Origin of the sequence: Rhodococcus sp. G-MC3 (genome assembly GCF_030063335.1) — a bacterium.
Lineage (GTDB): Bacteria > Actinomycetota > Actinomycetes > Mycobacteriales > Mycobacteriaceae > Rhodococcoides.
Genome location: NZ_JASISW010000001.1, coordinates 230,685 through 288,355 on the forward strand (window position 1 = coordinate 230,685; position 57,671 = coordinate 288,355).

General features: G+C 62.9%; 51 protein-coding genes and 2 tRNA genes (2 of these 53 cut by a window edge). 14 read left to right on the forward strand and 39 right to left on the reverse strand.

Features of this window, described 5'->3' with window-relative positions; all coding sequences use genetic code 11:
* The 22 genes from QMK17_RS01120 to QMK17_RS01225 all read right to left on the reverse strand — a co-directional run.
* On the reverse strand, nt 1-141 hold the beginning of the coding sequence (locus QMK17_RS01120) for a CPBP family intramembrane glutamic endopeptidase (RefSeq protein ID WP_283506496.1). Its footprint begins 303 nt before the window's first position; 141 of the gene's 444 nt are visible here — the first part of the coding sequence; the start codon lies at nt 139-141; the stop codon falls past the left edge of the window.
* On the reverse strand, nt 138-1,223 hold the full coding sequence (locus QMK17_RS01125; protein WP_283506497.1) for an amidohydrolase family protein: 1,086 nt from the start codon (nt 1,221-1,223) through the stop codon (nt 138-140). The genes QMK17_RS01120 and QMK17_RS01125 overlap by 4 nt, the downstream gene beginning before the upstream one ends.
* Nucleotides 1,224-1,229: 6 nt before the next feature.
* Entirely contained in the window at nt 1,230-2,786 is a 1,557-nt protein-coding gene (ffh, locus tag QMK17_RS01130) for a signal recognition particle protein (protein ID WP_283506498.1), read from the reverse strand.
* A gap of 114 nt (nt 2,787-2,900) precedes the next feature.
* Nucleotides 2,901-3,740: a M23 family metallopeptidase gene (locus QMK17_RS01135; RefSeq protein WP_283506499.1), complete on the reverse strand. Its 840-nt coding sequence runs from the start codon at nt 3,738-3,740 to the stop codon at nt 2,901-2,903.
* 203 nt (nt 3,741-3,943) lie between these two features.
* The gene (locus tag QMK17_RS01140; protein ID WP_283506500.1) at nt 3,944-6,490 is read right to left on the reverse strand and encodes a [protein-PII] uridylyltransferase; all 2,547 of its coding nucleotides are present in this window, start codon (nt 6,488-6,490) and stop codon (nt 3,944-3,946) included.
* The gene (locus tag QMK17_RS01145; RefSeq protein WP_075840128.1) at nt 6,480-6,818 is read right to left on the reverse strand and encodes a P-II family nitrogen regulator; all 339 of its coding nucleotides are present in this window, start codon (nt 6,816-6,818) and stop codon (nt 6,480-6,482) included. The genes QMK17_RS01140 and QMK17_RS01145 overlap by 11 nt, the downstream gene beginning before the upstream one ends.
* Before the next feature lie 4 nt (nt 6,819-6,822).
* Complete coding sequence (locus QMK17_RS01150; protein ID WP_442972670.1) at nt 6,823-8,142, reverse strand: ammonium transporter; 1,320 nt, start codon at nt 8,140-8,142, stop codon at nt 6,823-6,825.
* Between the two features lie 275 nt (nt 8,143-8,417).
* Nucleotides 8,418-9,797, reverse strand: a complete 1,380-nt coding sequence (gene ftsY / locus QMK17_RS01155; protein WP_283506502.1) for a signal recognition particle-docking protein FtsY — start codon at nt 9,795-9,797, stop codon at nt 8,418-8,420.
* A gap of 64 nt (nt 9,798-9,861) precedes the next feature.
* Entirely contained in the window at nt 9,862-13,620 is a 3,759-nt protein-coding gene (gene smc, locus QMK17_RS01160) for a chromosome segregation protein SMC (protein ID WP_283506503.1), read from the reverse strand.
* A 132-nt stretch (nt 13,621-13,752) separates the two neighbouring features.
* The gene (locus QMK17_RS01165) at nt 13,753-14,043 is read right to left on the reverse strand and encodes an acylphosphatase (protein ID WP_283506504.1); all 291 of its coding nucleotides are present in this window, start codon (nt 14,041-14,043) and stop codon (nt 13,753-13,755) included.
* The gene (locus QMK17_RS01170) at nt 14,040-14,921 is read right to left on the reverse strand and encodes an SMP-30/gluconolactonase/LRE family protein (RefSeq protein ID WP_283506505.1); all 882 of its coding nucleotides are present in this window, start codon (nt 14,919-14,921) and stop codon (nt 14,040-14,042) included. Before QMK17_RS01170 ends, QMK17_RS01165 begins: the two co-directional genes overlap by 4 nt.
* Before the next feature lie 28 nt (nt 14,922-14,949).
* Nucleotides 14,950-15,378, reverse strand: a complete 429-nt coding sequence (locus QMK17_RS01175) for an OsmC family protein (RefSeq protein WP_283506506.1) — start codon at nt 15,376-15,378, stop codon at nt 14,950-14,952.
* Nucleotides 15,379-15,395: 17 nt separating this feature from the next.
* A complete protein-coding gene (gene mutM, locus QMK17_RS01180) occupies nt 15,396-16,262 on the reverse strand; it encodes a bifunctional DNA-formamidopyrimidine glycosylase/DNA-(apurinic or apyrimidinic site) lyase (RefSeq protein ID WP_283506507.1) in 867 nt (288 codons plus the stop codon).
* Nucleotides 16,255-17,025, reverse strand: a complete 771-nt coding sequence (gene rnc, locus QMK17_RS01185) for a ribonuclease III (protein ID WP_283506508.1) — start codon at nt 17,023-17,025, stop codon at nt 16,255-16,257. The genes mutM and rnc overlap by 8 nt, the downstream gene beginning before the upstream one ends.
* Nucleotides 17,026-17,047: 22 nt before the next feature.
* A complete protein-coding gene (rpmF, locus tag QMK17_RS01190) occupies nt 17,048-17,230 on the reverse strand; it encodes a 50S ribosomal protein L32 (protein WP_283506509.1) in 183 nt (60 codons plus the stop codon).
* 2 nt (nt 17,231-17,232) lie between these two features.
* Nucleotides 17,233-17,754: a YceD family protein gene (locus QMK17_RS01195; RefSeq protein ID WP_442972671.1), complete on the reverse strand. Its 522-nt coding sequence runs from the start codon at nt 17,752-17,754 to the stop codon at nt 17,233-17,235.
* Nucleotides 17,755-18,023: 269 nt separating this feature from the next.
* On the reverse strand, nt 18,024-18,791 hold the full coding sequence (locus QMK17_RS01200) for a DivIVA domain-containing protein (RefSeq protein ID WP_283506511.1): 768 nt from the start codon (nt 18,789-18,791) through the stop codon (nt 18,024-18,026).
* Nucleotides 18,792-18,965: 174 nt separating this feature from the next.
* On the reverse strand, nt 18,966-19,457 hold the full coding sequence (gene coaD / locus QMK17_RS01205; RefSeq protein WP_283506512.1) for a pantetheine-phosphate adenylyltransferase: 492 nt from the start codon (nt 19,455-19,457) through the stop codon (nt 18,966-18,968).
* Complete coding sequence (gene rsmD / locus QMK17_RS01210) at nt 19,454-20,059, reverse strand: 16S rRNA (guanine(966)-N(2))-methyltransferase RsmD (RefSeq protein ID WP_283506513.1); 606 nt, start codon at nt 20,057-20,059, stop codon at nt 19,454-19,456. Before rsmD ends, coaD begins: the two co-directional genes overlap by 4 nt.
* A gap of 26 nt (nt 20,060-20,085) precedes the next feature.
* Nucleotides 20,086-23,493 carry a pyruvate carboxylase gene (locus QMK17_RS01215; RefSeq protein WP_283506514.1) on the reverse strand — a complete coding sequence of 1,136 codons (3,408 nt, stop codon included), beginning with the start codon at nt 23,491-23,493 and terminating at the stop codon, nt 20,086-20,088.
* 113 nt (nt 23,494-23,606) lie between these two features.
* Entirely contained in the window at nt 23,607-25,874 is a 2,268-nt protein-coding gene (recG, locus tag QMK17_RS01220; RefSeq protein WP_283506515.1) for an ATP-dependent DNA helicase RecG, read from the reverse strand.
* Nucleotides 25,875-25,911: 37 nt separating this feature from the next.
* A complete protein-coding gene (locus QMK17_RS01225; protein WP_283506516.1) occupies nt 25,912-27,594 on the reverse strand; it encodes a DAK2 domain-containing protein in 1,683 nt (560 codons plus the stop codon).
* A gap of 250 nt (nt 27,595-27,844) precedes the next feature.
* On the opposite strand from QMK17_RS01225, the gene rpmB reads away from it, so the two are divergent.
* Nucleotides 27,845-28,036, forward strand: coding sequence for a 50S ribosomal protein L28 (gene rpmB, locus QMK17_RS01230; protein ID WP_084348574.1), 192 nt, complete (start codon nt 27,845-27,847; stop codon nt 28,034-28,036).
* Between the two features lie 135 nt (nt 28,037-28,171).
* Nucleotides 28,172-28,960, forward strand: a complete 789-nt coding sequence (locus QMK17_RS01235; RefSeq protein WP_283506517.1) for an enoyl-CoA hydratase-related protein — start codon at nt 28,172-28,174, stop codon at nt 28,958-28,960.
* Nucleotides 28,961-28,967: 7 nt separating this feature from the next.
* Here QMK17_RS01235 and QMK17_RS01240 read toward each other — a convergent pair whose 3' ends face one another.
* Together QMK17_RS01240 and QMK17_RS01245 are read right to left on the reverse strand one after the other, a co-directional pair.
* A complete protein-coding gene (locus QMK17_RS01240; protein WP_283506518.1) occupies nt 28,968-29,660 on the reverse strand; it encodes a uracil-DNA glycosylase in 693 nt (230 codons plus the stop codon).
* A gap of 47 nt (nt 29,661-29,707) precedes the next feature.
* Nucleotides 29,708-30,670 carry a thiamine-phosphate kinase gene (locus QMK17_RS01245; protein ID WP_283506519.1) on the reverse strand — a complete coding sequence of 321 codons (963 nt, stop codon included), beginning with the start codon at nt 30,668-30,670 and terminating at the stop codon, nt 29,708-29,710.
* A 210-nt stretch (nt 30,671-30,880) separates the two neighbouring features.
* On the opposite strand from QMK17_RS01245, the gene QMK17_RS01250 reads away from it, so the two are divergent.
* On the forward strand, nt 30,881-31,117 hold the full coding sequence (locus tag QMK17_RS01250) for an Lrp/AsnC ligand binding domain-containing protein (protein WP_283506520.1): 237 nt from the start codon (nt 30,881-30,883) through the stop codon (nt 31,115-31,117).
* 83 nt (nt 31,118-31,200) lie between these two features.
* Nucleotides 31,201-31,773: a DUF3515 domain-containing protein gene (locus tag QMK17_RS01255; protein WP_283506521.1), complete on the forward strand. Its 573-nt coding sequence runs from the start codon at nt 31,201-31,203 to the stop codon at nt 31,771-31,773.
* 7 nt (nt 31,774-31,780) lie between these two features.
* Here the strand turns inward: QMK17_RS01255 and QMK17_RS01260 are convergent, their stop codons facing one another.
* Nucleotides 31,781-32,887, reverse strand: coding sequence for a D-alanine--D-alanine ligase family protein (locus tag QMK17_RS01260; protein WP_283506522.1), 1,107 nt, complete (start codon nt 32,885-32,887; stop codon nt 31,781-31,783).
* Between the two features lie 55 nt (nt 32,888-32,942).
* A complete protein-coding gene (locus QMK17_RS01265) occupies nt 32,943-33,941 on the reverse strand; it encodes an NAD(P)H-dependent glycerol-3-phosphate dehydrogenase (RefSeq protein ID WP_283506523.1) in 999 nt (332 codons plus the stop codon).
* Between the two features lie 184 nt (nt 33,942-34,125).
* On the opposite strand from QMK17_RS01265, the gene cofC reads away from it, so the two are divergent.
* The 3 genes from cofC (at nt 34,126) to QMK17_RS01280 (ending at nt 38,008) form a co-directional block, all read left to right on the forward strand.
* A complete protein-coding gene (gene cofC, locus QMK17_RS01270) occupies nt 34,126-34,776 on the forward strand; it encodes a 2-phospho-L-lactate guanylyltransferase (RefSeq protein ID WP_283506524.1) in 651 nt (216 codons plus the stop codon).
* Between the two features lie 62 nt (nt 34,777-34,838).
* Entirely contained in the window at nt 34,839-37,073 is a 2,235-nt protein-coding gene (locus QMK17_RS01275) for an RNA degradosome polyphosphate kinase (RefSeq protein WP_283506671.1), read from the forward strand.
* Complete coding sequence (locus tag QMK17_RS01280; RefSeq protein WP_283506525.1) at nt 37,073-38,008, forward strand: NUDIX hydrolase; 936 nt, start codon at nt 37,073-37,075, stop codon at nt 38,006-38,008. Before QMK17_RS01275 ends, QMK17_RS01280 begins: the two co-directional genes overlap by 1 nt.
* Nucleotides 38,009-38,112: 104 nt before the next feature.
* Here QMK17_RS01280 and QMK17_RS01285 read toward each other — a convergent pair whose 3' ends face one another.
* The 3 genes from QMK17_RS01285 to leuC all read right to left on the reverse strand — a co-directional run bounded on the left by QMK17_RS01285 (nt 38,113) and on the right by leuC (nt 41,067).
* Nucleotides 38,113-38,826 carry an HU family DNA-binding protein gene (locus QMK17_RS01285; RefSeq protein WP_283506526.1) on the reverse strand — a complete coding sequence of 238 codons (714 nt, stop codon included), beginning with the start codon at nt 38,824-38,826 and terminating at the stop codon, nt 38,113-38,115.
* 149 nt (nt 38,827-38,975) lie between these two features.
* Nucleotides 38,976-39,593 (reverse strand): 3-isopropylmalate dehydratase small subunit, encoded by a 618-nt coding sequence (leuD, locus tag QMK17_RS01290; RefSeq protein ID WP_283506527.1) that lies wholly within the window; start codon nt 39,591-39,593, stop codon nt 38,976-38,978.
* A gap of 49 nt (nt 39,594-39,642) precedes the next feature.
* A complete protein-coding gene (gene leuC / locus QMK17_RS01295) occupies nt 39,643-41,067 on the reverse strand; it encodes a 3-isopropylmalate dehydratase large subunit (protein ID WP_283506528.1) in 1,425 nt (474 codons plus the stop codon).
* A 133-nt stretch (nt 41,068-41,200) separates the two neighbouring features.
* Here leuC and QMK17_RS01300 point away from each other — a divergent pair, with 133 nt between their 5' ends.
* The 3 genes from QMK17_RS01300 (at nt 41,201) to QMK17_RS01310 (ending at nt 42,711) form a co-directional block, all read left to right on the forward strand.
* The gene (locus QMK17_RS01300) at nt 41,201-41,902 is read left to right on the forward strand and encodes an IclR family transcriptional regulator (protein WP_283506529.1); all 702 of its coding nucleotides are present in this window, start codon (nt 41,201-41,203) and stop codon (nt 41,900-41,902) included.
* A 56-nt stretch (nt 41,903-41,958) separates the two neighbouring features.
* Nucleotides 41,959-42,456: a pyridoxamine 5'-phosphate oxidase family protein gene (locus QMK17_RS01305; RefSeq protein ID WP_283506530.1), complete on the forward strand. Its 498-nt coding sequence runs from the start codon at nt 41,959-41,961 to the stop codon at nt 42,454-42,456.
* Nucleotides 42,457-42,543: 87 nt separating this feature from the next.
* Complete coding sequence (locus QMK17_RS01310; protein WP_283506531.1) at nt 42,544-42,711, forward strand: DUF5302 domain-containing protein; 168 nt, start codon at nt 42,544-42,546, stop codon at nt 42,709-42,711.
* Nucleotides 42,712-42,775: 64 nt separating this feature from the next.
* Here the strand turns inward: QMK17_RS01310 and QMK17_RS01315 are convergent.
* Both QMK17_RS01315 and QMK17_RS01320 read right to left on the reverse strand, forming a co-directional pair.
* A tRNA-Glu gene (locus QMK17_RS01315) sits at nt 42,776-42,851 on the reverse strand.
* A 144-nt stretch (nt 42,852-42,995) separates the two neighbouring features.
* Nucleotides 42,996-43,067, reverse strand: a tRNA-Gln gene (locus tag QMK17_RS01320).
* Between the two features lie 176 nt (nt 43,068-43,243).
* Here QMK17_RS01320 and QMK17_RS01325 point away from each other — a divergent pair.
* On the forward strand, nt 43,244-44,800 hold the full coding sequence (locus tag QMK17_RS01325; protein ID WP_283506532.1) for a bifunctional 3'-5' exonuclease/DNA polymerase: 1,557 nt from the start codon (nt 43,244-43,246) through the stop codon (nt 44,798-44,800).
* Here the strand turns inward: QMK17_RS01325 and QMK17_RS01330 are convergent.
* From QMK17_RS01330 to QMK17_RS01340, 3 genes are read right to left on the reverse strand one after another with little or no spacing between them, the layout of a single operon-like run.
* The gene (locus QMK17_RS01330; RefSeq protein WP_283506533.1) at nt 44,782-45,756 is read right to left on the reverse strand and encodes a YihY/virulence factor BrkB family protein; all 975 of its coding nucleotides are present in this window, start codon (nt 45,754-45,756) and stop codon (nt 44,782-44,784) included. The genes QMK17_RS01325 and QMK17_RS01330 overlap by 19 nt on opposite strands.
* Before the next feature lie 18 nt (nt 45,757-45,774).
* Complete coding sequence (gene gltX, locus QMK17_RS01335; protein WP_283506534.1) at nt 45,775-47,247, reverse strand: glutamate--tRNA ligase; 1,473 nt, start codon at nt 47,245-47,247, stop codon at nt 45,775-45,777.
* Nucleotides 47,248-47,280: 33 nt separating this feature from the next.
* Nucleotides 47,281-48,054, reverse strand: coding sequence for a fumarylacetoacetate hydrolase family protein (locus QMK17_RS01340; RefSeq protein WP_283506535.1), 774 nt, complete (start codon nt 48,052-48,054; stop codon nt 47,281-47,283).
* 135 nt (nt 48,055-48,189) lie between these two features.
* Between QMK17_RS01340 and QMK17_RS01345 the strand changes: the two genes are divergently transcribed.
* Nucleotides 48,190-49,386 carry an MFS transporter gene (locus QMK17_RS01345; protein ID WP_283506536.1) on the forward strand — a complete coding sequence of 399 codons (1,197 nt, stop codon included), beginning with the start codon at nt 48,190-48,192 and terminating at the stop codon, nt 49,384-49,386.
* Between the two features lie 81 nt (nt 49,387-49,467).
* Here the strand turns inward: QMK17_RS01345 and QMK17_RS01350 are convergent, their stop codons facing one another.
* The 5 genes from QMK17_RS01350 to QMK17_RS01370 all read right to left on the reverse strand — a co-directional run bounded on the left by QMK17_RS01350 (nt 49,468) and on the right by QMK17_RS01370 (nt 55,829).
* A complete protein-coding gene (locus QMK17_RS01350) occupies nt 49,468-50,478 on the reverse strand; it encodes a 3-isopropylmalate dehydrogenase (protein ID WP_283506537.1) in 1,011 nt (336 codons plus the stop codon).
* Nucleotides 50,479-50,528: 50 nt separating this feature from the next.
* Complete coding sequence (serA, locus tag QMK17_RS01355) at nt 50,529-52,124, reverse strand: phosphoglycerate dehydrogenase (protein ID WP_283506538.1); 1,596 nt, start codon at nt 52,122-52,124, stop codon at nt 50,529-50,531.
* A 190-nt stretch (nt 52,125-52,314) separates the two neighbouring features.
* Entirely contained in the window at nt 52,315-53,316 is a 1,002-nt protein-coding gene (gene ilvC, locus QMK17_RS01360) for a ketol-acid reductoisomerase (RefSeq protein ID WP_283506672.1), read from the reverse strand.
* A 63-nt stretch (nt 53,317-53,379) separates the two neighbouring features.
* Nucleotides 53,380-53,883 (reverse strand): acetolactate synthase small subunit, encoded by a 504-nt coding sequence (ilvN, locus tag QMK17_RS01365; protein ID WP_032397758.1) that lies wholly within the window; start codon nt 53,881-53,883, stop codon nt 53,380-53,382.
* Nucleotides 53,880-55,829 carry an acetolactate synthase large subunit gene (locus QMK17_RS01370; protein WP_283506539.1) on the reverse strand — a complete coding sequence of 650 codons (1,950 nt, stop codon included), beginning with the start codon at nt 55,827-55,829 and terminating at the stop codon, nt 53,880-53,882. Before QMK17_RS01370 ends, ilvN begins: the two co-directional genes overlap by 4 nt.
* 256 nt (nt 55,830-56,085) lie before the next feature.
* Here QMK17_RS01370 and QMK17_RS01375 point away from each other — a divergent pair, with 256 nt between their 5' ends.
* Both QMK17_RS01375 and ilvD read left to right on the forward strand, forming a co-directional pair.
* Nucleotides 56,086-56,550 carry a PH domain-containing protein gene (locus QMK17_RS01375; RefSeq protein ID WP_283506540.1) on the forward strand — a complete coding sequence of 155 codons (465 nt, stop codon included), beginning with the start codon at nt 56,086-56,088 and terminating at the stop codon, nt 56,548-56,550.
* A 62-nt stretch (nt 56,551-56,612) separates the two neighbouring features.
* Nucleotides 56,613-57,671 carry the 5' portion of a dihydroxy-acid dehydratase gene (ilvD, locus tag QMK17_RS01380; protein ID WP_283506541.1) on the forward strand. 783 nt of this gene lie beyond the right edge of the window, so the window shows 1,059 of its 1,842 coding nt (coding positions 1-1,059); its start codon is at nt 56,613-56,615; its stop codon lies off the right edge, out of view.

Here is a 57,671-nt window from a genome sequence, read left to right on the forward strand (position 1 = left end):
AAGTCCGTCACCGGTCCGTTGCCTCGGTACCCGCTGATCGCGAACGCAACCGCCGCCGCATGGTGTGCCGCATTCATCGGCGCGATTGCGGACCAGCTGGACGGCTATTCGTCTGGCTGGTCCGGATTCGGCAAACGTCACCGCAAACCTGTGACCGGGACGCCTCGGAGGATAATGATGTCGGGCGCGGACAGAATATCCGGTCCGGTTCTCGGATCGACGGAATAGACCAATAGATCCGCGGGAGCGCCGTGCTCGAGCCCGGGCCATCCGAGCCAGGATCTCGCCGTCCAACTGGCCGCAGCGAGAGCCTCTGTAGGCGGCATCCCCACACCCACGAGCGCATGTACCTCGTCGGCAATGCGGCCGTGTCGAATCGATCCGCCCGCATCGGTTCCGGCGAAGATCGGCACGCCTGCATCGTGTGCTCGCCCGACTGTTTCGGCAACTCTGCTGTGCAAATCCCGCATATGTCGTGCATACACCGGATATTTGGTCGCCGATGCGGCGATATCAGGAAATGTCTCGATGTTGATCAGCGTCGGAACCAGTGCAGTTCCATGCGTCACCATCATGTCGATGGTCTCATCGGTCAGGCCGGTGCCATGCTCGATGCAGTCGATTCCTGCGCTGATCAGGTCAGGCAAAGCGTCTTCTCCGAAGACATGAGCCGTTACCCGCGCGCCTTCGTCGTGAGCCGCGGCGATCGCCTTCTTCAGAATGTTCTCGTCCCACAGCGGCCGAAGATCACCGACACTTCGGTCGATCCAATCCCCGACCAGTTTGACCCAGCCGTCACCGAAGCGCGCTTGTTGTCGGACAGCATCCGGCAACTGCGACTCGTCCTCGATATCCATCGCAAGCCCCGGGATATACCGCTTCGGCGACGCAATGTGGCGTCCGGCGCGGATGATGCGCGGTAGATCCTCGTGGTCGTCGAGTTCGCGGGTGTCCACCGGGGAGCCCGCGTCGCGGAGCAGCAGCGCACCGACGTCTCGTTCCGCTTCGGCCTGTTCGATCGAGCCGGGCAGATCCTCGTGCCCACCGCCGAATTTGATGCCGACGTGGCAGTGCGCGTCGACCAACCCGGGCAGGAGCCACCCGTCCTCGCACAAGGACAGCGCATCGGCGATGGGCTCGAGCGAAATGTGCCCGTCCCGAATCCACAGTTCGACGTATGCCTCATTCGGCAGCGATCGACCACGAATGCGATACGCAGCCACGCCGAACTACTTCTTGGGCAGTTTCAGCTGGGACAGATCGATACCTTCGAGGCCAGGGGGAACCTGGTCGAGTCCCTTCGGCATGCCGGACAGGTCGGGCATGCCTGCAGGCATACCTCCCGGCATTCCGGGGAAACCTCCACGGATCTTGGGCTGAGTTGGGCCGCGGGCGCCCTTCTTCCCCTTCTTTCCCTTCTTGCTTCGTACCTGCTTGCGCGCACCGGGCATGCCCATCCGACCTGCCATGGCGGACATCATCTTCCGGGCCTCGAAGAAGCGGTCGACGAGTTGATTGACATCCGAGACCTTGACGCCCGAACCGTTGGCGATGCGCAGACGGCGGGAAGCGTTGATGATCTTCGGATCGGTTCGCTCCTGCGCCGTCATTCCGCGGATGATGGCCTGGACCCGGTCGAGTTGCTTCTCGTCGATGTTGGCCAGTTCCTTCATCTGACCGGCACCGGGAAGCATCCCCAGGAGATTGCCGATCGGCCCCATCTTTCGTACGGCCATCATCTGCTCGAGGAAGTCGTCGAGAGTGAGTTGGCCGGAACCGATCTTGTTCGCGGTGGCCTCGGCCTGCTCGGCGTCGAAGTGCTGCTCGGCCTGCTCGATAAGGCTGAGCACGTCTCCCATACCGAGAATGCGGCTCGCCATGCGGTCGGGGTGGAAGACGTCGAAGTCCTCGAGCTTCTCACCCGTCGAAGCGAACATGATCGGCGCGCCGGTCACTTCGCGAACGCTGAGAGCCGCGCCACCGCGGGCGTCGCCGTCCAGTTTGGTCAGGACCACACCGGTGAAACCGACTCCGTCCCGGAAAGCCAGGGCCGTACTCACCGCGTCCTGGCCGACCATGGCATCGAGGACGAAGAGAGTTTCGTCGGGCTCCACGGCATCACGAATGCCTGCGGCCTGATTCATCAGTTCGGTGTCGATACCGAGGCGGCCTGCAGTATCGACGATCACGATGTCGTATTGCTTGCTACGCGCTTCGGCGACTCCGGCACGCGCAACCTCGACCGGGTCAGCAGCGGACATGCCGAGTTCGTTGTCGCCGCCGCCGATGGACGTTCCGGGATGCGGGGCGAAAACCGTTGCACCGGCACGCTCTCCGACGATCTGAAGCTGGCTGACTGCACCAGGACGTTGCAGGTCGCAGGCAACGAGCAGTGGAGTATGACCCTGGTCCTTGAGCCACTTCGCGAGCTTTCCGGCAAGTGTCGTCTTACCGGAACCTTGCAGACCCGCCAACATGACAACGGTCGGCGGGGTCTTCGCGAACGTCAGGCGTCTCGTTTCACCGCCGAGAATCCCAACCAGTTCCTCGTTGACGATCTTGACAACCTGCTGGGCCGGATTGAGAGCACCGGAGACCTCCGCACCCTTCGCGCGCGTCTTGATGCGAGTGACGAATTCTCGCACCACCGGCAGTGCCACATCCGCTTCGAGCAACGCAAGCCGGATGTCGCGCGCGGTGGCATCGATATCGGCACCGGATAGTCGGCCCTTGCCACGCAGGTCCTTGAGGGTCCCGGTCAACCTGTCGGAAAGGGATTCGAACACCGATTGCACTCCTGAGTTGGGCATGTTGGTCGAGCAGAACGTGGCTCCAGACTAGCGCCCGATCCTGCCGCACGTCGTCAGCGAGTACCCCGAGGGGCCGGCCAACACCTCAGCTCACGCGTCGACCGCCGCGTTGTTCCAGGTGACGGACACTCCGCGCGTGGACAGCCATTCGGCGGGATCGACTTTGACTCCGGACGGGTCGTGCACCTCGAAATGCAGATGGGGCCCGGTAGATTCACCGCGATTGCCCACCGTTGCGATCTGCTGCCCCGCAGAAACCTGCTGCCCTTCTGCCACCGAGAAGGTATCGACGTGACCATAGATGGTTTCGGTGCCATCGGCGTGCTTGACCTTGACCCACAGCCCGAACCCCGATGCGGGTCCGGCTGCGGTGACCACACCCTCCGCGGCGGCGAGAATCGGAGTTCCCGTCGGCGCAGCTATGTCGATACCACCGTGGTGCGCACCCCAACGCGACCCGAAGTTGGAGGTGAGGACCCCTGACACCGGCTGAACAGCCTTGTTCTTGATCGGCTGCAGGCCCTGGATGAGGTCCTGTGCAGCCTTTCCTACGTCGGGAAGCCCGAGGGTTTCCAGATCGGATGTATCGGGAATCTCCACGCCCGGCGGCAGTTGGAAGTTTTCCGGCAATGCGATTCCGGCGGGAAGTCCGAGTCCGGCTGGAAGCTGCAACCCACCGGGAAGAAGATTCTGCGGGAGCTCGAACGGCAGCCCTGCCGCCGGTGCCGCAGGAAGTGGTGCAGGCGCGGCCGCCGCGGTGCCGGTGCCGATCTGCGCAGCACCTGCCACGATTGCTCCGGTTGCCGCCACGATGGTCGCGGTCTTCAGTCCGGAGTCCTTGATGTCGTCCTTCGCCCGGTGGCGCCCACGAGGGGTTGGCGATTGTGTTGCGGTCGGAACATAGATGCTCGACCGCCGGTGGGCTCCCACAGTTAATACCTCATCAGTCGTCGGCGAGGCACCCGATACGGCCGCACGATCACGTCGTTCGGAGAGCCGTTGCTTTCTCGTTCACAAGTCTGTTCCCGCGGCGAGAAACGTAACAAAACGATCTCGCTCGAAAGCACCGTAACCGAATCTTTATGAAATTTCACAACTCGAGTTCGGGAATGTTGCCGATAACAGAGCCACTGCTAGGTACCTTCCGGCTTTTCAGGTGGCTTGGGCGGCTCAGGCGCCGGCACGACGGCCAGAATTGCGCGCTCGATTTCCTCGCGTGTCGCACGACTGTCCGATCCGGTGAGGTCGATACAGAATGCGTCGACCACCGATGCGCCCAGTGTGGCGACCCTCGCCCACCTGACGTCGGCTCCCAGCGTTTCCAAAGCACTCGCCAGGCGACACAGCAACCCGAGTCGATCCTCGGCGCGAAGTTCGAGGACAACCTGTCCAGGTTCCGTTCCGTCGAACCACAGCACACGTGGTGGTGCCTGCGCATACAGGACAGGGACCGCCGAGTCCTCCCCCTCGTCGTCGAGTTCGATCAGTCGGGCGTCTCGCTCCTTGGCATCGAGAAGTCCGACGAGATCCAACTCGCCTGCCTGCGCCCGGATGATTTCCTGGCGCAATAGGCCTGCTTGAGGCGGAGTTCCGAACAGTGGTGCCACCGCGAAAGAGTTCACCGCCGAACCGTCGTGGCTGCCCAATGAGGCGGACAGCACTCGCAGCGAATGCAGAGCCAGCACCCCCGCTGCGTCGGAAAGCAACCCCGGGGTGTCCGGTGCGACGACCGTGACCACGTACGTGTGCGAACCCTCGGTCGGTTGCAGGTCGACGTGCACTCCCCCTTTCTCGGCGAGTGCAACGTGAGCCTTATCGATCGGGTCGGGAGTGGGTAACGTCTCGCCCGCCATCACCATTCGGCACCGGCGCACGAGCTCACGAATGAGCGACGCCTTCCAGTCTCCCCATACGCCAGGTCCGGTAGCCAACGAGTCTGACTCGGCGAGTGCGTGCAACAACTCGAGCAGGACCGTATCGGCACCGAGCTTCTCCACCACGGTCTCGACGGTGACCGGGTCGTCCAGGTCGCGCCGCGTCGCGGTATCGGGAAGAAGCAGATGATGTCGAACCATCGCGCTGAGCAACGCGACATCCGAGGGCCACAATCCGAGCCGGTTGCCGATCTGGTTGGCGAGCTCGGCTCCCACAAGACTGTGGTCGCCGCCGCGGCCTTTACCGATGTCGTGAATCAACGCACCGAGAACGAGAAGGTCAGGGCGGGCGACTCGTGTGGTCAAAGCGCTGGCGTAGGCCGCAGTTTCGACGAGATGTCGATCGACTGTCCAGGTATGCACTGCATCACGCGGGGGCAGGTCCCGCACCGCACCCCATTCCGGAATCAACCGGCCCCAGAGCCCGGTTCGGTCGAGCGCTTCGATGGCAGCAATTGCGCGGCGCCCAGACCCCAGCAGAACGAGGAGATCATTGAGTGCTTCCTTGGGCCAGGGCTCGCGTAGTTCGGGTGCACTGTCGGACAGCTGATTGAGCGTGGAGGCCGACATCGGCATTCCTGTCTGAGCAGATGCCGCAGCGACCCTCATGATCAGGCCTGGATCTTTCCCCGGCCTGGCATCTCGTGCGAGCACAACCTCACCTGCATGCTCGACGACGCCCTCGTCCAGCGGTCGACGAACAGGTGCCCTACGCAGACGAGAGAGACCACGACGGGGCAGTGCATTGCCTGCCGTCCGCAATCCGACGTCGACCGAATAACCAATGGTTCGTGCTGAGTCACTGAGCACACGGGCGAGATCGAAACGGTCGCCGATGCGAAGTGCTGCGCCGATTTCGTCGGCATCCTGCGCGCGCAGTTGATCACGCGCCCGTCCTGCCACACGATGCAACTCGGTTCGAACGTCGAGTAGACGCCCATGCGCGAAAGCGAGGCCGCCGCCGGGTGATTGAGGGCCGAGCCCTGGCATGCCGTCGGTCAGCTGGGCAATCGACAGGGCATCCAGGAGTTGTACGTCGCGCAAACCGCCGCGCCCACTCTTGAGGTCGGGCTCGGCTCGGTGCGCGATTTCGCCACTCCTCGCCCAGCGTGACTGCGTCTGCGTGATGAGCTCGTCGAAACGGGTTCGGATTCCGGTGCGCCATTCCCGACGGACTCCGCCGATGAGCAGATTGCTCAACTCGACGTCGCCTGCGATGTGGCGAGCCTCCAGCATTCCGAGCGCCGCGGTCATGTCGGACGCTGCCACCTGAAGCGCCTGCGGCACGGTGCGGACACTGTGGTCCAGCTTGATGTGCGCGTCCCACAACGGATACCAGAGCTTGTCGGCCACCTCGGCGACGATCTCCGGGCTCATGTCGTCGTGTAGAAGAATCAGGTCGAGGTCCGAGTACGGGAGTAGTTCGCGTCGGGCAAGTCCGCCGACTGCAACGATGGCAAACCCTGAATCCGGCTTGATGCCGAGTTCGGCCCCCTTGGTGGTCAGCCAAAATTCGTGCAGATCGACCAGGGCTTGACGTAACGAGGGCGCATCGAGACGACGATTGCGCGCCCCGCCAGCGAGCAGTTGCTTCCTGGCGCGGGCCAAGTCGGCTGCCGCATCGCTCTTGCCTTTCGGCACCGAGCCCTTCGAAACGGAGCCCTTCGAAACCGAAGGCCCCGATCCCGCAGCATTCGCTGAAGAATCGGGGCCGCCTGCCGAAGACCCGTGTGGGTCAGAGCGCATCGGCGCCGCGTTCTCCGGTGCGGACTCGTATGACCGAGTCCACCGGTGAAACCCATACCTTGCCGTCACCGATCTTGCCGGTACGAGCAGCTTCGACGATCACCTCGACGACCTTCTCGACGGCGGCGTCATCGACGACGACCTCGACGCGCACCTTCGGCACGAAGTCGACGGAATACTCGGCGCCTCGGTAGACCTCGGTGTGGCCCTTCTGACGGCCGTATCCCTGCACTTCACTAACCGTCATGCCAAGCACACCGGCCTGTTCGAGAGCGGTCTTGACGTCCTCCAACGTGAACGGTTTGACGATTGCCGTGATCAGCTTCATTTCCCTAAACCTCCTTGCCGGTTACGCGGCCCACTGCAGAGTTTCCGCCGAGTGCGGCGAAATCGTATGCAGTTTCTGCGTGCTCCGACTCATCAACTCCGAGTGACTCACCCTCATCGCTCACGCGCAAACCAAGCGTGTACTTCACGATCAATGCAACCACAGTGGTTCCAACTAGGGAGTACAGCAGTACTGCGCCCGCTCCGACGGCCTGACGCCAGAGCTGGTCCGTGCCGCCACCGTAGAACAATCCATCGACACCCGCAGGAGCATCTGCGGTCGCTACAAGTCCGACCAGCAAAGTGCCGACGATGCCACCTACCAGGTGAACACCGACGACATCGAGCGAGTCGTCGAAGCCGAACTTGTACTTGAGACCCACGGCCAGAGCACAGAGGGCACCGGCCACAACGCCGATGACGATTGCTCCGTACACATTGACCGACGAGCACGAAGGCGTAATTGCAACCAAGCCTGCGACGATGCCCGACGCTGCGCCCAGTGTGGTGGCGTGTCCATCGCGAATTCTTTCCACCAGCAACCAAGCGAGCATGGCGGCGCAGGTCGCGACGACGGTCGTAACGAACGTGGCGCCGGCAATACCGTTGGAGCCCACTGCCGACCCTGCATTGAAGCCGAACCATCCGAACCAGAGCAGTCCGGCGCCGAGCATCACGAGCGTCAGGTTGTGTGGTCGGAACGGAGTTCCAGGCCAGCCCTTCCTGCGTCCCAGGATAATGCAGAGCACCAGGCCTGCCGCACCGGCGTTGATGTGAACTGCAGTTCCGCCGGCAAAGTCGACAGCGGCAAGCTTGTTGGCGATCCAACCGCCCTTCTCAGCGGTCACACCGTCGAAAGCGAACACCCAGTGCGCTACTGGGAAATAGACGAGAGTCGCCCAGAGACCAGCGAAGAGAAGCCAGGGCCCGAACTTCATCCGGTCTGCGACAGCGCCGGAGATCAGCGCCACCGTGATGATCGCGAACATTGCCTGGAAAGCGACGAACACAGTTGCCGGGATTGTTCCGACGAGAGGAATCGCCGAGTCGGCAATGACAGCACCCGCGTCGTCGGCCTCCGCCAGATAGGAGCCACCGATCAGGCCCTTGAGGCCGAAGTACTGAAACGGGTCTCCGATGAAGTTGCCTTTGTCTTCACCGAAGGCGACCGAGTAGCCGAAAAGGACCCACAGAATGCCGACCACTCCCATGGCTCCGACACTCATCATGATCATGTTCAGCACGCTCTTCGCGCGGACCATGCCACCGTAGAAAAACGCCAGACCCGGGGTCATGAGCAACACGAGCGCGGCACTTGTGAGCATCCACGCGGTGTCCCCGGTGTCCGCTGCGCCAATTGTGGGGAAATCCACCTTGAGCCTCCTCCTTCTGGCCCAGCCATGCGCGGCTGGCTACCTGAGAAGACAGAATGCTCACTTGGTGTTTCATCTAGGACTCTGCCGTGTTGCGGATGTGTGAACGCATCGACAGTTTTTGTTTCGCTTGAGTTTCATGGTGCGATTCGTCACGAAATCAGCGCGTGTTCGGCCGACGAAACATCTAGAACTTTCAGTTTCGCACTCGAATCACGTCACTGCGCTCAGCCCAGAAGAGCGTCCACGAACGCTTCCGGCTCGAACGGTGCAAGGTCGTCCGCACCCTCGCCCAAGCCAACCAGTTTCACCGGCACACCGAGTTCACGCTGAACCTGGAACACGATGCCGCCCTTTGCTGTGCCGTCGAGCTTGGTCAGCACGACCCCGGTGATGTTCACGACCTCGGCGAACACGCGGGCCTGGGTGAGACCGTTCTGCCCCACCGTCGCGTCGAGAACCAGCAGTACGTCGTCCACGCGAGCCTTCTTCTCGATCACGCGTTTGACCTTGCCGAGCTCGTCCATGAGACCCGACTTCGTATGCAGACGACCAGCGGTGTCCACCACGACCACGTCGACCCCCTGCTCGATGCCCCTCGCCACCGAGTCGAACGCAACAGCAGCAGGATCGGCGCCTTCCTTGCCGCGCACGACCTCAGCGCCCACTCGTTCGGCCCAGGTCTGAAGCTGATCAGCGGCGGCGGCACGGAACGTATCGGCGGCACCGAGAAGTACTCGTCGTCCGTCGGCGACGAGTACTCGCGCCAGCTTGCCTGTGGTGGTCGTCTTTCCGGTCCCGTTGACACCGACGACGAGCAGTACGGCAGGCGTTCCGTCGTGTGGAAGCGCTCTGATCGAGCGATCGAATTCCGGATGCAACTGGGAGATCAAGATCTCGCGCAGCAGAGCACGCGCATCCGCTTCGGTGCGAATGCTGCGCGATGCCATCTGCTGACGCAACGCAGTCATGATCTCCTGCGTGGTCGACGAACCCAGGTCCGCGATCAGGAGTGTGTCCTCCACCTCTTCCCACGAATCTTCATCGAGATCACCGCCCCCGAGCAGGCCCAGCAGACTCTTGCCGACCGCTGACTGCGAGCGTGACAACCGTCCACGCAGACGGTCGAGGCGGCCGTCCGTCGGCGCGATATCGTCGAGAACGGGCAGCTCGGGCCCGGAGGCGGGCTCTGTTTCCGGAACTGCGATGGGCTCGGGAACCGCGGAGGGCTCAGGTTCCGGCTCGAGCGTCGGCTCAGGTTCCGGCTCGAGCGTCGGCTCAGGTTCCGGCGTCGGCTCAGGCTGCGGCGTCGGCTCAGGCTGCGGCGTCGGCTCAGGCTGCGGCGTCGGCTCAGGCTGCGGCGTCGGCTCAGGCTGCGGCGCAAGCTCTGGCTCTGCCGTAGCAGTCCCCTGGCTGAACGAGAATCCGCTACCGGCCTTGTAACCGCCGGACCGATCCTTCTGTCCCTCTTCGATCGTCGGCGTTTCCGACGACTTCAGCGACACTCGGCGTCGACGCGACAAAACGAAACCGACGACAAGTCCGACAATGAAGATGGCCAGAACGGCCGCCACGATGATCCACGCTTGGGTACTCACGGCATTCATCCTGTCAGGGCGACGGGCACCGCACTCGCCCACCCTGGCCACACGAGTGGCCGGCGTAACGAAGTCAGATGATCGGTAGCGAGAATGTCTCGGCGGCACCGATCGTTTCGACGCCGCCGATCGTTTCGGCATCGGGTTCGCTCACCGGCTTGTCGTCCACCGGTGGTTCCCCTGAGGCGTCGTCCTCTTCGTCGACCGTCGCGCTTGCGATGGTCTCTACCCTGTTTCGGTTGAGACGTTGAGAAATGACCGTCGTGATGCCGTCACCGCGCATCGAGACGCCGTACAGAGCGTCCGCAACTTCCATGGTGGGCTTCTGGTGCGTGATGACGATCAGCTGTGACTTCTCGCGAAGTTGCTCGAACAGACCGATCAGACGACGCAGGTTGGTGTCGTCGAGAGCAGCCTCGACTTCGTCCATCACATAGAACGGAGATGGCCTGGCGCGGAAGATCGCGACGAGCATCGCCACAGCCGTCAACGACTTCTCGCCGCCGGACAGCAAGGACAACCGCTTCACCTTTTTGCCGGGTGGCCGCGCTTCGACCTCGATACCGGTAGTGAGCATGTCACCCGGCTCCGTCAGGATCAGCTTGCCCTCTCCACCGGGGAACAATTTCGCGAACACTTGCGTGAACTCCCGCTCCACATCGATCCAGGCATCGGTGAAAACTTGGAGGATTCGCTCATCCACGTCGGCGACGACCTCGAGCAGATCTTTCCTGGCCGACTTGACGTCTTCCAACTGTGTCGAAAGAAAGGTGTACCGCTCCTCGAGCGCTGCGAACTCCTCTAGCGCGAGTGGGTTGACCCTGCCCAGGGTGGCAAGATCTCGTTCGGCTCGTTTGGCTCGCTTTTCCTGAGTCGTGCGGTCGAACGGCATCGGCGCCGGTGCCACCACCTGCTCGCCTCGCTCCTTCGCCGCCTCGTACTCGGAGAGCTCGAGTTCGGTCGGCGGCAGGGCGACGTCGGGTCCGTACTCGGCGATCAGGTCGTCGAGACCGATGCCGTGCTGTTCGAGAATCGTTGCTTCCAGCTGTTCGATCCGCAATGCTGCCTGGGCACGTGCAACCTCGTCGCGGTGTACCGCGTCGGTGATGGACGCCAGCTGGCCCTGCAAAGCACGAACCTGTTCCTTGACACGGTCCAGTTCGGCAGTGGTATTCGCCCGCTGTGCAGACAGTTCGTCGCGGCGAGCAGAAGCCGCGGCCACGACGGACGCGAGCCGCTCAGCAACCCGAGTACCTGCGGATACGACGGACTCGGCGACCGCAGCCGCGTGACGACGCGCTTCCATTTCCCGTTCGGCCCGTTGGCGCGACTCACGTTCTGCGCGAGCCGCACGGCGAAGCGAATCGGCTTTACCGCGCAGAGCCTGTGCCCGCTCCTCTGCCGTCCTGACATTGAGGCGGGCCTCGACCTCGACGGACCGCACCTCGGTCAGCGCAGCGGCCGCAGTTTCGCGCGCAACGGTGGAATCGTCGGAATCGTGGACGTCACCGGAACCCGACTGTTCGTCTTCCGCCAACCGGAGCCGCTCTTCGAGTTCTGCGAGCGCGCCGAGGGCTTCCTCGCGGCCGCTTTCGGCTGCAGTTCGTTGCTCGGTCAGTCTGGCCGACTCGCCGTGCGCCGACCGTGCAAGCTGTCCGAGCCGACCCAGCTGCTCGTACACCGCCGACATCGCTGCATCGGACTCGTTGAGGGCAGCGAGAGCCTGTTCGGCGGACTCCCTGCGGTCCGACTGCTCGGCGAGCGCACCCGACAATGCGGCTTCCAACTCTGCCGATCGCCGCTCGGCCGCAGTGAGCTCGACTGCGGACGTGTCGATGGCGGCTTGGACTTCGAGAGTGCTCGGTCGACGGTCGGATCCGCCGGAGAGCCACCCGGAATCGACATAGTCCCCCTCCTTCGTGACGGCGCGGACACCGGGCGTCGAACGAACGAGTAATTCTGCATCGTCGAGTGAGGAGACGACGACGACGTCGCCGAGAAGCGCCTCCATAGGACCGGACAGTGATTCCGGGTAGTCGACGACGTCGATCGCCCACCGTGCGCCCTCGGGCAACGAGATAGCACGCGGCCGCTGCGCCCCGCCGCTGTCGTCGTCGCCGTCGCCGTCGTCGAACACGATCGCAGCACGACCGCCGTCCGCGTAGCGCAAAGCGAGAACAGCCTCTCGCGCGCGGCCAAACGTCTCGGCGTGCGCCGCATCCGCGGCAGGTCCCATGGCCACCGCAACCGCAACGTCGAACCCGTCCTCGACCATTATCTTCTCGGCGAGCAGACCAGTGACGCCCAGTTGCCGGTTTTCTACCAGCCAGCCTGCGCCGTCCTTACGCTCCAGACCCATGGTGAGTGCTTCGATACGGGCCTGGAACGACGCGACCTTCTTGCCTGCAACTCGATCCTCGTTCTGCAGCTCGGTCACCCGGGCGTCAGCACTACGCAGTGCCGCTACAGCTCGTTCGTAGTGCGTGTCCAGGCTCAGCTCGCTCGCGTCGAGACCGGAGATCTGATCCTGCACGCTCTCGAACTCGATCTGAGCATGGTCACCGCGCTCCCGCGCCTCCTCGATGGCAACGGTCAATCGAGCAACCTCGGCATCGATCGAATCAGCCTTGGTCCGGTAGGTATCGACCTGACCGGAGAGCCTCGCGTACCCCTCACGCCTGTCTGCTACCGCACGCACCGCGGCCATGTGAGCTCGTTCGGCTTCGGCCGCAGCCGCTTCGCGCTCGATCAGTTGCTCACGGGCCACTTCTAGCGACTCGCGCGCGATCTCGACGGCCTCGACGAGCTCGAGCTCCTCTTCCGCGACACGCTCGGCTTGCTGATCGAGTTCGTCGGGATCCTGTCCGCGCCCTCCGGTGGGAGCCGAATCGAGGTGACGGGCTCGCTCGGTGGCGATGCGGACGGTCGCGTTGACACGTTCGGCGAGTGCAGAAAGCTGGAACCACGTCTGACCGGCAGCTTCGGCACTGGGCGTCAGGCGTGCCACCGAGTGTTCGAGCTCACCGAGCGCCACGTTGCCCGCCTCCAACGTGTCCTGAACGGCCGCGTACTGCTCACGGGCTGCCGCCTCGTCCTGCGTCTGGTTGGCGAACTCCTCGCGTCGCGAGACGAGATCGTCGGCGGCCAGGCGTAACCGCGCGTCGCGGAGGTCGGCCTGCACCGTTTGCGCTCGACGCGCGACTTCGGCTTGCCTGCCGAGCGGTTTGAGTTGGCGCCTGAGTTCGGAGGTGAGGTCGCCGAGCCGTGCGAGGTTCGCCTGCATCGCATCCAGCTTGCGAACGGCTTTCTCTTTGCGCTTGCGGTGTTTGAGGACACCCGCAGCTTCCTCGATGAAGGCACGCCGATCTTCCGGCCGTGACTCCAGAATTGACGCAAGTCTGCCTTGACCGACGATCACGTGCATCTCGCGTCCGATGCCGGAGTCACTCAGTAGTTCTTGCACGTCCATGAGCCGGCAGGAGCTGCCGTTGATCTCGTACTCGCCTGCACCATCGCGGAACATTCGGCGAGTGATCGAGACTTCGGTGTAGTCGATGGGTAACGCGCCGTCGGTGTTGTCGATCGTCAACGTCACCTCGGCGCGACCGAGGGGCGCACGGCCCGACGTGCCCGCAAAGATGACGTCTTCCATCTTCCCGCCGCGGAGCGCTTTGGCGCCCTGCTCGCCCATCACCCAGGTGAGAGCGTCGACAACGTTGGACTTTCCCGATCCGTTGGGCCCGACGACGCAGGTGATTCCGGGCTCGAAACGAAGAGTCGTCGACGAAGCAAAGGACTTGAAGCCCTTCAGCGTCAGACTCTTGAGATGCATGGCGTTCGAGACTACCGGGTGGGCGCGCATGCACCGTGCACACACCGACCATCACGGTTCGATAACGTCTGGAACAGCTTCCAATTGCTACACCTATCGCTGGAGCGCAAGGACCGACATTCTTCGAGCACGTCAACGTTCGACGAAGCCGACAACCCCGCCGCGAGACGGGTCCCACGTCTCGACGACCAACGACACCGACCCTGGAGTCGTTCCGCTACGCAAGAGAGCCAGCAGTCGCTCCAGCTGATCCCGTTCGCCTTCGGCAACGACGAGCACACGTCCGTCTGCGTGATTGGTTGCCGAACCGACCAGACCGAGTTCGAGAGCCCTCGATCGTGTCCACCAGCGGAATCCGACGCCCTGGACCTGTCCGTGCACCCATGCCGTCAATCGCGCGTCGCTCGGACTCGAGTCGGTCATGCGGGCGTCAGCTTCCTGACAGTTCCGTCGAAGCTGGTCGCGTACAACGAAGTTCGGTCCCATCCAGGGCCACCGAAATCCACCGAACTCGTCAGTGGCAGTCCTGTCCCGAGAACGCATGATTGGCCTGTCCGGGGATCTATGCGGAGCACTCGGCTCGCGAGATTCTGCGCCAGATAGAGCTGTCCGTCGGGTCCAACGGTGAGGTCGTCGGACGCGGTGAGCGGCCCGAATCCATCCACCGCAAGGGTGCGCGACTGCCCGCTGGGATCGTCGGTATCCACCTCGGTGATCGCGAGCGCTGGATCGAAAGTGTTCGCCACATAGACGGTGTTGCCGTCTATTGCGATGCCGTTGGCCGTCCCGATATCGGTTCTGACCGAAGACGGCTCGTGCGGGACCTCGTGAGGCACGACAGTGAGGCCGGTGTCACTGCCGAGGTTCCGGGTGGTGAACAGATCACCGTTCGACGACATGGCCAACCCGTTGGGCATGACCAGACCACGCGCATACGTCGTCCGTGCCCCCGTCTCGATGTCGAGTGTGTCGATGGTTCCGTCGGCGGTACCGAAAACTCCAGCGGCCGTGCCGTTCCCGGTGGTGAAGAACAGCGTGTCGCCGTCGACGACCAGTCCACCGGGCGATGTCACGTCCGGGACGGCGGTGCGGCGACGGCCGTCCGGTGTCAGTGCCTGGATTCTTCCCATACCAAGCGGGGAGGTCTCCGACAGGAATATCGTCCCGTCCTCGCCGAATGCGAGATTCTCGAGCATGCCGAAACCCTGAGCCACCGTCGAGACGGTCCACGGCGAACACGTCGGAGCCGCCGCAGCATCAGGAGTTCCGACCAGCACCGCGCCTGCTACAGCTACTGACATCACAACCGCACCGGCCCCGACAGCCATATCAGGCGTCCACGTCGATATCGAGGGTGACCTTCGTACCTGCCGCGAGCGTCCGACCGACCGTGCAGACCTTGTCGATTGCTCGCTCGACCACAGTGAGAAGGCGCTGCTGAGCTTCCGGGTCGAGTGCGCTGAGGTCGATCTTCAAGATTTCGTGTAGCTCGGGGTAGCGCTCGTTGTCCCTGTCAGCAGCTCCTGACACCTCGATGGTGGCGTCGTAGCCGTCCCCCAGCCTGCGAGAGAGCGGCAGGTCCGAGCTCATTCCGCTGCACGCGGCGAGCGCGATCTTCAGTAGTTCGCCCGGGGTGAAGACGCCGTCGACCGATTCCGATCCGATCAGCACCTCGGCTCCGCGCGAGCTCTTGCCGGTGTAGCGGCGGGTTCCTGTCCGCTCGACCCAGAGTGATGTCGGTGTGCTCTCGTCAGCCATGAGAGCCGATTCTAGGGTCAGGACCTGTCCGCGCGTGGTCGCGGCTGGCACTTCGGGCAGCTGTACGAGGATCGGTTCATGAACTTCTCGCGCCGGATGGGGCTTCCGCATCGCGAGCACGGCCGACCTTCCTGGCCGTAGGCGTCGAGCGAGCGGTCGAAGTACCCGGACTCGCCGTTGACATTGACGTAGAGCGCATCGAACGACGTGCCGCCCTGCGCCAAAGCCTCGCCCATCACCGCCTGGGTGGCGACGAGCAACCGGCGCAACGCCGGGCGTGTCAATGTCTCCGCGATTCGGTTTCCGTGAATCTTCGCGCGCCACAACGCTTCGTCCGCATAAATGTTGCCCACTCCGGACAGAACTGTTTGATCCAGAATCGCGCGTTTGATCTCGGTCTGCTTAGCCCGCAGAACGCTCACCACTGCTTCCGCGTCGAACAGCGGATCGACAGGATCGCGCGCGATGTGAGCCACCGGCACGGGAACGATAGAACCGTCGACGTCCTGGAGTGTTGCCAGCGCCCACCCACCGAACGTGCGCTGATCGACGAATCGGAGGTCGGCACCATTGTCCAGCCTGGCTCGGATGCGCAGGTGCTTCTCGTCCGGGACGGCGGGAGGCTGGACCAGCATCTGACCACTCATTCCGAGATGCACGACGATGGCGACATCACGGGGTTCGAGGGGAAGCCACAGGTACTTTCCGCGGCGTTCGGCCGAGGAAATCTGCCTACCACGCAGTTGCCCGATCAGATCCTTACCACCGGCGAAATGACGTCGGACCGCGCGAGGATGAAGGACGTCCACCGATTCGATCGTGGTCCCGACAACGTGGGCTTCGAGTCCGCGGCGCACGACCTCGACTTCGGGAAGCTCAGGCATCCACGCCGGCGGTGTAGGCCGAGTCCGGCGAGAGCGCGTTCCACGCCGTGCTCGCGGCCTTCTGCTCCGCTTCTTTCTTCGATCGGCCCATACCTACGCCGTAAGGCCTGCCGCCCACGAGCACGGTGGCAGTAAATTCCTTGTCGTGATCAGGACCGGTGGACGAGATCTCGTATGCGGGCACGCCGAGAGACTTCTCCGCAGTCAGCTCCTGCAAGCTCGTCTTCCAGTCGAGGCCTGCGCCGAGACGCGGCGCTCGGTCGAGAAGACCTGCGAAGAGGGCAAGTACTACACGCCGAGCAGCGTCGATGCCGTGCTGAAGGTGGATCGCGCCCAAGAGCGATTCCATACCGTCCGCGAGGATGCTCGGCTTGTTGCGGCCACCGGTTTGCTCCTCACCCTTGCCGAGAAGCAAATGGCGTCCGAGACCGCCTTCGCCGAGTTCGCGCGCGACCTCGGCGAGTGCATGCATGTTCACGACGCTGGCACGAATCTTCGCCAATTCACCTTCCGACTTTGCGGGGTGAACTTCGTAGAGTCGCTCGGTGATCGTCAAACCCAGCACCGAATCGCCAAGAAACTCCAGGCGTTCATTGGTGGGTAGACCGCCCTGCTCGTAGGCGTACGAGCGGTGCGTCAACGCCAACGTCAACAATGGTTCGTCCAGTACAACGCCGAGAGCGGCGAGAAGCGACTCTCGGTCGTCCCCGCCGCTTTCGGCTGGCTTGCTGTTCGATGAGGCAGAACTGCCCTTGTTCGTCACAGTGCGTCCGCTCCTAGGGAGATCAGACAGCTGCTGCGACCTGGCGGCCCTTGTAGGTGCCGCACGAGGGGCACACGATGTGGGGCAGCGTCTTCTCGCCGCAACCACGGTTGGGGCACGTCACGAGGGTCGGCACAGTGGTCTTCCACTGTGCACGACGCGACCTCGTGTTGGAACGCGACATTTTGCGCTTCGGGACAGCCACTTCTACTTCTCCTCGGCTTCGTTGTTCACAAGTTCTGTGCTCGGTTCTGATTCCACGCCAAATTTGGCTGCAAGACCAGCCCAGCGAGGATCAAGTATGTCATGACTGTGGCCAGAATCAGCAATCGCCAGGCGAACGCCGCATTCGGAGCACAGTCCCAGGCAGTCTTCGCGGCACAGCGGATTGAGCGGAAGCTCCAATCCGACCGAATCCACGATGCCCGGTTCTAGGTCTATCTGATCGTCGAGGATGCGATGAATCTCGTCCTCGTCGGTCGTTTCTTCCGTGACGCTGTTCGGGTAGGCGAACAGCTCGGTGAGATACACGTCCACCGAACCGGTAACCGGTTCAAGACAGCGACTGCATTCGCCCGCTGTGTCGGCCCGAACGGTGCCCGTAACGAGAACACCTTCGGACGCGGCTTCCAGCCTGAGATCGAGCTCGACAGGCGATCCGACCTCGATGGCGATCGCGTCCAGTCCAATGCGTTCCGACGCTTCCACCGTCCGCTGGATCTGCATCATCGATCCGGGCCTGCGGCTCAGGCTGTCGATATCCAGAACGAATCCCGTCCCGGGTTCGGAACGAGAGGTCTTACGGCGGCTAGGCACAACGAATCTTTCTGATCGACGTCAGGGAACACAGTCACGAGAAACAACACAGTCACGACAGTTGTGGACCGCTTCCGCTTTCGAGCGGCAACAGGCAACCACTCGACGATACGCAACTGCGCATGTGTGGGCAAATTCGAGGACGGCGCTACCGCTGACCTTCCGACAGCGCTGATCGCGTCCTATCGGCGAGGACGACGGAAGTCATCGGCTGGATCCGTGCCGTAATCGGGGACACCCGATCCAGTGCGTAGCTGCTGGCGCCCGCGCCCGACCGACCGAATCGTGCCGGTGAGGAACTCTTCGAACTCGGCGAGCTTGGTGTCGACGTACACGTCGCACTCGCTCCTCATACGGTCCGACTCTGCGTGAGCTCCGTCGATGACGCGGGCCGACTCTGCGCGGGCTGCCTGCACCACTTCCGTCTGAGCGACGAGGCGAGCCTGTTCCTCGGTTCCGTCGGCCACCGACCGATCGTAGGACGCCTGCCCCGATTCGATCATGCGGTCCGCTTCCGATCGAGCACGCGTCGTCAGGTCCTCGTACTCCTGACGACCACCTTCGACGGTGCGCTCCGCGGTGTCGTTCGCGTCGTCGACGAGTTGCTCTGCATGCGCGGTGGCCTCGGAGACCATGCGATCGGCTTGAGCTTTGGCATCTGCGAGGATCCGGTCCGCCGAGTCGCGCGCGTTCTCGACGGTGTCCTGCGCCTCGTTGTTTGCGGTGGTGACGGTCTTGTCCGCGATTGCTCTGGCATCGCCGACCAGCTTGTCCTTATGGTCGAGCACGTCCTGGGCATCGTCGAGTTCGCCGGGAATCGAGTCACGGACATCGTCGAGCAATTCCAGGACGTCGCCGCGTGGAACCACGCAGCCTGCGGTCATCGGGACGCCGCGCGCCTCCTCGACAATCGCGACGAGCTCGTCGAGCGCCTCGAATACGCGATACACCGGTAACCCCAATCGTCGACACTGCAAGTGAATCCAACTCTTGAAAACATCTGATGCTGGTTGTGGCTTCTCCAGCATCACCCAGTTTGCCTGGTGATTGCGCCGACCGTGTGTCATGCACTCGGTGTGTCGCTCTCCGGCGTGTTCGAGCGCTACCGATACGGCCACCCGATTCTAGGCTTCGGCGTTACGTTCAGCGATCCGCGCGAGCAACTTGGCATGTACGGCCGGAGGGACCATGTCCTCGACATCGCCACCGTAGGTGGCCACTTCCTTCACCAACGAACTGGACAGGAAACTGTGCGCGGGGTTGGCCGGAAAGAACAGAGTGTCGACCCCCGTCAATTTCCGATTCATCTGAGCCATTTGAAGTTCGTAGTCGAAATCTATTGCTCCACGTAGGCCCTTGACGATGGCCGTGAAACCCAGTTCGCGCGCATAGTCGACGAGCAAACCCTGCCAGGACGCGATTCGTACATTCCCCAGCTGCGAGGTCGACTCACCGAGCAATTCGATGCGCTCGTCCACGGAGAACAGCCCGCGCTTGTTCTTGTTGATCATCACGGTGACGACAATTTCGTCGAACTGCGCTGCAGCTCTGGTAATGACGTCGAGGTGACCGACGGTCACCGGGTCGAAGGATCCAGGGCACACCGCTCCAGTCATGACTGAACGGTATCACCGGCCTCTGCCTGATCCTTGTCCGTGGCGATGACTGTGTGCGTGGCGATCTCGATCCGAGTCTCTCCGTACTTCTTGACTTTCTCGGGCACCAAACCTGCGGGCCACGAAGTCCGAGGTGATCGTGACGAACGTTCCACCACCACGACCGCATCGGGGGCGAGCCAGCCTCGACCGACGAGTTCGGCCAACATCTGCTGCACGGCAACCTCGGTCACCGCATAGGGCGGATCGGCGAGTACCAGGTCGTAGCGAGCCACTGCGGCGCCCGCCAGCACCGCTGCGACGGGCGCGCATCGGACCACTGCCCCCGGCAGGCCGAGCGCTGCGGCGTTCCGCCTGACGACCTCCGCAGCCCGCGCATCGGATTCGACGAGGAGCACCGACCCCGCTCCTCGCGAAAGAGCTTCCAGCCCAAGTGCACCCGATCCGGCGAACAAATCGAGCACCGCGGCGCCCTCCAAATCCACACGCGCCTCCAGAGCGGAGAACAACGCCTCGCGGACGCGCTCCGATGTAGGGCGCGTACCGCGAGGCGGGACCTCGAGTCTCCTACCCCCTGCGATGCCAGCGACGATCCGAGTCATCTGCCGGAGTTTAATCTCCCCGTACGTCAGTCGCCTTCACCGGTCGATCCGCCGCCGATGACCACGAGCAGGTCGCCGCCCTCGACCTGTTGGACGCCTCCGATCGCGAGGCGCGTCACGGCGCCTCCCTTGGGTGCGGTGATGGCCGCTTCCATCTTCATCGCCTCGATCGACGCCACGACGTCACCCGCGCTGACCTTGTCACCCTCGGCAACCGCGAGTGTGACCACGCCGGCGAAGGGCGCAGGGACATGACCGGAATTCGACCGATCCGCTTTCTCCACTGTCGGCGCTTCGCTGGCGATCGAACGATCCCTGACCGACACCGGCCGAAGCTGGCCGTTGAGGATGCACATCACCGTTCGCATACCGCGTTCGTCGGCGTCGGAAATCGCCTCCAAACCGATCAGCAGCTCGACGCCCTTCTCGAGTTTTACTCGATGCTCGTCGCCTTGCCGCAGACCGTAGAAGAACTGGTTCGCGGACAAGCGTGAGGTGTCGCCGTACTTGTCTCGATGTGCCGCCAAGTCCGCAGCAGGACCGGGGAAGAGCAAGCGGTTCAACGCATCCCGACGCTGAGCGGCTGTTCCGTCGAGTGCTCTTTCGTCGTCGGCCCCGAGCGGAGTCTCGGGCTTGGATTCGCTTCTGCCTTCCAAGGCTTTGGACCGCAGGGGTTCAGGCCATCCGCCAGCCGGGGTGCCGAGTTCACCTCGAAGGAATCCGATTACCGAGTCCGGGATGTCGAACTTGCGGGGGTTCTCCGCAAATTCGTCCGCCGATGCACCGGCACCGACCAACGCCAACGCCAAGTCTCCGACGACCTTGGAGCTCGGCGTCACCTTCACCAACCGTCCCAACATCCGGTCCGCTGCAGCGTAATTCGCTTCCACTGTCTCGAACCGGTCTCCGAGACCCAGAGCGATGGCCTGCTGGCGCAAATTCGAGAGCTGTCCGCCGGGGATCTCGTGGGTGTACACGCGCCCGGTAGGCGCAGGGAGCCCCGATTCGAATGGCGCGTACACCTTTCGAAGCGCCTCCCAGTACGGCTCCAGGTCGCAGACTGCCTGCAGGTCCAGCCCTGTGTCGCGCTCGGTGTGCGCCGCAGCGGCGACGATGGCCGACAACGCAGGCTGGCTGGTTGTACCTGCCATCGACGCGCTCGCACCATCGACGGCGTCGGCGCCGGCCTCCCACGCTGCCAGGTACGTCGCCAATTGACCACCGGGAGTGTCGTGAGTGTGCACGTGCACCGGCAAATCGAAATTGCTCCGCAGGGCCGTCACCAGCGTACGAGCTGCTGGCGCTCGGAGGAGGCCTGCCATGTCCTTGATCGCCAGCACGTGCGCGCCTGCATCGACGATCTGCTCGGCCAACTTCAGGTAGTAGTCGAGTGTGTAGAGCTTCTCGTTCGGGTTCGACAGATCACCGGTATAGCTCAGCGCCACCTCCGCGATCGCGGTATTGGTCTCACGGACTGCATCGATCGCCGGACGCATCTGATCGACATTGTTCAGCGCGTCGAAGATACGAAAGATGTCGATACCGGTGTCGGTGGCCTCCGCAACGAAGGAGCGCGTGACCTTCTCCGGGTACGGGGTGTACCCGACGGTATTGCGTCCACGCAGCAACATCTGCAACGCAATGTTGGGCACCGCTTCGCGCAGAGCCGCCAGTCGTTCCCACGGATCCTCGTGCAGGAACCGCAGTGCCACATCGTATGTCGCACCTCCCCAAGCTTCGATCGAGAGAAGCTCGGGCGTCGTGCGTGCAACGTACGGTGCCACCATCAACAGCCCCGATGTGCGCACGCGCGTCGCGAGCAACGACTGGTGTGCGTCACGGAACGTCGTGTCGGTGACTCCGAGCGCCTTCTGGTTCCGCAGATCCCGCGCGAATCCCTCGGGGCCGAGAGCAAGAAGACGCTGACGACTGCCGTCCTGGATCGGTTTCGTGAAATCGACCTCCGGCAGCTTGTCCTGCGGATAGACCGGCGACGGCCGCTCGCCGTGCGGCTTGTTCACCGTGACATCGGCGAGGTACGTCAGGATCTTCGTGCCTCGGTCTCCTGAGGTTCGTGCGGTGAGCAGTTCAGGACGTTCCTCGATGAACGAGGTCGTCACCCGACCGCCGGTAAAGTCCGGATCGACCAGAACTGCCTGAAGGAACGGAATGTTCGTCGCCACACCGCGAATGCGGAACTCGGCAACAGCGCGCCGCGCCCGCGCGATAGCGGTCTCGAAATCCCTTCCACGGCAGGTCAACTTGACCAGCATCGAGTCGAAGTAGGCGCCGACCTCGGCGCCGAGGGTCGTACCACCGTCGAGACGAACTCCGGCACCGCCAGGGGTGCGGTACGCGGTGATTCGTCCGGTGTCGGGACGGAAGCCGTTGGCCGGGTCTTCGGTGGTGATGCGGCATTGCAACGCAGCGCCTCGGAGAACGATCTTGTCCTGCGTCAACCCGAGATCGGCAAGCGTCTCACCGGAGGCAATCCGCAACTGGCTCTGTACGAGGTCGACGTCGGTGACTTCCTCGGTCACCGTGTGCTCGACCTGGATACGTGGGTTCATCTCGATGAACACGTGATTCCCGCGGGTATCGAGAAGGAACTCGACCGTGCCTGCGCAGGAATACCCGATCTCCTTCGCGAACGCCACGGCATCGGCGCACATCCGGTCGCGGAGCTCAGCGGGCAGGTTCGGGGCAGGCGCCATCTCGATGACCTTCTGATGGCGACGCTGCAGCGAACAGTCTCGCTCGAACAGGTGAATTACATTGCCCTCACCGTCGGCCAGAATCTGGACCTCGATGTGGCGGGGATCGATGACGGCCTGCTCCAGGAAGACAGTCGGATCGCCGAAGGCGGACTCGGCCTCGCGTGCGGCAGCTTCGATCGACTCACGCAGCAGTGACGGTTCGGCGACGCGACGCATACCGCGGCCACCGCCGCCTGCCACCGCCTTGACGAACAGCGGGAACGTCATCGACTCCGATGACGTCACCAGTTCCTCGATATCGGAGGACGGCTCCGATGACGCCAGGACCGGCAACCCGGCACGCTTTGCGGCCGCGATCGCACGAGCCTTGTTTCCTGTCAGCTCCAAAACATCGGCGGACGGCCCGACGAACGTCACACCGGCTTCGGCGCACGCAGCAGCCAGGTCCGGGTTCTCGGAGAGGAAGCCGTAACCGGGGTACACCGCGTCCGCGCCGGATCGCTTCGCTGCATTGACGATCTCGGAAACGGACAGATAGGCGCGAACAGGGTGACCCTTCTCGCCGATCTCGTACGCTTCGTCGGCCTTGGTCCGGTGAAGCGAGTTACGGTCCTCGAACGGGAAGACGGCCACGGTCGAGGCGCCCAGCTCGTACGAAGCGCGGAACGCACGAATGGCGATCTCACCGCGATTGGCAACCAACACTTTGGAAAACATTCGCTAAATCTACAGCCGACGCCGATTCCATTTGTGATCACTGTCTCGAGATGTGGGACGAATTGGCCGAATACTGCGTCTTAAACGGTGCAGATACGTCTCGACGGGCCAAGTCAGGATTTGTCGAGGTAATCGGCGCGATCCGACCGCCATGCCGACTTCATCATCGATTCGATCCCCGGGTGATGCGCCACCGTCTCTTCGGACTCGAAAAGCCCTCGTGCGCACGCCTGCGCGTCGGCAATGACGTCCTCGTCGTCGATCAACGACAGCAGACGCAAACTGGACACTGTTCCGGACTGCGCGGCACCGAGTACATCGCCCTCCCGCCTGGTCTGAAGGTCGAGTTTCGCGAGTTCGAAGCCGTCGTTGGTTGCAGCGACGGCCCGCAATCGTTCGAACGAGATGCCGTTCGAACTCAGCTGGCTGATCATGATGCAGAGACCTTGGTGCCCACCTCGGCCGATTCGCCCGCGCAGCTGATGGAGCTGGCTTATCCCGAATCGATCGGCATCCTCGATCACCATGACGGTGGCATTCGGTACGTCGACACCGACCTCGACGACGGTGGTGCACACCAGAACGTCGATCTCACCCGCGTTGAAATCCTGCATCGCGGCGTCCTTGTCGTCGGCGTGCATGCGACCATGCAAGAGCCCGACCCGCAGCTCCGAGAACGGCCCCTGACTCAGCATCTCGAACATGTCCAGAGCTGATTTCGTCTCGGGAAGCTTCCTGTCGTCGTCGGACGCTGATCGCGTGCGCGGCTTCTTCTCCTCCTCGTCACCACCGATACGCGAGCACACGACGTAAGCCTGCCTGCCCTGGCCTACCTCTTCGCGTATGCGTTCCCATGCGCGATCCACCCACGCGGGTTTGTCGCGATCCGAGACGACATTGCTGATGATCGGCGCGCGTCCGCGAGGCAGCTCGCCCAAAGTCGACGTCTCCAGATCGCCGAGCGATGCCATAGCGATGGTGCGAGGAATCGGGGTAGCGGTCATGACCAGAAGGTGGGGGCTCGAGCCGCCTCGGGCTTTCGACCTGAGCGCATCTCGCTGCTCGACGCCGAAACGATGCTGCTCGTCCACGACCACCATGCCCAGATCGAAGAATGCGACGCGATCCTGGATGAGCGCGTGAGTACCGATCACGATGCCCGCGTCACCGGTGACAGCGTCGAGAAGCGCCGACCGTTTGGCTGCCGTCGACATCGATCCGGTGAGCAGTGCGATCTTCGTAGCGGACTCATGGGCACCGAGTTCTCCGGCACCCGCCAGAGATCCCAGCATCGCCGAGATCGACCGCGCATGTTGCGCGGCAAGCACTTCGGTGGGTGCAAGCAGCGCACACTGATGGCCGGCGTCGATCACCTGCAGCATTGCTCGCAGCGCAACGATCGTCTTACCCGACCCGACCTCACCCTGTAGAAGCCGCGACATGGGGTGCCCCTGCGAGAGATCGCCCGAAATCTCCTCGGCTACCGTGACCTGTCCGGCCGTCAGCGTGAACGGCAGCCGGTGTTCGAATTCGGCAGCGATCCCATCGACACGGGGTGGGCAGGGCGGCGCGGGTCTCGTTGACACGTCCTGTCTGCGTGCTGCCAGGACGAGCTGTACGGCCAAGGCCTCGTCGAACTTCAACCGAGTCCGCGCGTGGTCCTTTTGTTCTGCTGTGTCCGGAAAGTGAATCCATCGCAGCGCTGTCCTCAAGTCGACCAGACCACGTTCGGCGAGTACGACTGTCGGCACCGGATCGTCCACGGGATCGAGTTGTTCGAGAATCTGTCGAATGCAGCGCATGAACGTCCAACTTTCGACGTCCTTCGACGCCGGATACAGAGGAACGAACTTTCGGTCGAAGACTGTCATGTCGACGTGGCCGGACTCGTCCATCGATCCGCGCGCGACGCCTGCCAGCGCTCCCCCTCCGACGACACGTCCCGAGGCGACGATCGAGCCGTCCTCGTCGTCACCACCGAGGATCACGTAACTGGGGTGAGTGAGGTTCCACCGTCGCCCGAAGTACTTGACCTTTCCCGAGAACATGCCGCGTTTGCCAGGGGTAAGGACGTGCTTGAGTTTGTGTGGACTGAAGAACGTGGCGTCGATCTGCTGCCCATCAGCAGCGAGTGAGACGGCGAGGAACTGGCCTTTACGCGCTTTCATCTGGCGGAGTGTGGCGGTGGCGATCGTCGCCACGATGGTGATGTGCTCACCCTCCGGCGGCTCTTTCTCGCCGAGTTCGGCGCCCTGCGTCATGTAGCGATGTGGGTAGTAGCGGACGAGGTCCTCCGCGGTGTGGATGTCGAACAGCTCGGCGAGGGGCTCGGAAACCTTCTTGCCGAGAACGAGATCCAGCCGATCGGAAAGTGCCACCATCGTCCGTCTCCGTCCTCTCGTCCCCTTTTTGGCGCTGTCACTCCACGCCGAATTGCATGACGTCGCCTGGCTGGCCGCCGTTGTACACGACCACCTCGACACCAGGGTGACGGAGGGAGATGTACTCGACCAGACGACCGGTCGTGTCGGCAACGTCGCCCAAGCCGCGCAGCACCGTCACCATCTCACCACCCGCCGACAACAATTGGTCGAGCAGGGCGCGTCCGGCGGAGATCACATCGCCACCGATCACCACCACTTCGTGTCCGACCAGTCCGAGGCCGTCACCCGGTTCGCAGGTTCCCACCCACGTGAGTGAACGCACGTCGGCAACACGCAACGATGCCCAGCGCGTACCGGCCGCGGCCTCCGACATCGCGAATGCATCGTCGACTGCCGCGCGCGTGGGCTCGTGGACGGCGAGCGCCGCCAGACCCTGCACCATGGATGCGGACGGGAGCATCAACACGTCTTTACCAGCAGTTCTCGACGCGATGGACACCGAGACGAGTTCCTGCGCGGACAATGCGCCGTTCGGGAGGACGAGCACTTCCGAGTGTTCCGAACCGATGATCGCGGCGCACAATTCGGACGTACCGATCGCGCTGATGTCGCACCGGAGAACAGCAGCACCTTCCTCCACGAAGAGTCGCTCAGCACCGTCGCCTGCGACTACAGCAAGGACATCCCGTCCCGCTGCTTGGTGGGACACCGGCTGATTCGTATTCTCTTCGCATGGTCCGCCTCCGGTGAAGGCGGAAATCCGCACGCCGTGAAGGCGGCCGACCGCCAGAGCGACTTCGACCGCAAGTCCGGGGTTTGCTGTGTGAACATGCGCGGTCCACGTTCCGGAGCCGTCGCCTGCGACGACGACGGAGTCTCCGAGTTCGCTCAAAAATCCTCGCAATTCATCCACAAGATGTTCACTTGTGCCGGTCACCCGATACACGACCTCGTATCCGACGACCGGCTGCGCCTCGTGACGAACCGTTCCAACGGGCCTCGGTCGAGAGACGGTAGTGACGACTTGCCGGTGGTATCGAGGCAGCGTCGCCGTGTCCCCGGTGATGACCGATGACAATGCATCGAGCATCACTACAAGACCGAGCGCACCGGCATCGACCACACCGGCAGCCTCGAGAATTGGAAGCTGCGATCGTGTTCGGTCCAGTGCGGTGGAGGCAGCGCCCGTGGCGCGTCCGACAACGTCGGCCAATTCGTCGATGGTGTCCCCGTCCGACGCGGCGGCAGCGGCCGCACGCTCGAGCACAGTGACAATCGTTCCCTCAACCGGAACACTGACGACTTTCATGACCAGCGCCGAGGCTCGGGACAACACCCACTGCAGGCCTTTCGCGTCGAGGATGCCGCGGGATGCGCCCTCCGCGACCGCGCGCATGAGTTGTGAGACGATCACGCCCGAATTTCCGCGCGCGCCTGCGACCGCGCCGCGGGCCAGGGCGTTGGCAACCGTAGTAACCGGTTCGTCCGGTCCTACCGCACGCATGCTCTCGACTGCCGCGCGGACAGTGAACATCAGATTGGTCCCGGTGTCCGAGTCCGGGATTGGAAACACGTTGAGTTCGTTGATCTCGTCGCATCGTTCGGTGAGTCCATCGACGCAGCGGTATGCCCAGGATTTGAGTGCATCGACACCGAGCACCGTCGACGATGCCTCGTGTGTGGTGACTGTGGTGTGTGCAGCGAACGCGTCACTCATATCTGCCCCCTCCCCACCGCTCTCAGGACCACAGCTCTTCAGGACTCGAACACGGCTAGCCTAGACTCGACCTGCTTGCGCCGCCGGTCAGGCACTGCCAGTGAGCGCGGTTTGGTGAATTGGTGAGTGCGCCGCTATTCTTGCAGGGTTGCCCCGAAGAGGAGCGGCACACCTTTGTGTGTGCGCAGTAATCCGGAGGAGCAACCGACCTCATGTTAATGCTCAATCATCTATCAAGGAGTTCGCGACTATGGCTGCCGTCTGCGACGTATGCGCCAAAGGGCCCGGCTTCGGTAAGTCGGTCTCGCACTCGCACCGACGGACCAACCGTCGTTGGAACCCGAACATCCAGACTGTTCACGCTCAGGTTGCTCCCGGCAACAACAAGCGCATGAACGTCTGCACTTCCTGCCTCAAGGCAGGAAAGGTGGTTCGGGGCTGATTTCAAGCCCTCGAGATTTTGCGTGTCGACTGTGCCCCGCTGCTTTCAGAGCAGCGGGGCACAGTCGTATCTCGGGGCAGTCGTATCCCGGGGCACGCGCAAATCCGAGAATCGGCAACGGTTACTGTGCGAAAGGTGAGCACTATCGAAAGCACTGAATCGGTCGAACTCGTCGACGGCGTACTGAAGATCACCGTGGCCACTGACGCTGCAGGCACGTCGCTGAGCGGTGACGCCATGGCTGAGGGTGCCGATGCTCTGCATGCCGTCAACTCGGGCGACGTCACCGTAGGGGCTGTTCTTCTCGTTGGTTCCGGTCCCAACTTTTGTGCGGGAGGCAACGTCCGTGCGTTCGCAGGCGCTCCCGATCGCGGCGCATTCGTGCGTGACGTGGCCGAGGCGTTTCATCGCTTCGTCCTCGAACTCTCTTCCGTGACCGTCCCCGTCGTCGCCGGCGTCCATGGGTGGGCTGCCGGCGCCGGGATGAGCTTGGTGTGCCACACCGATGTCGCCATCGGCAGTCGCGCGACGAAGCTGCGGCCCGCCTACCCCGGTATCGGTTTCACACCGGACGGTGGTTTGACGTGGACACTGCCTCGCATCGTCGGTTCGGCTCGCGCACGCGACATTCTCTTGAACGATTCGATTCTGAACGGGGAAGAGGCCGTCCGTCTCGGCATCCTCAGCAGACTCGTGGGAGACGACATCATCGCGAGCGAGGCCGAACGTCTCGCTCGCACGTTCGCGGCGGGTGCCACAGCTGCATTCGCCGGCGCGAAGGCTCTGCTCGCCAGATCCGAAACATCAACTCTGACGGAGCAATTGGAGGCCGAGGCGGCCTCGATCTCCGCCGCGGCGGACAGCCGAACAGGACGTGAGGGCGTGGATGCGTTCGTGGAAAAGCGTCGACCCGACTTCTCCTGACATGCGGCTAAGGCAGTCGCCAATCGATCGGATCGTGTCCCCCGGCAACGAGTAGTTGGTTGGCCCGGCTGAACGGTTTCGATCCGAAGAAGCCGCGCGACGCCGAAAGCGGCGACGGGTGAACCGATTCGATTGCAGGGGTCTCGCCCAGCATCGGCTTGAGCGTCGCCGCGTCGCGGCCCCACAGAATCGCCACCAGTCCCGCCGAGGTCTCGTTTTCACTGCGGGAGACGAGGGCACGAATTGCCTGTTCAGTGACGGCCTCCCAGCCCTTCTTGCGATGCGAGGCCGCATGACCCGGTTCCACAGTGAGGACACGATTGAGCAGCAGCACTCCTTGGTCGGCCCACGGTGACAGATCTCCCGAGGACGGGATGGGGTAGCCGAGATCCTCCGAGTACTCCTTGAAGATATTCGCCAGACTCCGCGGAACCGGCTGTACGTCGGGAGCCACCGAGAAGCTCAACCCGACAGCGTGACCCGGCGTCGGATAGGGGTCCTGTCCGACGATCAGCACCCGCACACGCTCGAACGGCCGGGTGAACGCCCTCAGTACGTTCTCACCGGACGGAAGGTACGTTCTTCCCTCGGCCAGTTCTCGGCGGAGCAACTCACCCATCTCGGCGATCCGGCCTTCGACCGGTTTCAGCGCTGCAGCCCAACCACTCTCGACGACGCTCTCCAACGGCTTCGCGGTCATTCCCCGCACCTCACATATTCCATCGTCATAGCGTGCAACATAGCCGACTAACTCGTCTCGAAGCTCGACCATCCGGCAGCTCCGGAGTAGCTTGCGCCGTCGACAGTCACTCCGACGGGGGCGTCTTTTCCGACTACCCGCCCGATCACGGTCCATCCCTCGGGCACAACGGCCTTCGACGGGAAGGTTCCAGCAAGGGCATGATCTTCGCCACCCGTTAGAGCCCAGCCGAGCGCGGAGACGTTCAAATCGGAAGCGGCTGAATGAATTTCGTCGTCGATCCGGACAAATTCGCTCACAATATCGATGCCGACGCCAGATGCTGTCGCAATATGCCCCAAGTCGGCGCTCAGCCCATCGGAGATGTCCGTGAGCGACGTCGCCCCCGCAGTGGCTGCCATCACGCCTTGCTCGTATGCGGGCGTCGGCACCCGGTGGGCATCGACAACGGCATGATGGCCTGACAGACCTGATTCGAGTACCGCCAAACCAGCGGCCGACCAGCCGAGTCTCCCCGCGACGGCGACGACGTCTCCTGGGCGGGCTCCCGACCGGAGGACCGGCGTCCGACCTTCGAGGTCGCCGAGTGCGGTGATCGAAATCACCAGCGTCTCGCACTGCACGAGGTCGCCCCCCACGATGGACGCGCCGGCGCGCTCCGCTTCGCTCCACAATCCATCGGTGAGGCCGTCCGTGATGTCGACGGACGTGTCCGCCGGACACGCCAGTGCAACCACGAAGCCCGTACATCGGGCGCCCATCGCCGCAATGTCGGCGCCGTTCTGCGCAATGGCTTTGCGTCCCACGTCCGCCGGACTCGACCAGTCGAGTCGAAAATGCCTACCGTGCACCAACATATCGGTGGTGACGACGACGCGGCGATCGGGCGCCGCGACGACGGCTGCATCGTCACCTGGACCGAGAAGTGTGTGGCGCGATTGGACTCGCCCCGCGGTCGCACGGTCGATGACCGCGAACTCGCCTACCTGCCCGACCGTGGGGCTTGGCACAGAGTCTCGGTTGTCGCCGGCGTCGATGATGGTCCTCGTTTCGTTCGTCGATTTCTGGTGCGCTTCTCCCACGCGGAGTCCAGCCGAGTCCTGCGGTACCTTTTAGCGGCATCCGAGCAGTCACGGATGCGATGACGACACATGCGAGAACTTGGAGCGACTTTACCAACGCATGTGCGCCGCAAGGATTCGGAAAGGAGCTGGGCAACAGTGCAAGCTTTCATCCTCGTGCAAACAGAGGTCGGCAGGTCGACATCGGTCGCGTCCGCACTACGCGTCGTCGACGGTGTTGCGTCCGCGGAAGCCGTGCTCGGCCCTTACGACGTCGTCGTACGGGCCCAAGGCGCCGACGAGACTGTCATCGCCGACATCGTCTCGCGCATCCAGAAGGTCGATGCCATCACCCGCACTTTGACCTGCCAGGTCGCCGAGGCCCCCTCCGACTGAAAGTCCGATCGGCCCGCGCCCACCGAGCATCGACAAGCCCCCGCCTGCTTGCGCCCCTGGTCGGTCATTCACACTGAGAACAGATGAGTATCGAACCCGAAGCACCCGCCTCGCCCGAGCAGAGACGACATCCCGCCGTCATCGCGACAGCGATCGCATTGCCGGTCGCCCTACTTGTCGGCGTCATCGTCGCAGCTGTCACGGTCTCGGGCAGCGGCACGCGCCCACCCGAAGCGCTGGGTCCAGTCGATGCACCGCTCGCCGACAGCAGCGACTGCGCCACCTTGCTAGCCGGTCTGCCCGCCGCTCTCGGCGACTACGACGCGGCCGATCTGGTCGATCCTGCGCCCATCGGAGCGCGAGCGTGGGCGCCGGGCGACGAGACGTCCGATCCTGTCGTCCTACGATGCGGCCTTCCGAGACCGAACGGATTCGACGTGGCTTCCTCGCTCCAGGTCATCAACGGGGTGCAGTGGTTCGAGGTATCGGGCGCGGACTCCGGTATCGATGCCAGCACGTGGTACGCGGTGGACCGAGCTGTGTACGTAGCCTTGACCGTGCCGAACGGATCAGGACCGACCCCGCTACAGGATGCGTCGAACGCGATCTCCGCGACACTTCCGCAGACTGCGTTGGACCCCGCGCCCCTGCAGTAGTTGCTGCTTATCGGAGGCCGGTTCCCCGCGCAATAGCAGTTTCGATGAGAGTGGTGATCAGTGTTGGGTAGTCGACGCCTGCTGCAGCCCACATCTTCGGGAACATCGAGATCGACGTGAACCCGGGCATCGTGTTGATCTCGTTGATGACCGGTCCGTCGTCGGTGACGAACAGGTCGACACGAGCCAAGCCCTGGCAGTCGAGCGCCCGGAACGAGTCGACGGCGATGCTGCGAATCTTCTCGGAAACGTCGTCGTCGAGGACCGCCGGTACGTCGAATTCGCAGACATCGTCGAGGTATTTGCTGTCGAAATCATAGAAGGCGTGGTCGTCCGCCGGCGCGTCCGGCATCCTGATCTCGGCCACGACGCTTGCCCGAACGGATCCGTCCGGGAATTCAAGCACCCCGCATTCGACCTCGCGGCCGTGGATCGCCCCCTCGACGATCACCTTCGGGTCGTGTAGCCGCGCGTGGGCCACTGCATCGCCGAGCTGCGCCCACGTGCTGATGCGAGTAATTCCAATGGACGATCCTCCGCGCGCCGGTTTCACGAATGCAGGCAGACCGAGGAACTTCTGCTGTTCAGCCGACAACGAGTCGTCGCTGCGCCGGAGTACGACCTGCCTGCCTACCGGCAGACCCTCTGCCGCAAGCAGTTTCTTGGTGAACTCTTTGTCCATTCCCGCGGCGCTGGCCAGAACGCCGGGTCCGACGTAAGGGACGCCAGCCATTTCCAGCAGACCTTGAATGGTGCCGTCCTCACCGTACGGGCCGTGCAGCAACGGGAAGACGACGTCGACGGAGGCCAGAATTGCGCCCGCGGAGCCGGTCTCCTGCGACACCAGATCCCCACTGTGAGCCGGATCGAGCGACAGCGCGATCGCTGCTGAGTCCTTCGCCACGCTGGGAAGCACGCGGCCACGAATCGACAACTCGTCCAAGTCGGCTGCACCGAGCACCCAAGCGCCGTCAGGTGTGATCCCCACCGGAACGACCTCGTAGCGCAGCGGATCGATGTGTTCGAGGACACTACGTGCCGATACACAGGACACCGCATGTTCGGTGCTTCTTCCGCCGAAGATGACGGCGACTTTGGTACGCATTTGACTCACGGTGACCAACCGTACCGCCCGGCCACCGCTCACCGAGGACTCGGCCTCGGTGACATTACTCGGGTTTCGTCCGGCGTCCGAGCAGGTGCCCCACCGCATCGGGAACCGAAAGTCCTGCGTGGCATACCCGGTGGACTGCGTCGGTCAGTGGCATTTCGACGTCGTAACTCTCAGCGAGAGCGCGCACCGACGTGCAGGACTTCACACCCTCGGCGACCTGTCCGTGTGCTGCTTCCTGGGCACTTTCCATCGACCCACCCGATCCGAGACGCTCTCCGAATGTTCGATTGCGAGAGAGGGTCGACGAACACGTCGCAATCAAATCCCCGACGCCCGCAAGTCCGGCGAGTGTGGTGGGTTTTGCACCGAGCGCGGTGCCGAGTCTGATGATCTCAGCAAGACCCCTCGTCATGATCGAGGCCAGAGTGTTCTCGCCGTAACCCACTCCGCTTGCCATTCCACAAGCGAGAGCGATGACATTTTTACATGCTCCGCCGATCTCGCATCCGATCACGTCGGTGTTGGTGTACGGTCGGAAATACCCTGTCGCACAAGCTTTTTGAATCTCCAGCGCCCGCTGGGAGTCCGAGCAGGCTATCACTGTTGCCGCCGGCTGCCCTTCGGCGATCGGGCGCGCAAGGTTGGGGCCGGACAACGAGGCGATTCGACTGGGATCTGCACCGGTCACCTGAGCGATCACCTGACTCATCCGCATCAACGTCCCTGTCTCGATGCCTTTCGCAAGGCTGAGGAGCGTCGCATTGCTCGGAATGGCATCGGTCCACTCCGCGAGATTGGCCCGAAGCGATTGAGACGGAACCGCAAGCACCACGATGTCGGCGCCCTCGAGCGCACGAACCGGGTCACTGGTAGCGGAAATAGTAGGAGGCAGTTCGATTCCCGGCAGATAATCCGAGTTCTCGTGTCCCTCCGAGATCGCCTTGGCCAGCTCACTGCGCCGGGCCCACATCGTCACGTCGGTGCCGGCGTCAGCCAACACCTTGGCGTACGCAGTCCCCCACGATCCGGAACCGAGTACCGCTGCTCTGGTCATCGCCAAGCCACCTTCTTGATTGCGAGTGAAACACACCTGCCCCACGGCTTCGCACCGCCGCATCACACTAACGTCCCACACCCTGCCGAGAGGTAGAACTGCACCGACTGGAGCCCCGCGTCCTGTCGCAGCCCCACCGGGTCACTCCACAGGCTCCGCTCTCTGGCTGGCAGGATCGACTCCCATGAGTACCGCGCACGTCGTGATCGCCGTCAAGGATCTGGCTGCCGCCAAGACACGCCTGGCGGACGCTTTCACAGATGCCGATCGTGCACGACTCGTCGTGGCGATGTTCCGAGACACCGCACTCGCGGCGCGGGCCGTTGCCGCCGTGTCTGCTGTCACAGTCGTCACGCCCGATCCTGCGATCGCCGACGCCGCCGTCGAATTGGGAGCACGAGTCGTACAGGAACCGTGCGACGGATCGTCGTCGGATTCGGTTGTGCGGCTCAACGCCGCATTTTCTGCGGCAGCATCTCTGGTACGCGCAGAAGGAGACGACGACATCATTGCGTTGCAGGCCGATCTTCCAGCCCTGCGCAGCACCGAACTCGCCGACGCATATGCGCAGGCAGGAACGAATGGTCGCTCTGTCGTCAGCGATCATCACGGGACCGGCACAGCAGCCTTGATCCTGAAAGGGCGCGCGAACGAGTTCGATCCGCTCTTCGGCCCCGCATCGGCCCTTCGCCACCGCGAATCCGGCGCGGACGATCTCCACGGGCACTGGCCGGGTCTTCGCTTGGACGTCGACACGATTGCCGACGTTCGTGATGCTTTTGCGTTGGGAGTCGGCCAATCGACCGCGGAAGTATTGCACTCGCTCGGTTGGTGACAGCTGCACCGCACTGAGAACTCGTGAAGGATTCATCGATCCGAGTTTCAACGGCTGCCGGTATGGGGGATGATTCAGTAGTGAGCAACAGCGAAGCCCAAGCCGGCGGACCCGGACCGAGCACACCCGCACACGCCGACGACGATCGGTGGACTCCCCCGCCCGCTGTACTCGCGCCGGGAAGTCCGGCCGCGTTACCGGCTGTGACGGAACCTACATCTCCCGACGACGGGGACGCGTTACCCGAAAGCCGTTATCTCAACCGCGAATTGAGCTGGCTGGACTTCAACTCGCGTGTTTTGGCGCTCGCCGAGGACTCTTCGTTGCCGTTACTCGAACGCGCCAAGTTTCTGGCAATCTTCGCCTCCAACCTCGACGAGTTCTACATGGTCCGCGTCGCTGGCCTCAAGCGCCGCGACGAAACAGGACTGTCGGTGCGGTCCGCGGACGGACTCACCCCCCGCGAGCAGTTGGAGTTGATCGGTGAACGGACGCAGCAATTGGCGAAACGTCACGCGAGAGTTCTCTTGGATTCGATCCTGCCCGAGCTGACAGCCGTCGGCGTCGAGATCATTCGGTGGTCCGATCTCGACGCCGACGAGCGCGCACGCCTCTCTACATACTTCCAGGAACAGGTATTCCCGGTTCTGACACCACTCGCGGTGGACCCGGCCCACCCATTCCCCTACATCAGCGGACTCAGTCTCAATCTTGCAGTGACGGTGAAGGATTACGCCACCACGGGCGAGCATTTCGCCCGCGTGAAGGTCCCGGACAACGTCGATCGTTTCGTGCGGGTCCGCCGCGGCGACGGTGGACAACGAGTGGATGCGTTCCTGTCGATGGAGGAAGTGATCTCCGCCCATCTCGACGTCCTCTTCCCCGGTATGGACGTGGTGGAATCTCATGCGTTCCGCATCACGCGCAACGCCGACTTCGAGGTAGAGGAAGACCGCGACGAGGACTTGCTGCAAGCGCTGGAGCGTGAATTGGCTCGAAGGCGATTCGGCTCGCCGGTGCGCTTGGAGATTGCCGACGATATGACCGAGCACATGCTCGAACTGCTACTTCGTGAGTTGGACGTCGACCCGAGCGATGTGATTCAGGTCCCGGGTCTGCTCGACCTGTCCTGCCTCATGCAGGTATACGGCGTCGATAGGCCCAACTTGAAGGATTCTCCGTTCGTGCCTGCGACGCACCCCGCATTCGGAGAGCGCGAAACACCGAAGAGCGTGTTCTCGACTCTGCGTGACGGTGACGTCCTCGTGCACCATCCGTACGACTCGTTCTCCACGAGCGTGCAGAGATTCATCGAACAGGCTGCGGCCGATCCCCAGGTTCTCGCGATCAAGCAGACGCTGTACCGAACCTCGGGTGACTCCCCTATCGTCAATGCCCTCGTCGATGCGGCGGGAGCAGGCAAGCAGGTAGTTGCCCTCGTCGAAATCAAGGCGCGCTTCGACGAGCAGGCCAACATCGAGTGGGCACGCAAGCTGGAAAAGGCTGGAGTGCACGTGGTGTACGGGCTCGTTGGGCTCAAGACTCACTGCAAGACGTGTTTGGTGGTACGTCGCGAGGGTTCGGTCATCAGACGGTACTGCCACATCGGGACCGGCAATTACAACCCGAAGACCGCGCGGCATTACGAAGACGTCGGTTTGCTGACATCCTCGCCCGAGATCGGCGCGGACCTCACCGACCTGTTCAATTCCCTCACCGGCTACTCGCGAAAGACCAGTTACCGAAATCTTCTCGTGGCACCGTACGGCGTCAGGCGCGGAATCATCGAGCGCATCGAGGGTGAGGTCGAGCACCTCAAGGCGGGCCGCGAGGCAGGAATCCGCTTGAAGGCCAACGCTTTGGTGGACGAGCAGGTCATCGACGCGCTGTATCGTGCGTCGGCCGCGGGCGTTACGGTCAAGGTCGTGGTTCGTGGAATCTGCGCGCTCAAACCTGGAGTACCGGGATTGAGCGAGAACATCGAGGTGCGCTCTATCCTCGGCCGGTTCCTCGAACACTCACGCGTTCTCCACTTCCGCGGGGCCGACGAATTCTGGATCGGCAGTGCGGACATGATGCATCGCAACCTCGATCGACGAGTCGAGGTCATGGCTCAGGTGAAGGATCCGCGACTGTCCGGCCAGCTGGACGACATGTTCGAGTCGGCTCTGGAGCCCACCACAAGGTGCTGGGTGCTGCGCGCGGACGGTGGATGGTCGGCCGCTCCCGCGCAGGGGGAAAATGTCCGCGAGCACCAAGTCGAGCTGATGCGTAGTCGGCGCAATCAGGCCTCCTGATGTCATCCCGCCAGAACACGCTGCGGGCCAACATCTTCGCAGCGGGGGCAGTACTGTGGCGAGTCTCCCCCGACAGCGGGCGCGAGCTCACCGTCGCATTGGTGCATCGACCTAAATACGACGACTGGTCTTTTCCCAAGGGAAAAGTCGACCCGGGCGAGACGACGGTCGACGCAGCCGTTCGGGAGGTCGCCGAGGAGACCGGATTCAACTCACGGCTCGGTCGGTACCTGTCCACAGTGACCTACCCGATCCCCGGTCATCGCAAGATGAAGAAAGTGGACTACTGGGCAGCCGAGGCCCGAAGCGGGAAATTCGAACCCAATTCGGAAGTGGACGTGCTCCGCTGGGTGACACCCGCCGAGGCTGCCCACCAACTGTCGTACCCGATGGACCACAAGATTCTGCGCCGATTTCTCAAGCAGCGACCGAACACCACCACGGTACTTCTGGTCAGACATGCCAAGGCTGGGCGGCGATCGCGATACAAGGGCGACGACGCCCTACGTCCACTCGACAGTGTGGGCAGAAAGCAGGCCGATGCCTTGGTAGCGCAGCTTTCCGCCTTCGGCGCCGATTTTGTGCACGCGGCAAACCGACGCCGGTGCGTGCAAACTGTTCAGCCACTGGCCGATTCGATCGACCAGCAGATCATCCTCGAACCGGCGCTGTCCGAGGAGGGTTACTGCGCCGACCCAGCCGAAGCCAGAGCGCGGGCACTCGAGATCGCGGCACTCGGTGGCGTCCGAACGATCTGCAGCCAGGGCAAGGTGATTCCGGATTTGTTGCAGTGGTGGGCGGAGAAGGACGGCGTGAAGCTGCCGCCGAACCGCAATCGGAAAGGCAGCGTGTGGGTGCTCTCTCTTTACAACGGAAACCTGGTAGCCGCAGACCATCTCGCGAGCCCACTCCCACTGATCGCGTCCGACGACTGACGCACCGGGACACAGGGCAACGCACTCATCACGAAATCAGGGCCCCGGCGATTGTTCGCCGGGGCCCTGATTTCGTGGTGAGTAAGCTCACCTGCGAGCTGGTACTACTTACGAGCGGCGCGCTTGGCCGGAGCCTTCTTGGCCGGGGTCTTCTTTGCTGCCGCCTTGGCCGGAGCCTTCTTGGCTACAGCAGTGGTGGTCTTCTTCGCTGCAGTCTTGGCCGGAGCCTTCTTGGCTACAGCAGCTGTGGCGGTGGTGGCCTTCTTGGCAGCGGCCTTGACCGGAGCCTTCTTGGCGACGGTCTTGCGTGCTGTCGTCTTGGCGGGAGCTGCTTTCTTCGCCGCGGTCTTCGCCGGAGCTGCCTTGCGCGCAGTGGTCTTCGCCGGAGCTGCCTTCTTGGCGGCAGCGGTGGTGGTGGCCTTGCGTGCAGTGGTCTTGACTGCTGCCTTCTTGGCTGCCGTCTTCTTCGCTGCGGCAGTCTTCTTGGCCGGAGCCGATGCGGATCCACGCTTGACAGCGGGGCCGGTGGCGGGCAGCTTCTGTCCGCCGGCGATGACGGCCTTGAACTGAGCACCCGGACGGAAGGCCGGCACGTTGGTCGGCTTGACGCGTACGGTCTCGCCGGTACGGGGGTTGCGGGCGACGCGGGCTGCACGTCGACGCTGCTCGAACACACCGAATCCGGTGATGGTGACGCTTTCGCCACGGTGGACAGCGCGCACGATGGTGTCGACGATGTTCTCGACAGCCTCTGTGGCGCTCCGCCTATCAGACCCCAACTTCTCGGTCAGGGCGTCAATCAGCTCTGCCTTGTTCATGGATTTCCTCCGCAATAATGTGGCCCATCGTCGGACCGACTACTACTACGGTAAACCCCAAGACGTCAAGAGTCTATGAGCCACGCCAATTCTCATCCGGCGTGGCGGAATGATTTACCGCCGCAATGCGTGTCGTGGGCCCGAAATTGCTACCCCTCGGAAGGCGCTTCGATCCGCTCGGGAAGTGTCGTAGGTTTCCATGAAGGCCTTGACTTTTCATACTCGGCAATGGCCTCGACCTGGCGTAATGTCAATCCGATGTCGTCCAGTCCTTCGAGCAGGCGCCATCTCGTGTAGTCGTCGATCGAGAACGGAACCACCAAAGTTCCGACTGTGATGGTCTTCTCGACGAGATCGACAATTATTTCCAGACCGGGTTGCTGTTCGAGCGCTTTCCAGATCAATTCGACGTCACTTTGCTCCGCTTCGGCGGCGAGAAGTCCTGCCTTCCCGGCGTTGCCACGGAAGATGTCGGCGAACCGAGATGCGATGACGACCCGAAAACCGAAGTCCGAAAGCGCCCAGACGGCGTGCTCTCGCGAAGAGCCCGTACCGAAGTCGGGACCGGCCACGAGAACCGAACCTTTGTTGTAGGGACTGTTGTTGAGAATGAAGTCCGGGTCACTACGCCATGCGGCGAACAGACCGTCCTCGAACCCTGTGCGCGTCACCCTTTTCAGGTAAACGGCAGGGATGATCTGATCGGTGTCGACGTTCGAACGCCGCAGCGGTACGCCGATTCCTTTGTGGTTGGTAAATGGTTCCATCGAAAATTCTCCTACGTCAGGCGGGTATTGGTGCTGCTTTTTGCAAAACTCAGGTGAGATCGTCGGGCGATGACAGCGTGCCCCGAATGGCAGTGGCCGCTGCCACCAACGGCGACACCAGGTGTGTGCGGCTGCCCTTACCCTGACGCCCTTCGAAATTTCGGTTCGAGGTCGACGCCGAACGCTCCCCCACCGCAAGCTGATCGGGGTTCATTCCCAGACACATCGAGCACCCTGCTTGACGCCACTCGGCACCCGCCGCGGTGAAGATATCCCCCAGACCTTCCTTCTCTGCCTGCGCGCGAACGCGCATCGAGCCCGGCACGATCAGCATCCGTACGCTGTCGGCAATCGTGCGGCCGTCCAGGATTTCGGCCACCGCGCGTAGATCTTCGATACGTCCGTTGGTGCACGATCCGACGAACACGGTGTCGACAGCGACATCGCGCAGCGGCGTTCCCGCCTCCAGACCCATGTACTGCAGCGCCTTCTCCGCTGCGAACTTCTCGCTCTCGTCGGCCATCTCGGCCGGATTCGGGACCGTATCGCCCAACGGTGCGCCCTGACCGGGATTGGTGCCCCACGTGACGAACGGCGTGAGCGACGACGCATCGATGTGTACTTCGTTGTCGAAGACTGCATCCGGGTCGGTTGCCAGCTGGTCCCATGCTGCTACGGCCGCGTCCCAATCAGCACCCTGCGGCGCGTGGGGCCGTCCTCGGAGATACTCGTACGTGATCTGGTCGGGCGCGATCATGCCCGCCCGAGCTCCTGCTTCGATCGACATGTTGCAGATGGTCATTCGAGCTTCCATCGACAGCTTCCGAATTGCCTCACCTCGGTACTCGAGCACGTAGCCCTGTCCGCCACCGGTTCCGATCTTCGCGATCACGGCGAGAATCAAATCCTTGCTCGTCACACCGGGGGCCAATTCACCGTCGACGGTGATGGCCATCGTCTTGAACGGACGCAGCGACAGCGTCTGGGTCGCCATCACGTGCTCGACCTCACTGGTGCCGATCCCCATGGCGATCGCGCCGAACGCACCGTGCGTGGACGTATGACTGTCACCGCACACGACTGTCATACCCGGCTGGGTGAGACCGAGCTGCGGGCCGATGATGTGCACGATGCCCTGATCGAGATCTCCCATCGGGTACAGGCGCACCCCGAATTCCTCGCAGTTGCGGCGCAGTGTGTCTACCTGAGTCCTCGACACAAGATCGGCAATGGGCGAGAAGATGTCGGTCGTCGGCACGTTGTGGTCTTCGGTCGCGATCGTCAGATCGGGTCTGCGCAGCGGCCGCTCGGCCAGCCGAAGCCCGTCGAAAGCCTGCGGGCTGGTCACTTCGTGTACGAGGTGGAGATCGATGAAGATGAGGTCGGGTTCGCGCGCCCCGCCCTCGCCGCCGCCGCGAACGACGACATGCTGATCCCAGACCTTCTCTGCCAGAGTGCGTGCTGTGCCGGCCATGATGAACACCAACCTGTTTTCTCTCGTGTGTCGCGCCGGTGGACTACGGGCTGGCCCACGTCGCGTTTACTTTGATACTCGCCGACTCGCCGGAGTGGTGAATTCCCACGATGCGAGACGCTAGTATCGACCTATGAGACAGCATAGCGGCATCGGCGTTCTCGACAAAGCGATGGGTGTTCTGTATGCGGTCGCCGAAGATCCATGCACCTTGAGTGATCTGTGCAGCCGCACCGGTCTTCCCCGAGCCACCGCTCATCGGCTCGCCGTCGGACTCGAAGTCCACCGCCTTCTCACGCGCGACGCCAACGGACTGTGGCGGCCAGGTCCCGGGCTGGGAGAACTTGCTCGAACCGCCTCGGACACTCTCCTGGAAGCCGCGTCATCGGTACTGCCCCGCCTGCGTGAGATCACCGGCGAGAGCGTTCAGATCTATCGATGCGAGGGCACGGTGCGCGTATGCGTCGCATCGATGGAGCCGCCGACCGGACTACGCGACACCGTGCTCGTGGGAGCGCGACTACCGATGACAGCAGGGTCGGGCGCCAAGGTCCTACTGGCCTGGGCTGATACTCAGACTCAGCGCGCGGTCCTCCCGGAGGCAGAGTTCGGAGAGCGCGTCCTCGCCGAGGTACGACGCCGAGGCTGGGCCCAGAGCGCAGGCGAGCGCGAACCCGGCGTGGCAAGTGTCGCTGCTCCGGTTCGTGACGCTGTGGGCAATGTCGTTGCCGCCGTCTCGGTCTCGGGTCCCATCGACCGAATAGGGCGTCGTCCGGGCGCGCGATGGGCAGCGGACCTTCTCGCTGCTGCGGAGGCAATTCACAAAAGGCTCTGACCGAAACTGGCGCGAACACCAATGCAGGAACGGCGCTCTCTGATAGAGAAGACATCGTGGGAACCAACCAACGCGCACAGATCACCATGACCGACAGCGAAACGGCGTCGTTCCTCGAACGAAGCCGAATAGCGAACCTGGCTACCATCGGCCGCGAGGGCATGCCCCATCTCGTTGCCATGTGGTACGCGCTCATCGACGGAGAGATGTGGTTCGAGACCAAGTCGAAATCGCAGAAAGCTGTCAACATCCGCCGCGATCCGAGGGTGACCGTTCTCGTTGAGGACGGCAATACCTATGACAGCCTTCGCGGTGTGTCGATCGAGGGACGAGCCGAGATCGTCGACCACCCCGAACTGATCCGAAAAGTGGGCATCAGCGTGTGGAACCGCTACACCGGCCCGTACACCGACGATCTTCTTCCCCTTGTCGACCAGATGATGAACAAGCGAGTCGCCGTGCGGGTCGTCGTGGATCGAACCAGATCGTGGGACCATCGCAAGCTCGCGCTCCCCGAAATTCCCCTCGGCGGAACTACCGCACAATATCTCTGACGCGGTCCGCGTTCGCACGAAAATCAGGTGAAGACGACCTCGCAGGTGGGGTACGTTTTCCTTGTTACCGACGTGCGAGGAGCGACCATGACCGAATCGACCAACGAAGACATGAAGAAGAAGTTCCGCGAGGCACTCGACAAGAAGAATCACAAGTCCACTCTGTCCACCGACCACAAGGACGGTGGGCCGAAGGTGAACAACGCACACGGCCCGGCGGACCACCAGAAAATGTTCCGACGCAAGAGCGTGTGATCGAAGCGTCCCGAACATCGCACAGAAAAAATCCCCCGCACCGGAAGGTACGGGGGATTTTCGATGGTAGCCCCGACGGGATTCGAACCCGCGCTACCGCCTTGAGAGGGCGGCGTCCTAGGCCGCTAGACGACGGGGCCAGGAACTTTCACACTAAAACTTCTGAACTGGAATTCTCACAATGGATTGTTCCAAAAAACATGCCAGCAACTGTGGCGAACCAGTTGAGGCTCAGCCAGCTTAACCGGCTGACGCTCGGCGGCCAAATCGCCTCCGAACGCTTGCTGGGGTACCAGGACTCGAACCTAGAATGGCTGTACCAGAAACAGCTGTGTTGCCAATTACACCATACCCCAATGACCTTCGGCGAGATCCACATCAGCTGCAATGTGCACCGCGTTTCGAGCCGGGATAGAGACTATCAAAGGTCACCGGTGTTTCTCCAAATCGGCTGGTCAGGGCCGTGAAAAGTCATCAACCATCGAGAGCCCCGGTGGCTGAGCCGTCGGGTGAGTGGCGCAGACTTGGCATCGTGACCATTGCCGGGCGTCAGGAGACGAGAGTGGTCGTGGTGCCTACCGGTGCACTCACCCAACTCGTTGCGGTCGGCGAGGACGGAACCCCGCTCGGGCCGGCTCAGGAATGCTCGAACCTGGCAGAGACAGCCGCATCCATGGAGGCCGATCTTCATCCTCGGTGGATCTGGGACAGCACGGCCAGAATGTATGCCGGGTTACTCCGGGAAGGTGTACGTCTCGCTCGTTGCCACGATCTTTCGTTGATCGGTTCAATTCTCGCGGTGCGACGGGGGGAGGCCGGCGAGCGCGAAGTCGTACTCGTCGACGACCGGCCCGGTCTCTTCGATGCGCATCGGTATCCCACTGCCGATGCGGTACTCGGTCGTTGCCACGAGCAACTGACCGCCTTGGGGGGTTCCCCCGATCTCAAGCTCCTCGCCGCAGCAGAATCTGCCGGGGCGCTTGCTGCCGCCGAGATGAGTCATGACGGACTGCCGTTTTCCGCCCCTGCCCACCTCGCCTACCTGGAGTCGGAACTCGGTCCACGCCCCGACGAGGGCACTCTGCCCGTAGCGATGGCCGAGTTGGAAGCTGCGGTGAGCGATGCGTTCGGGCGGAAGATCAACCCCAGCTCTCCCTCGGAAGTGGTCGCCGCGTTCGGTCGCGCCGGAATCGAGTTGACATCGACGCGTGCGCACATGCTTCGCGACATCGACCATCCGGCGGTGCCACTGCTGCTTCGCCACCGAGATCTCTCGAAATTGTTCAGCACGAACGGGTGGGCATGGGTCGACACCTGGGTACACCAGAACAGATTCCGGCCCGTCTACGTGCCCGGCGGTGTCGTCTCCGGACGATGGGCGAGCCGCGGCGGAGGCGCACTCCAGATCCCGAAAACGCTGCGCAGCAGTGTAATAGCCGATGATGGATTTCAGTTCGTCATTGCCGATGCCGGGCAACTCGAACCGAGGATCCTTGCTGCGATGTCCCGAGATCGAAAGATGATGGAGGCAGCCGGTTCCGACGATCTCTACGCTCCCGTCGCCGCTGCTGCGTTCGATGGAGATCGGTCCAAGGCCAAGGTAGCCGTGCTTGGGGTGCTGTACGGCGCAACAGCGGGCGAAGCTCGATCCCTGCTCACGCTGCTGCGCCGTCGATTTCCCGACGCGGTGCGATTCGTCGAGACCGCCGCTCGGGCGGGCGAACGAGGCGAGGTGGTGCATTCACTGTTGGGGCGAGCGTGCCCGCAACCGACGTCGCAATGGTGGTCGCAAGGAGATGCGCACGCGAGAGGGCGTTTCACTCGAAACTTCGTAGTGCAGGCTACGGCGTCGGAATGGGCACTGTGCCTTCTGGCCGACCTACGGCGCCGATTGGCGGCACATCCAGGATCAGGCGAACTCGTCTTCTTTCAACACGACGAGGTTGTTGTTCACAGCCGTGAACCCGAGACCGCTCGCCGGTTCGTCCTGGAAGCTGCCTCGGCCGCGACCCGACTCCTGTTCGGAGACACGCCCGTTCGATTTCCGATGGATATTGCGGTGAGGAGTTGTTACGCCGATCCCGAGTGATCGGGCTCGTCGAACGTGACTTCGATTTCCTCGAAGGCCTTGCTCCGCTGGGCTTCGGCTTGGCCGGTATAGGTCAGCCGGTCCCCCTCGGTGAGTTGCACATCGTCGGTGAAGGGAGTCAACAATGCACGCGGGTACAGATTGTCGACTTTCACCACGTTGATTTCGACAGCAAGGACGACAAGAACCGCTGCCACGTACATGAACGCAAGCAAACCGAGAACAACCGCGAATACGCCGTTGGTGATCGACGCCGTCGACACGACGTGCTTGATGTAGACACCGCCGAAGGTCTGCAGCAGCTGCCAAATCAGTCCCGCCACGATGGCGCCCGGCAGCACTTCTGCTATCGAGAGTGTGCGGGCCACCGCGAGACGGAACGCGACGGTGAACACCACGATATTGAGCAGCACTACGGTCACGAGCACCACGACGCCACTGATCCGCCCGAAGTAGCCGGCGGAACTCGCCACATTGACCGCCGTGATGGCCAGTACGGCCACTCCGACCGTGCTGAGCAACGCCAGACCACGCACCCGCGCGAAGATCGGGTCTGGCCGTAGGTTCTTCGGTACCGCCCAGGCCGTGTTCATTGCATTCTGAACTGCAACCGCGACTCCGAGGCCGCCATACAGGGATCCGAGCACACCAACGACGAGGCCTATGGTTCCCCCGCCGACCTTCTCGGGGGAACCGACCTCGTCGCCGATGATCGGTATCTGACTCAATGCCGACTCGAGTATCTCTTGCTGCAGCTGCGGATTGCCGGCCAACACGATGCCGAGAATGGTCGACGCCAACAACAGCAGCGGGAACAACGACACGAACGCGTAGTACGCGATCAGGGCGGCAAGATAGCCGCCCTGATCGTCGACGAACTTGTAGATTACGGCGATCGGAAACCCGAGCACCGGGTGACGACGCTGCATCCGATCGAAACGAACGGTAGTGCCCATGTCAGGTCTCCGCGGCGATCAACCGACCGTGGCGCGAGCCGCGGCGAGCCTTGCCAATGTCGTGTCACGGCCCAGAAGCTCCATCGACTCGTAGAGCGGAGGACTGATGTGAGATCCAGTCACGGCAACGCGAACGGGTGCGAACGCCTTGCGCGGCTTGAGTTCCAGACCATCGATCAGAGCAGACTTGAGGGACTCCTCCAAATCGGCCGTGCGCCACTCCGGCAACGCCGTGAGTGTCGCGATCGTCGCGTCGAGGACGGGCGCGGCATCGGCTCCGAGGTTCTTCGATCCCGCTGCCGGGTCGATCTCGAAATCGGCATCGTCGACGTACAGGAATTTCAGCAGAGCCCACGCGTCGGACAAGACGACGATTCGCGTTTGCACGAGGTCTGCGGCTATCGCAAACTGCGCTTCGTCGATCTCCGCCGGCAAGTGGCCCTGCTCGGTGAGGAACGCCCGAAGCCGTGCTGCGAAGTCCGCAGACGCCAACAACCGGATGTGCTCGGCGTTGATGGCGTCGGCCTTCTTCTGATCGAAGCGAGCCGGGTTGGAATTGACTTTCGAGATGTCGAATGCGGCGACCATCTCGTCGAGGGAGAAGACGTCGTGATCGTCCGAGATTCCCCAACCCAACAAGGCCAAGTAGTTGAGGAGGCCCTCTGGGACGAATCCACGATCACGATGAATGAAAAGGTTCGCTTCGGGATCTCGCTTGGAGAGCTTCTTGTTTCCCTGTCCCATGACGAACGGCAGATGCCCGAACTGCGGAGTCTGTTCCGCGACACCGATCCGGATAAGTGCTTCGTACAACGCCAACTGACGCGGTGTCGACGACAGGAGGTCCTCGCCGCGCAGTACGTGAGTGATCTTCATCAACGCATCGTCGACCGGGTTCACCAACGTATACAACGGAATTCCGTTGCCGCGAGTGATCGCAAAGTCCGGGACCGTGCCGGCCTTGAACGTGGTCTCGCCGCGAACAAGATCCGTCCAGGACAGGTCGTGATCCGGCATGCGCAGACGGACAACGGGTTTGCGCCCTTCATCCGCGAATGCTTTCTTCTGCTCGTCGGTGAGATCTCGATCGAAGTTGTCGAATCCGAGCTTCGGATCACGACCTGCGGCTTTGTGCCGCGCCTCGACCTCCTCGGGGGTCGAGAACGAGTGGTACGCCTCCCCCGCGTCCAACAACTTCTGCACGACCTCCAGGTGCTGGTCACGACGAAGCGATTGACGGTATGGCTCGTAGGGCCCGCCCACCTCCGGACCTTCGTCCCACGACAGACCCAACCAGCGCAGAGCGTCGAGCAAAGCCGCGTACGACTCCTCGGAATCACGAGCAGCGTCGGTGTCCTCGATGCGGAAGACGAAGCTTCCGCCGTGGTGGCGCGCGAACGCCCAATTGAACAGTGCTGTCCGGATCAAGCCGACGTGTGGGGTTCCCGTCGGTGACGGGCAAAATCGGACTCGTACATCTGTGGTGGTCATGGCTCGCTCACGTTCGACGGGGTTGAAGGTTCTCTAGCTCTTGGCTGCGACGGGATTCGTGAGAGTTCCGATGCCCTCGACGGTGATCGACACCGCCTGTCCCGCAGTGATGGGCCCGACGCCCTCCGGTGTGCCGGTCAGAATCACGTCGCCCGGAAGCAACGTCATGACCGCCGAAATCCATTCGATGATCTTCGGGATGTCGTGCAGCAGCAGCGATGTGCGGCTGAGTTGTTTTACCTCACCGTCGACCTCGGTCTTGATCTCCAGATCCGACGCATCGAGATTGGTTTCGATCCATGGACCGAGCGGGCAGAACGTATCGTGCCCTTTGGCCCTGGTCCATTGTCCGTCGTTCCGTTGATGATCACGTGCGGAGACGTCATTGGCGACGGTGTATCCCAGGATCACATCGAGCGCCTTGGCTGCCGGCACGTCCTTGCACGGACGGCCGATCACGATCGCGAGTTCACCCTCGAAGTGCACTTCGTCCGACGTCGGCGGCAGCACGATCGGCGCGCCGGGGCCCACGATGGAAGTGTTCGGCTTGAGGAAGATGACCGGATCCTTCGGCGCCTCGCCGCCCATCTCGGCAGCGTGCGCGGCATAATTCTTACCGATTGCGATGACCTTGCTGGCAAGGATCGGCGCAAGCAGACGCACGTCGGCAAGAGGCCATGATCGACCGGTGAAGGTCGGTGTGCCGAAGGGATGTTCGGCTATCTCCTTGGCTGTTCGCTCATCACCTTCTCCCTCGATACTCACGAACGCCACACCATCAGGACTTGCAATTCGACCCAGACGCATGTCGAAAGTCTATCGACCCGCGTTCGGTGGGCGTCGACGCCCATCCAAGTCGACTCGGCACTACGGGTGTAAAGTCATCCCAGGATTTCATATTGCAAGATTCGATGCTCACATACTGGGATTGGAGAACCGGGAATGGTCACCACCGGCCAGCAGCACCACACCGGTAGTTCACGCAGGTGGCTGATGCTCGGCCTCGGAATGCTCGCGCAAACATCAGGTGCCGTGTTCATCAACGGCGCCGCATTCCTCATTCCGGCTCTCCACGACGATCGCGGTCTCAGCCTCGCCCGGGCAGGCCTGCTCGTCGCCATGCCTACCGTCGGAATCATGCTCACCCTTATCGCCTGGGGAGTGCTGGTCGATCGAATCGGCGAACGACTGGTGCTCGCCATCGGACTCGGGCTCACTGCATCCGCTAGTCTCGCAGCGTATTTCACGACATCGTTCGTCCTGCTCGGACTGTGTCTGCTCATTGGCGGAATGTCGGCAGCGAGCGCGAACAGCGCCTCGGGGCGTGTCGTTGTCGGCTGGTTTCCCCCCGAACGACGCGGGCTGGCAATGGGGATCAGGCAGATGTCGGTCCCGCTGGGTGTTGCCATCGCCGCACTGACCATCCCACCCATCGCGCGAGATCACGGTGTCTCGGCAGCACTGTTGGTCCCGGCGATCATCTGCGCTCTCGGCGCCGTATTGTGCCTGGGGGTCATCGACCCACCGCGGCCCAGTCGATCGGCAGCAGCCGAGCAAGGACTACTGGCGAACCCGTATCGCAGCAGCTCGCAACTGTGGCGTATCCACTCGACATCCATCTTGCTCGTCGTTCCGCAGTACGTGGTGTGGACCTACGCGCTGGTTTGGCTGATGACCGACAGGGAATGGTCCGCGGCATCCGCCGGGCTCCTCGTCACGGCCACCCAGATTCTCGGGGCATTCGGACGCATGGGCGTCGGGGCACTGTCCGACCGAGTAGGCAGTCGGATGCGTCCGCTGCGCTGGGTAGCTGTCTCGGCGACGGTCAGCATGCTGGCCCTGGCACTGACCGACTGGCTGGACTCCCCCATCTCCGTCGTCGTCCTCGTCGTTGCATCGATCGTCACCGTTGCACCCAACGGTCTCGCCTTCACCGCCGTCGCCGAGTACTCGGGACCGTTTTGGAGCGGTCGCGCGCTTGGCGTCCAGAACACCGGCCAGTACATCGCCGCGTCACTGGTACCGCCCGCGTTCGGTGCACTTGCTGCACTGAGCTTTCCGGTCGCGTTCCTGGTCGCGGCAATCTTTCCTGCGCTGTCGGTGCCGGTGATTCCGGATGATCACGAATCGACGGACTAGTTCCTGGCGTTGAGACCGAATGCCCCCCTCGGTCACCACACGGGAGACCGAAGGGGGCATTCGGTGAAAAGGGGAAAGAAACTACAGCTTCCCAGCGATCCGGTCGCCGATCTCGGATGTGCTGGCGCTTACCGATCCGCGCGAGGCCAGGTCCGCGGCGACGGCTGCTTCCACTCGCTCCGAGTTTGCGGTGTCGCCCAGGTGCGCGAGCAGGAGCGAGACGGACAGGATCGCTGCCGTCGGATCCGCTTTGCCTTGGCCCGCGATGTCGGGTGCGCTGCCGTGGACCGGCTCGAACATCGACGGGTTGGTGCGGGTCGCGTCGATGTTTCCGCTGGCTGCCAAGCCGATTCCGCCACTGACCGCTGCGGAGAGATCCGTCACGATGTCGCCGAAAAGGTTGTCGGTGACGATGACGTCGAAACGACCCGGGTCGGTGACCAGGTGGATCATCGCAGCATCGATGTGTTGGTAGGCAACCTCGACGTCGGGGAAGTCCTTGGACACTGCCTCGACCGTGCGTGCCCACAGGCTGCCGGCGAAGGTGAGCACATTTGTCTTGTGCAACAACGTGATGTGCTTGCGACGACCCACTGCGCGAGCGAAGCCGTCCCGAACTACACGCTCCACGCCGTAGCGGGTGTTGACGCTGACCTCCGTGGCTACCTCGTGCGGCGTGTTCACACGGAGTGCGCCACCGTTGCCCGTGTAGGGACCTTCGGTTCCTTCACGAACGACAACCACGTCGATGTGCTTGTTGCCGTCGAGTGGCCCGACGACTCCCGGGTACAGCTTTGCCGGACGAAGGTTGATGTGGTGGTCGAGCTCGAAGCGGGCCCGAAGCAGTAGGCCGCGCTCGAGTACACCACTGGTGACCGACGGATCTCCGATGGCACCCAACAGAATTGCATCGTGAGCACGGAGCTCGTCGAGCACAGAGTCCGGAAGAAGCTCGCCGGTGGCGTTGTAGCGGCGTGCACCGAGGTCGTACTCGGTCTTGTCGACTCCGGGAACGACGACGTCGAGCACCTTCAGTGCCTGTTCGACGACCTCGGGGCCGATTCCATCTCCAGCGATGACGGCGAGCTTCATTGACTCCTCGTTCTTTTCGAGCGATCGGGTAACGGGCAACTCAGAACAGCTCAGGACAGATCGACGAGTTCGATGGTCGATGCGCCGACTGCGGACGCGATGTTCGCCCTGAGTTCGGCCGGTACGTCCTTGTCGACGCGCAGCAAGATCGTCGCGCCGTCGCCCTCGGAGTCATGACTGAGTGCTGCTGCCTGGATGTCGATTCCGGCGTCGCCGAGCAGAGTTCCGATGCGGCCGAGGCTGCCTGGCTGATCGCCGTAGTTGACGATGAGGTTCTTGCCCTCGGCACGGAGGTCGAAGTTACGACCGTTGATGTTGACGATCTTCTCCACCTGCGTGGTGCCGGTGAGGGTGCCCGCGACATTGAGGACTGTTCCGTCGCCGTAGACGGCGCGGATGTCGACGACGCTGCGGTGGTTCTCGCTCTCGGTGGCCGTAGTGACCTCGGCGGTGACGCCGCGCTCCTGGGCGAGGGAGGGAGCGTTGACGAAGGTGACTGCGTCTTCGATGACAGCCGAGAACAGCCCGCGCAGGGCGGAGAGCTTCAGGATCTCGACGTCCTCGGCGGCGAGCTCGCCGCGCACGTCGACAGACAGCGACGTGGGCAGGTCGTCGGACAGCGCACCGAGCAGGACGCCCTGCTTGCGGACGATGTCGAGCCACGGCGAGACCTCTTCGCCGACAGCGCCGCCCTTGACGTTGACGGCGTCGGGTACGAACTCGCCTGCGAGCGCGAGCAATACCGATTTTGCGACATCGGTACCGGCGCGATCCTGAGCTTCGGTGGTCGATGCTCCGAGGTGAGGGGTGACGACAACCTGCGGCAGCTCGAACAGCGGGCTGTCGGTGCAGGGTTCGGATGCGTAGACGTCGATGCCTGCCGCGAAGACGTGGCCGCTGTTGATGGCATCGGCGAGTGCCTGCTCGTCGACGAGTCCGCCGCGGGCCGCGTTGACGACGATGACGCCCGGCTTGGTCTTCGCGAGAGCTTCCTTGCCGATGATGCCCTTGGTCTCGGGAGTCTTCGGAAGGTGAACGGAAAACATGTCGGCGCGGGTCAGCAGCTCGTCGAGGGTGACAAGCTCGATGCCGAGCTGGGCGGCGCGCGCCGCGGAAACGTAAGGGTCGTACGCGATGATGTGGGTCTCGAACGCGGCGAGACGCTGGGCGAACAGCTGGCCGATGCGGCCGAGTCCGACGACTCCGACGGTCTTGCCGAAGATCTCGATGCCATTGAACTTGCTGCGCTTCCACTCGTGCTGGCGCAGCGTGGCATCCGCTGCCGGGATCTGGCGCGCGGCGGACAGCATGAGGGTGACCGCGTGCTCTGCAGCGGTATGGATGTTGGACGTCGGAGCGTTCACGACGAGCACTCCGCGCTCGGTGGCTGCGGGAACGTCGACGTTGTCCAGGCCGACGCCTGCACGCGCAACGATCTTCAGTTTGGTTCCGGCAGCGAGGACCTCGGCGTCGACCGTTGTGGCGGATCGGACGAGGATTGCATCGGCTTCGGGGACCGCGGCGAGCAGCGCCGGGCGGTCCGGACCGTCGACCCAGCGAACCTCGACGCCGTCGCCGAGTGCCTCGACTGTGGACTGCGCAAGTTTGTCGGCGATCAGAACGACAGGACGGCCTGGCTGGCTCACGTGATGAACTCCCTATATCGGTCGATGTGACTGTGGGTCGAGCTGGTCTTTCGAAGTGCGGTGCGGGCTCGAGTTTAGAGGCCTGCGAAGAGAGAACGGGTTCCACCCTCACCGAAACGAGGGAGGGTCCGAACGATCGAAGGGCACCCCGTAAGGTGCCCTTCGATCGAATCGAGCGAAATTCGAACGATCAGGCCGTTTCGGTGATCGGACGGTCGACCCAGCTCATCAGGTCGCGCAGCTTCTTGCCGGTGACCTCGATCGGGTGCTCGGCGTTGGCCTTACGCAGGCCTTCGAGCTCGGTGTTGCCGTTGTCGACGTTGGCGACGAGGCGACGAGTGAACTCACCGGACTGAATGTCGGCGAGGATAGCTTTCATGCGCTCCTTGGTGCCTGCGTCGATGACGCGAGGACCGGAGAGGTAGCCACCGAACTCCGCGGTGTCGGACACCGAGTAGTTCATGCGAGCGATGCCGCCCTCGTACATGAGATCGACGATGAGCTTGAGCTCGTGCAGCACCTCGAAGTACGCCATCTCGGGCGCATAGCCGGCCTCGACCATGACCTCGAAACCGATTTTGACCAGTTCTTCGGTGCCGCCGCAGAGCACAGCCTGCTCACCGAAGAGGTCCGTCTCGGTCTCTTCCTTGAAGGTGGTCTTGATGACGCCGGCGCGGGTTCCGCCGATGCCCTTGGCCCACGAGAGTGCGAGCGCCTGGCCCTCACCCTTCGGGTCCTGGTCGATGGCGATGAGCGCGGGGACGCCTTTGCCGTCGACGAACTGGCGACGCACGAGGTGGCCGGGGCCCTTGGGTGCAACCATGCCGACGGTGACGAACTCCGGTGCTTCGATCAGATCGAAGTGGATGTTCAGGCCGTGGCCGAAGAACAGCGCATCGCCGTCCTTCAGGTTCGGCTCGATCTCTTCCTTGTAGATCGCTGCCTGTGCGGTGTCGGGAGCAAGCACCATGATCACGTCGGCCCAGGCGGAGACCTCGGCCGGGGTGCCGACCGTCAGGCCCTGCTCTTCTGCCTTGGCACGGGACTTCGAGCCCTCTTTGAGGCCGATTCGGACGTCGACGCCCGAATCACGCAAGCTCAGCGAGTGCGCGTGGCCCTGGCTTCCATAGCCGATAACAGCGACCTTGCGGCCCTGAATGATCGACAGATCAGCATCGTCGTCGTAAAACATCTCGACTGCCACTGGTTAATACCTTTCCTCTTGGGATTTACGTGTTCATCACTTTATGGTCGCTCAGCGCGACGCGGTGATCGATTTCGGTCCACGCCCGACGGCAACGACTCCCGACTGAACAATTTCTCGAATTCCATAGGGGTCCAACATCTTCAGTAACGCGTCGAGCTTCGAGCGAGTGCCCGTCGCTTCGACCGTCACGGCTTCGGGTGATACGTCGATCACCTTGGCGCGGAACAGGTTCACCGTCTCGATGACTTCGCTTCGCACACTCGCATCGGCTCGCACCTTGATGAGTACCAACTCACGCGCCACCGACGAATCATCGTCCTGCTCGACGATCTTGATGACGTTGATCAGCTTGTTGAGCTGCTTGGTCACCTGTTCGAGCGGGAACTCGTCAACGGTCACGACGATGGTCATACGCGAGATCTCGGGGATCTCGGTGCCGCCGACCGCAAGCGAGGAGATGTTGAAGCCGCGGCGCGAGAACAGTGCTGCCACGCGGGCCAGCACGCCTGGCTTGTCCTCGACGAGAACGCTGAGGGTATGACTAGTACTCACTTCGCAGTACCTTTCGCTTCTCCGTGTGCCTGCTCGCGCGCCATAGCCTCGTCGATGACGGCAGTTTCGGAGACGGAGGCTTCGTCCTCGTCGAACAGCGGGCGGATTCCGCGCGCCGCCATGATCTCGTCGTTGCCGGTTCCCGCGGCGACCATCGGCCACACCTGGGCATCGGCGCCGACGATGAAGTCGATGACGACGGGGCGGTCGTTGATGGCTCGGGCCTGAGCGATGACCGCATCGACGTCTTCTTCACGCTCGCAGCGCAGTCCGACACATCCGAGAGCTTCGGCCAACATGACGAAGTCGGGGATGCGCTTGGCACCGTGGGTTCCGAGGTTGGTGTTCGAGTAGCGCTCCTCGTAGAAGAGTGTTTGCCACTGACGAACCATGCCGAGATTGCCGTTGTTGATGACGGCGACCTTGATCGGGATGCCCTCGACCGCACACGTCGCGAGTTCCTGGTTGGTCATCTGGAAGCAACCGTCGCCGTCGATGGCCCACACCTCGGCGTCGGGCATACCCATCTTGGCACCCATCGCGGCAGGAACTGCATATCCCATTGTGCCGAGTCCACCCGAGTTGAGCCACGTGCGCGGCTTCTCGTAGTTGATGAACTGCGCAGCCCACATCTGGTGCTGGCCGACTCCAGCGCAGTAGATCGCGTCGGGCCCGGCGAACTTACCGACCGAGGAGATCACGAACTCCGGGGACATGCTGCCATCGCTCGGACGGTCGTAGCTGAGCGGGTAGGTCTTCCTGATTCCGTCGAGGTATGCCCACCAGTCCGCCAGTTCGAGGGTGGTACCGGTGGCGCGGTCGGCGCGGATCGCCTCGATCAGCTCGGTGATGACCTCTTTACAGTCGCCGACGATGGGAACGTCCGCGTAGCGGTTCTTGCCGATCTCAGCCGGATCGATATCGGCATGGATGACCTTGGCATTTTGAGCGAACGAGGACAGCTGGCCGGTCACGCGGTCGTCGAATCGAGCGCCGAGCGTGATCAGCAGATCGCTGCGCTGCAGCGCCGCGACGGCAGCGACCGTGCCGTGCATGCCGGGCATACCCAGGTTCAGATTGTGGGTGTCCGGGAACGCGCCACGAGCCATCAGCGTCGTGACGACCGGGATTCCGGTCAGTTCGGCGAGTTCGAGCAACTTTGCCGACGCGTTCGCTTTGATGACACCGCCGCCGACGTACAGCACCGGCTGTTTGGCGTCGGCGATGTAGCGCGCAGCTTCGCGGACCTGCTTGCCGTGCGGCTTGGTGACGGGCCGGTACCCGGGAAGGCGCATCTCCGGCGGCCACGAGAACGTGGTCTGCGCCTGCAGGACGTCCTTCGGGATGTCGACGAGCACGGCGCCGGGACGACCAGAGGACGCGATGTAGAACGCCTCGGCCATGATGCGCGGGATGTCGACACCCTCGGTGATCAGGAAGTTGTGCTTGGTGACCGGCATCGTGATGCCGGAGATGTCTGCTTCCTGGAATCCGTCGGTGCCGATGAGGGCGCGGGCAACCTGGCCGGTGATGGCGACGATCGGCACGGAGTCCATCTGAGCATCGGCGAGAGGCGTCACGAGATTCGTCGCACCGGGGCCCGATGTTGCCATGCAGACACCGACACGGCCGGTGGCCTGCGCGTAACCCGTTGCGGCATGGCCCGCGCCCTGTTCGTGACGAACCAGAACGTGGCGGACCTTCTTCGAATCGAAAAGGGGGTCGTACACCGGAAGCACTGCGCCACCCGGAATACCGAATACGACATCGACGTCGAGCTCTTCGAGTGCTCGAACGACGGACTGTGCGCCTGTGACCTTTTCAGGGGCTACATGACGACGAGATCCCTCGGTGGTACCGGAGGTGGAAGTCTCCGGCGTCGACGAAGTTGCGTTGGCCCCCGGTTTACGGGTGGTGGGCCCTGGGCGTGCGGTTGGTGCGCTCACTGCTGCTTCCTCAGGATTTTCGATTACTGGGCGATCTCTGGGCAAGAAAAAACCCCCGTCAGCCGTGGCTGTACGAGGGTGGCGCGTCGATGCGAGTTGGAGTGAACCGGCTCAGGCGTTGACGCGCCAGCCGATTACGAGTATCCATTTCCGCTTCACGCGCTCGACGGTAGGCGCGCGCATAGGGAACAGTCAAACTCGTCACGACGCAATCCCATTATGTGAGATCGCGTAGATGCAATGCGAAGATGAAGGGGTGTCACCTTCGCAGCAGTCCGAACCACCGGACATATCCTCCCATACTCCCGATCCGTCCCCGCAGGTCATCCGACTACCTCGCCTGGCGCTGGTAGGAGTCGTTCTACTCTTCTTCGGCGTCTGCTTCCCCGCGCTCAGTTGGCCCGCCGCATTCGGATGGTTGTTCATCGTCCCGATCGCTGTGGCGTTCTGGGTACTTCGGGTGCGCACCACCGTGAGTTCCGAAGGCCTCGCCATGCGTCGCGTCCTCGGTTCCGACCAGCTCACTTGGGATGAAGTCAAGGGCATTCACTTCCCGGATCGTCGGTGGGCGCGTGTTGTGCTGAACGACAAGACGGAGAAGTCACTTCCTCTTGTTCGGTTCGATCGACTTCCGGTACTCGCCGCAGCGAGCGGTGGACGCATCACCGATCCCTATGCGGCCGCGGCCGAGGCGGACACAACACCAGAAGACGAGGAATGAGGTGCCGGGAGTAACCTCGATCGGGCGATAACCGCTATTCGAACAAGGGGAATCGAAGAAATATGCCTCCGCTACGGTCACGAGTCACCACTGTTGGACGAAATGCCGCGGGCGCACGCTCGCTCTGGCGCGCCACCGGAATGACAGACTCCGATTTCGGCAAACCGATCGTGGCGATCGCCAACTCGTACACCCAGTTCGTACCGGGTCACGTCCATCTGAAGAACGTCGGCGAGATCGTCGCCGACGCTGTTCGCGCTGCCGGCGGCGTCCCCCGCGAGTTTCACACCATCGCCGTCGACGACGGAATTGCGATGGGGCACGGCGGAATGCTGTATTCGCTCCCGAGCCGCGAGATCATCGCCGACTCCGTCGAATACATGGCGAACGCGCATACTGCCGACGCCCTCGTCTGCATCTCGAACTGCGACAAGATCACCCCGGGAATGCTCAATGCCGCTATGCGTTTGAACATTCCAGCCGTGTTCGTATCGGGTGGTCCGATGGAAGCAGGCAAGGCCGTAGTCGTGGGAGGCGTCGCGCAGGCTCCGACGGACCTCATCACCGCCATCTCGGCCAGCGCCAACGACGCCGTGTCCGAGGAGAGTCTCGACGAGATCGAGCGAAGCGCGTGCCCGACGTGTGGATCGTGTTCCGGTATGTTCACCGCGAACTCGATGAACTGCCTCACCGAGGCGCTGGGGCTTGCACTTCCCGGCAACGGATCGACCCTCGCCACTCACAAAGCGCGCCGCGCGTTGTTCACACGAGCGGGAACCACAATCGTCGAGGCAGCGCTGAAGTACTACCGCGACGACGACGAGTCCGTCCTACCTCGCAGCATCGCCAGCCCCGCCGCATTCCGCAACGCGATGGCCCTCGACGTCGCGATGGGCGGATCGACCAACACTGTGTTGCACACTCTCGCCGCCGCACAAGAGGGTGAGGTCGACTTCGATCTCGACACGATCGACGCCATCAGCCGTAAGGTGCCGTGCCTGTCGAAGGTCTCCCCCAACTCCGATTACCACATGGAAGACGTGCACCGCGCAGGCGGAATTCCCGCGCTGCTGGGCGAGCTTCGCCGCGCCGATCTGCTCGAGACCGAGGTCTCCACGGTG

Bases quoted from the DNA above. Each gene is read 5' to 3' on its own strand.
- QMK17_RS01175 (WP_283506506.1), bottom strand. From the start codon at position 15,378: ATGGCTGACGAGAGCACACCGACATCACTCTGGGTCGAGCGGACAGGA.
- QMK17_RS01150 (WP_442972670.1), bottom strand. From the start codon at position 8,142: ATGCTCACAAGTGCCGCGCTCGTGTTGCTCATGACCCCGGGTCTGGCG.
- QMK17_RS01240 (WP_283506518.1), bottom strand. From the start codon at position 29,660: ATGACCGCGAAGCCGTTGGAGAGCGTCGTCGAGAGTGGTTGGGCTGCA.
- gltX (WP_283506534.1), bottom strand. From the start codon at position 47,247: ATGACCACCACAGATGTACGAGTCCGATTTTGCCCGTCACCGACGGGA.
- QMK17_RS01215 (WP_283506514.1), bottom strand. From the start codon at position 23,493: ATGTTTTCCAAAGTGTTGGTTGCCAATCGCGGTGAGATCGCCATTCGT.
- QMK17_RS01340 (WP_283506535.1), bottom strand. From the start codon at position 48,054: ATGCGTCTGGGTCGAATTGCAAGTCCTGATGGTGTGGCGTTCGTGAGT.
- QMK17_RS01265 (WP_283506523.1), bottom strand. From the start codon at position 33,941: ATGACCAGAGCAGCGGTACTCGGTTCCGGATCGTGGGGGACTGCGTAC.
- QMK17_RS01140 (WP_283506500.1), bottom strand. From the start codon at position 6,490: ATGCGCTCTGACCCACACGGGTCTTCGGCAGGCGGCCCCGATTCTTCA.
- leuC (WP_283506528.1), bottom strand. From the start codon at position 41,067: ATGGCCGGCACAGCACGCACTCTGGCAGAGAAGGTCTGGGATCAGCAT.
- QMK17_RS01310 (WP_283506531.1), top strand. From the start codon at position 42,544: ATGACCGAATCGACCAACGAAGACATGAAGAAGAAGTTCCGCGAGGCA.
- mutM (WP_283506507.1), bottom strand. From the start codon at position 16,262: ATGCCTGAGCTTCCCGAAGTCGAGGTCGTGCGCCGCGGACTCGAAGCC.
- recG (WP_283506515.1), bottom strand. From the start codon at position 25,874: ATGGTGGCACTTTCCGATCGGCTGGATCTCGTTCTCGGCAAGAAGGTT.
- coaD (WP_283506512.1), bottom strand. From the start codon at position 19,457: ATGACTGGAGCGGTGTGCCCTGGATCCTTCGACCCGGTGACCGTCGGT.
- leuD (WP_283506527.1), bottom strand. From the start codon at position 39,593: ATGGAACCATTTACCAACCACAAAGGAATCGGCGTACCGCTGCGGCGT.
- QMK17_RS01280 (WP_283506525.1), top strand. From the start codon at position 37,073: ATGTCATCCCGCCAGAACACGCTGCGGGCCAACATCTTCGCAGCGGGG.
- QMK17_RS01285 (WP_283506526.1), bottom strand. From the start codon at position 38,826: ATGAACAAGGCAGAGCTGATTGACGCCCTGACCGAGAAGTTGGGGTCT.
- rsmD (WP_283506513.1), bottom strand. From the start codon at position 20,059: ATGACTCGGATCGTCGCTGGCATCGCAGGGGGTAGGAGACTCGAGGTC.
- QMK17_RS01275 (WP_283506671.1), top strand. From the start codon at position 34,839: ATGGGGGATGATTCAGTAGTGAGCAACAGCGAAGCCCAAGCCGGCGGA.
- QMK17_RS01195 (WP_442972671.1), bottom strand. From the start codon at position 17,754: ATGATGCAGATCCAGCGGACGGTGGAAGCGTCGGAACGCATTGGACTG.
- QMK17_RS01345 (WP_283506536.1), top strand. From the start codon at position 48,190: ATGGTCACCACCGGCCAGCAGCACCACACCGGTAGTTCACGCAGGTGG.
- ftsY (WP_283506502.1), bottom strand. From the start codon at position 9,797: ATGAATGCCGTGAGTACCCAAGCGTGGATCATCGTGGCGGCCGTTCTG.
- ilvC (WP_283506672.1), bottom strand. From the start codon at position 53,316: ATGTTTTACGACGACGATGCTGATCTGTCGATCATTCAGGGCCGCAAG.
- QMK17_RS01170 (WP_283506505.1), bottom strand. From the start codon at position 14,921: ATGTCAGTAGCTGTAGCAGGCGCGGTGCTGGTCGGAACTCCTGATGCT.
- QMK17_RS01165 (WP_283506504.1), bottom strand. From the start codon at position 14,043: ATGACCGACTCGAGTCCGAGCGACGCGCGATTGACGGCATGGGTGCAC.
- QMK17_RS01255 (WP_283506521.1), top strand. From the start codon at position 31,201: ATGAGTATCGAACCCGAAGCACCCGCCTCGCCCGAGCAGAGACGACAT.
- QMK17_RS01145 (WP_075840128.1), bottom strand. From the start codon at position 6,818: ATGAAGCTGATCACGGCAATCGTCAAACCGTTCACGTTGGAGGACGTC.
- smc (WP_283506503.1), bottom strand. From the start codon at position 13,620: ATGCATCTCAAGAGTCTGACGCTGAAGGGCTTCAAGTCCTTTGCTTCG.
- QMK17_RS01300 (WP_283506529.1), top strand. From the start codon at position 41,201: ATGAGACAGCATAGCGGCATCGGCGTTCTCGACAAAGCGATGGGTGTT.
- QMK17_RS01225 (WP_283506516.1), bottom strand. From the start codon at position 27,594: ATGAGTGACGCGTTCGCTGCACACACCACAGTCACCACACACGAGGCA.
- rpmB (WP_084348574.1), top strand. From the start codon at position 27,845: ATGGCTGCCGTCTGCGACGTATGCGCCAAAGGGCCCGGCTTCGGTAAG.
- QMK17_RS01350 (WP_283506537.1), bottom strand. From the start codon at position 50,478: ATGAAGCTCGCCGTCATCGCTGGAGATGGAATCGGCCCCGAGGTCGTC.
- cofC (WP_283506524.1), top strand. From the start codon at position 34,126: ATGAGTACCGCGCACGTCGTGATCGCCGTCAAGGATCTGGCTGCCGCC.
- QMK17_RS01330 (WP_283506533.1), bottom strand. From the start codon at position 45,756: ATGGGCACTACCGTTCGTTTCGATCGGATGCAGCGTCGTCACCCGGTG.